General features: G+C 72.1%; 57 protein-coding genes and 1 pseudogene (1 of these 58 cut by a window edge). 32 read left to right on the top strand and 26 right to left on the bottom strand.

Features of this window, described 5'->3' with window-relative positions:
* From ADK54_RS26285 to ADK54_RS26310, 6 genes and pseudogenes are all read left to right on the top strand, one after another.
* A partial coding sequence (locus tag ADK54_RS26285) for an acyl-CoA carboxylase subunit beta (RefSeq protein WP_063802056.1) occupies positions 1-1,608 on the top strand: 1,608 nt, incomplete at its 5' end.
* A gap of 5 nt (positions 1,609-1,613) precedes the next feature.
* A pseudogene (locus ADK54_RS47700) lies at positions 1,614-3,557 on the top strand (biotin carboxylase N-terminal domain-containing protein).
* Between the two features lie 45 nt (positions 3,558-3,602).
* Positions 3,603-4,736: an acyl-CoA dehydrogenase family protein gene (locus ADK54_RS26295; protein WP_053728195.1), complete on the top strand. Its 1,134-nt coding sequence runs from the start codon at positions 3,603-3,605 to the stop codon at positions 4,734-4,736.
* Between the two features lie 138 nt (positions 4,737-4,874).
* Positions 4,875-6,524, top strand: coding sequence for a 4-coumarate--CoA ligase family protein (locus ADK54_RS26300; protein ID WP_053728196.1), 1,650 nt, complete (start codon positions 4,875-4,877; stop codon positions 6,522-6,524).
* Positions 6,521-7,255, top strand: a complete 735-nt coding sequence (locus tag ADK54_RS26305) for an enoyl-CoA hydratase family protein (RefSeq protein ID WP_053728197.1) — start codon at positions 6,521-6,523, stop codon at positions 7,253-7,255. The genes ADK54_RS26300 and ADK54_RS26305 overlap by 4 nt, the downstream gene beginning before the upstream one ends.
* On the top strand, positions 7,243-7,845 hold the full coding sequence (locus ADK54_RS26310) for a TetR/AcrR family transcriptional regulator (RefSeq protein ID WP_053728198.1): 603 nt from the start codon (positions 7,243-7,245) through the stop codon (positions 7,843-7,845). The genes ADK54_RS26305 and ADK54_RS26310 overlap by 13 nt, the downstream gene beginning before the upstream one ends.
* 68 nt (positions 7,846-7,913) lie before the next feature.
* On the opposite strand, the gene ADK54_RS26315 is transcribed toward ADK54_RS26310, so the two are convergent.
* The gene (locus tag ADK54_RS26315) at positions 7,914-8,318 is read right to left on the bottom strand and encodes a rodlin (protein WP_053728199.1); all 405 of its coding nucleotides are present in this window, start codon (positions 8,316-8,318) and stop codon (positions 7,914-7,916) included.
* A gap of 158 nt (positions 8,319-8,476) precedes the next feature.
* Here ADK54_RS26315 and ADK54_RS46235 point away from each other — a divergent pair, with 158 nt between their 5' ends.
* The gene (locus ADK54_RS46235) at positions 8,477-8,671 is read left to right on the top strand and encodes a hypothetical protein (protein ID WP_159047904.1); all 195 of its coding nucleotides are present in this window, start codon (positions 8,477-8,479) and stop codon (positions 8,669-8,671) included.
* A gap of 156 nt (positions 8,672-8,827) precedes the next feature.
* On the opposite strand, the gene ADK54_RS26320 is transcribed toward ADK54_RS46235, so the two are convergent.
* Positions 8,828-9,235, bottom strand: coding sequence for a rodlin (locus ADK54_RS26320; protein ID WP_053728200.1), 408 nt, complete (start codon positions 9,233-9,235; stop codon positions 8,828-8,830).
* A 332-nt stretch (positions 9,236-9,567) separates the two neighbouring features.
* On the opposite strand from ADK54_RS26320, the gene ADK54_RS26325 reads away from it, so the two are divergent.
* From ADK54_RS26325 to ADK54_RS26340, 4 genes are all read left to right on the top strand, one after another.
* Positions 9,568-9,981, top strand: a complete 414-nt coding sequence (locus ADK54_RS26325; protein WP_053728201.1) for a rodlin — start codon at positions 9,568-9,570, stop codon at positions 9,979-9,981.
* 288 nt (positions 9,982-10,269) lie between these two features.
* Positions 10,270-10,497: a chaplin gene (locus ADK54_RS26330; RefSeq protein ID WP_053728257.1), complete on the top strand. Its 228-nt coding sequence runs from the start codon at positions 10,270-10,272 to the stop codon at positions 10,495-10,497.
* A 160-nt stretch (positions 10,498-10,657) separates the two neighbouring features.
* Complete coding sequence (locus ADK54_RS48585) at positions 10,658-11,842, top strand: chaplin (protein WP_159047905.1); 1,185 nt, start codon at positions 10,658-10,660, stop codon at positions 11,840-11,842.
* Between the two features lie 330 nt (positions 11,843-12,172).
* On the top strand, positions 12,173-13,429 hold the full coding sequence (locus ADK54_RS26340) for a glycoside hydrolase family 26 protein (RefSeq protein WP_053728203.1): 1,257 nt from the start codon (positions 12,173-12,175) through the stop codon (positions 13,427-13,429).
* On the opposite strand, the gene ADK54_RS26345 is transcribed toward ADK54_RS26340, so the two are convergent.
* Genes ADK54_RS26345 through ADK54_RS26380 form a run of 8 tightly spaced genes read right to left on the bottom strand, consistent with a single transcriptional unit; the run spans position 13,415 to position 22,727 of the window.
* Complete coding sequence (locus ADK54_RS26345; protein ID WP_063802057.1) at positions 13,415-14,488, bottom strand: GNAT family N-acetyltransferase; 1,074 nt, start codon at positions 14,486-14,488, stop codon at positions 13,415-13,417. The two genes, ADK54_RS26340 and ADK54_RS26345, sit on opposite strands and share 15 nt — an antisense overlap.
* Entirely contained in the window at positions 14,488-15,138 is a 651-nt protein-coding gene (locus tag ADK54_RS26350; RefSeq protein ID WP_053728204.1) for a Wzz/FepE/Etk N-terminal domain-containing protein, read from the bottom strand. Before ADK54_RS26350 ends, ADK54_RS26345 begins: the two co-directional genes overlap by 1 nt.
* Positions 15,135-16,385 carry a glycosyltransferase gene (locus tag ADK54_RS26355; protein WP_063802058.1) on the bottom strand — a complete coding sequence of 417 codons (1,251 nt, stop codon included), beginning with the start codon at positions 16,383-16,385 and terminating at the stop codon, positions 15,135-15,137. Before ADK54_RS26355 ends, ADK54_RS26350 begins: the two co-directional genes overlap by 4 nt.
* Complete coding sequence (locus ADK54_RS26360; protein ID WP_078966637.1) at positions 16,382-17,167, bottom strand: polysaccharide deacetylase family protein; 786 nt, start codon at positions 17,165-17,167, stop codon at positions 16,382-16,384. Before ADK54_RS26360 ends, ADK54_RS26355 begins: the two co-directional genes overlap by 4 nt.
* Positions 17,157-18,767: a murein biosynthesis integral membrane protein MurJ gene (gene murJ / locus ADK54_RS26365; RefSeq protein ID WP_420717376.1), complete on the bottom strand. Its 1,611-nt coding sequence runs from the start codon at positions 18,765-18,767 to the stop codon at positions 17,157-17,159. Before murJ ends, ADK54_RS26360 begins: the two co-directional genes overlap by 11 nt.
* Positions 18,764-20,059: an O-antigen ligase family protein gene (locus ADK54_RS26370; protein WP_053728259.1), complete on the bottom strand. Its 1,296-nt coding sequence runs from the start codon at positions 20,057-20,059 to the stop codon at positions 18,764-18,766. Before ADK54_RS26370 ends, murJ begins: the two co-directional genes overlap by 4 nt.
* A 29-nt stretch (positions 20,060-20,088) precedes the next feature.
* Complete coding sequence (locus tag ADK54_RS26375) at positions 20,089-21,510, bottom strand: sugar transferase (protein WP_078966650.1); 1,422 nt, start codon at positions 21,508-21,510, stop codon at positions 20,089-20,091.
* A gap of 50 nt (positions 21,511-21,560) precedes the next feature.
* The gene (locus tag ADK54_RS26380) at positions 21,561-22,727 is read right to left on the bottom strand and encodes a glycosyltransferase (RefSeq protein WP_078966639.1); all 1,167 of its coding nucleotides are present in this window, start codon (positions 22,725-22,727) and stop codon (positions 21,561-21,563) included.
* A 289-nt stretch (positions 22,728-23,016) separates the two neighbouring features.
* Between ADK54_RS26380 and ADK54_RS26385 the strand changes: the two genes are divergently transcribed.
* The 9 genes from ADK54_RS26385 (at position 23,017) to ADK54_RS26425 (ending at position 28,635) form a co-directional block, all read left to right on the top strand.
* Positions 23,017-23,271, top strand: a complete 255-nt coding sequence (locus ADK54_RS26385; RefSeq protein ID WP_053728207.1) for a chaplin — start codon at positions 23,017-23,019, stop codon at positions 23,269-23,271.
* A 194-nt stretch (positions 23,272-23,465) separates the two neighbouring features.
* Entirely contained in the window at positions 23,466-23,705 is a 240-nt protein-coding gene (locus ADK54_RS26390) for a chaplin (RefSeq protein ID WP_053728208.1), read from the top strand.
* 261 nt (positions 23,706-23,966) lie between these two features.
* A complete protein-coding gene (locus ADK54_RS26395; RefSeq protein ID WP_078966640.1) occupies positions 23,967-24,512 on the top strand; it encodes a hypothetical protein in 546 nt (181 codons plus the stop codon).
* Positions 24,513-24,826: 314 nt separating this feature from the next.
* On the top strand, positions 24,827-25,156 hold the full coding sequence (locus ADK54_RS26400; protein WP_159047906.1) for a hypothetical protein: 330 nt from the start codon (positions 24,827-24,829) through the stop codon (positions 25,154-25,156).
* A gap of 161 nt (positions 25,157-25,317) precedes the next feature.
* Positions 25,318-25,560 carry a chaplin gene (locus tag ADK54_RS26405; RefSeq protein ID WP_053728210.1) on the top strand — a complete coding sequence of 81 codons (243 nt, stop codon included), beginning with the start codon at positions 25,318-25,320 and terminating at the stop codon, positions 25,558-25,560.
* A gap of 201 nt (positions 25,561-25,761) precedes the next feature.
* Positions 25,762-26,262, top strand: a complete 501-nt coding sequence (locus tag ADK54_RS26410) for a DUF5949 family protein (RefSeq protein ID WP_053728211.1) — start codon at positions 25,762-25,764, stop codon at positions 26,260-26,262.
* Positions 26,263-26,295: 33 nt separating this feature from the next.
* Entirely contained in the window at positions 26,296-26,946 is a 651-nt protein-coding gene (locus ADK54_RS26415) for a vitamin K epoxide reductase family protein (protein WP_078966641.1), read from the top strand.
* Between the two features lie 311 nt (positions 26,947-27,257).
* Complete coding sequence (locus ADK54_RS26420) at positions 27,258-27,782, top strand: tyrosinase family oxidase copper chaperone (RefSeq protein ID WP_078966642.1); 525 nt, start codon at positions 27,258-27,260, stop codon at positions 27,780-27,782.
* Positions 27,766-28,635 carry a tyrosinase family protein gene (locus ADK54_RS26425; protein WP_053728212.1) on the top strand — a complete coding sequence of 290 codons (870 nt, stop codon included), beginning with the start codon at positions 27,766-27,768 and terminating at the stop codon, positions 28,633-28,635. The genes ADK54_RS26420 and ADK54_RS26425 overlap by 17 nt, the downstream gene beginning before the upstream one ends.
* A 102-nt stretch (positions 28,636-28,737) precedes the next feature.
* Here ADK54_RS26425 and ADK54_RS26430 read toward each other — a convergent pair whose 3' ends face one another.
* The 6 genes from ADK54_RS26430 to ADK54_RS46860 form a co-directional block, all read right to left on the bottom strand.
* Positions 28,738-29,007, bottom strand: a complete 270-nt coding sequence (locus tag ADK54_RS26430; protein ID WP_053728213.1) for a chaplin — start codon at positions 29,005-29,007, stop codon at positions 28,738-28,740.
* 129 nt (positions 29,008-29,136) lie between these two features.
* On the bottom strand, positions 29,137-29,817 hold the full coding sequence (locus ADK54_RS26435) for a hypothetical protein (RefSeq protein ID WP_053728214.1): 681 nt from the start codon (positions 29,815-29,817) through the stop codon (positions 29,137-29,139).
* Between the two features lie 173 nt (positions 29,818-29,990).
* Positions 29,991-30,971 carry a glycoside hydrolase family 26 protein gene (locus ADK54_RS26440; protein WP_053728215.1) on the bottom strand — a complete coding sequence of 327 codons (981 nt, stop codon included), beginning with the start codon at positions 30,969-30,971 and terminating at the stop codon, positions 29,991-29,993.
* 28 nt (positions 30,972-30,999) lie between these two features.
* On the bottom strand, positions 31,000-31,254 hold the full coding sequence (locus ADK54_RS26445) for a hypothetical protein (protein WP_053728216.1): 255 nt from the start codon (positions 31,252-31,254) through the stop codon (positions 31,000-31,002).
* A gap of 58 nt (positions 31,255-31,312) precedes the next feature.
* Positions 31,313-32,584 (bottom strand): cytochrome P450, encoded by a 1,272-nt coding sequence (locus ADK54_RS26450; protein WP_053728217.1) that lies wholly within the window; start codon positions 32,582-32,584, stop codon positions 31,313-31,315.
* A 62-nt stretch (positions 32,585-32,646) separates the two neighbouring features.
* Positions 32,647-32,925, bottom strand: a complete 279-nt coding sequence (locus ADK54_RS46860; protein ID WP_199827038.1) for a hypothetical protein — start codon at positions 32,923-32,925, stop codon at positions 32,647-32,649.
* 169 nt (positions 32,926-33,094) lie between these two features.
* Here ADK54_RS46860 and ADK54_RS26460 point away from each other — a divergent pair, with 169 nt between their 5' ends.
* From ADK54_RS26460 to ADK54_RS26470, 3 genes are all read left to right on the top strand, one after another.
* Positions 33,095-33,598, top strand: coding sequence for a hypothetical protein (locus ADK54_RS26460; protein ID WP_053728219.1), 504 nt, complete (start codon positions 33,095-33,097; stop codon positions 33,596-33,598).
* Positions 33,599-33,637: 39 nt separating this feature from the next.
* Positions 33,638-34,267, top strand: coding sequence for a hypothetical protein (locus tag ADK54_RS26465; RefSeq protein WP_053728220.1), 630 nt, complete (start codon positions 33,638-33,640; stop codon positions 34,265-34,267).
* Positions 34,268-34,519: 252 nt separating this feature from the next.
* Entirely contained in the window at positions 34,520-34,813 is a 294-nt protein-coding gene (locus ADK54_RS26470; RefSeq protein ID WP_053728221.1) for a hypothetical protein, read from the top strand.
* Between the two features lie 89 nt (positions 34,814-34,902).
* On the opposite strand, the gene ADK54_RS26475 is transcribed toward ADK54_RS26470, so the two are convergent.
* Positions 34,903-35,088 (bottom strand): hypothetical protein, encoded by a 186-nt coding sequence (locus ADK54_RS26475; protein ID WP_159047907.1) that lies wholly within the window; start codon positions 35,086-35,088, stop codon positions 34,903-34,905.
* 123 nt (positions 35,089-35,211) lie between these two features.
* Positions 35,212-36,321 carry a citrate synthase 2 gene (locus tag ADK54_RS26480; RefSeq protein WP_053728223.1) on the bottom strand — a complete coding sequence of 370 codons (1,110 nt, stop codon included), beginning with the start codon at positions 36,319-36,321 and terminating at the stop codon, positions 35,212-35,214.
* A 272-nt stretch (positions 36,322-36,593) separates the two neighbouring features.
* Between ADK54_RS26480 and pdxH the strand changes: the two genes are divergently transcribed.
* The gene (gene pdxH, locus ADK54_RS26485; RefSeq protein ID WP_234392207.1) at positions 36,594-37,250 is read left to right on the top strand and encodes a pyridoxamine 5'-phosphate oxidase; all 657 of its coding nucleotides are present in this window, start codon (positions 36,594-36,596) and stop codon (positions 37,248-37,250) included.
* A gap of 270 nt (positions 37,251-37,520) precedes the next feature.
* Here the strand turns inward: pdxH and ADK54_RS26490 are convergent, their stop codons facing one another.
* Entirely contained in the window at positions 37,521-37,904 is a 384-nt protein-coding gene (locus ADK54_RS26490; protein ID WP_053728225.1) for a VOC family protein, read from the bottom strand.
* Between the two features lie 183 nt (positions 37,905-38,087).
* Between ADK54_RS26490 and ADK54_RS26495 the strand changes: the two genes are divergently transcribed.
* A complete protein-coding gene (locus ADK54_RS26495; RefSeq protein WP_053728226.1) occupies positions 38,088-39,452 on the top strand; it encodes a PAS domain-containing protein in 1,365 nt (454 codons plus the stop codon).
* A 15-nt stretch (positions 39,453-39,467) separates the two neighbouring features.
* Here the strand turns inward: ADK54_RS26495 and ADK54_RS26500 are convergent, their stop codons facing one another.
* Entirely contained in the window at positions 39,468-40,223 is a 756-nt protein-coding gene (locus ADK54_RS26500) for an SIS domain-containing protein (RefSeq protein WP_053728227.1), read from the bottom strand.
* Positions 40,224-40,426: 203 nt separating this feature from the next.
* On the opposite strand from ADK54_RS26500, the gene ADK54_RS26505 reads away from it, so the two are divergent.
* On the top strand, positions 40,427-41,119 hold the full coding sequence (locus ADK54_RS26505) for a metal-dependent transcriptional regulator (protein WP_053728228.1): 693 nt from the start codon (positions 40,427-40,429) through the stop codon (positions 41,117-41,119).
* A gap of 585 nt (positions 41,120-41,704) precedes the next feature.
* On the top strand, positions 41,705-42,568 hold the full coding sequence (locus tag ADK54_RS26510; RefSeq protein ID WP_053728229.1) for an alpha/beta fold hydrolase: 864 nt from the start codon (positions 41,705-41,707) through the stop codon (positions 42,566-42,568).
* Positions 42,569-42,637: 69 nt separating this feature from the next.
* On the opposite strand, the gene ADK54_RS26515 is transcribed toward ADK54_RS26510, so the two are convergent.
* The 3 genes from ADK54_RS26515 to ADK54_RS26525 form a co-directional block, all read right to left on the bottom strand.
* Positions 42,638-44,245 (bottom strand): hypothetical protein, encoded by a 1,608-nt coding sequence (locus tag ADK54_RS26515; protein ID WP_053728230.1) that lies wholly within the window; start codon positions 44,243-44,245, stop codon positions 42,638-42,640.
* Positions 44,242-45,066 carry an ABC transporter ATP-binding protein gene (locus ADK54_RS26520; protein WP_053728231.1) on the bottom strand — a complete coding sequence of 275 codons (825 nt, stop codon included), beginning with the start codon at positions 45,064-45,066 and terminating at the stop codon, positions 44,242-44,244. The genes ADK54_RS26515 and ADK54_RS26520 overlap by 4 nt, the downstream gene beginning before the upstream one ends.
* Positions 45,067-45,133: 67 nt before the next feature.
* Positions 45,134-45,823, bottom strand: a complete 690-nt coding sequence (locus ADK54_RS26525; RefSeq protein WP_053728232.1) for a bifunctional DNA primase/polymerase — start codon at positions 45,821-45,823, stop codon at positions 45,134-45,136.
* A gap of 259 nt (positions 45,824-46,082) precedes the next feature.
* Between ADK54_RS26525 and ADK54_RS26530 the strand changes: the two genes are divergently transcribed.
* Together ADK54_RS26530 and ADK54_RS45090 are read left to right on the top strand one after the other, a co-directional pair.
* Positions 46,083-47,465: a hypothetical protein gene (locus ADK54_RS26530; protein ID WP_053728233.1), complete on the top strand. Its 1,383-nt coding sequence runs from the start codon at positions 46,083-46,085 to the stop codon at positions 47,463-47,465.
* Positions 47,466-47,556: 91 nt separating this feature from the next.
* Complete coding sequence (locus ADK54_RS45090; protein WP_053728234.1) at positions 47,557-49,176, top strand: hypothetical protein; 1,620 nt, start codon at positions 47,557-47,559, stop codon at positions 49,174-49,176.
* 12 nt (positions 49,177-49,188) lie between these two features.
* On the opposite strand, the gene ADK54_RS26540 is transcribed toward ADK54_RS45090, so the two are convergent.
* On the bottom strand, positions 49,189-50,550 hold the full coding sequence (locus ADK54_RS26540) for an ABC transporter substrate-binding protein (protein ID WP_053728235.1): 1,362 nt from the start codon (positions 50,548-50,550) through the stop codon (positions 49,189-49,191).
* A gap of 173 nt (positions 50,551-50,723) precedes the next feature.
* Here ADK54_RS26540 and ADK54_RS26545 point away from each other — a divergent pair, with 173 nt between their 5' ends.
* Positions 50,724-51,170: an SCO4402 family protein gene (locus tag ADK54_RS26545; protein WP_053728236.1), complete on the top strand. Its 447-nt coding sequence runs from the start codon at positions 50,724-50,726 to the stop codon at positions 51,168-51,170.
* 56 nt (positions 51,171-51,226) lie between these two features.
* Positions 51,227-52,078 carry a formyltetrahydrofolate deformylase gene (purU, locus tag ADK54_RS26550; protein WP_053728237.1) on the top strand — a complete coding sequence of 284 codons (852 nt, stop codon included), beginning with the start codon at positions 51,227-51,229 and terminating at the stop codon, positions 52,076-52,078.
* A 27-nt stretch (positions 52,079-52,105) separates the two neighbouring features.
* Here the strand turns inward: purU and ADK54_RS26555 are convergent, their stop codons facing one another.
* Together ADK54_RS26555 and ADK54_RS26560 are read right to left on the bottom strand one after the other, a co-directional pair.
* Positions 52,106-53,473 (bottom strand): zf-HC2 domain-containing protein, encoded by a 1,368-nt coding sequence (locus ADK54_RS26555; RefSeq protein WP_078966652.1) that lies wholly within the window; start codon positions 53,471-53,473, stop codon positions 52,106-52,108.
* Between the two features lie 8 nt (positions 53,474-53,481).
* Positions 53,482-54,063: a sigma-70 family RNA polymerase sigma factor gene (locus ADK54_RS26560; RefSeq protein WP_053728239.1), complete on the bottom strand. Its 582-nt coding sequence runs from the start codon at positions 54,061-54,063 to the stop codon at positions 53,482-53,484.
* A 210-nt stretch (positions 54,064-54,273) separates the two neighbouring features.
* Between ADK54_RS26560 and ADK54_RS26565 the strand changes: the two genes are divergently transcribed.
* Positions 54,274-54,580: the 5' portion of an STAS domain-containing protein gene (locus tag ADK54_RS26565; RefSeq protein WP_053728240.1), read on the top strand. The gene runs 68 nt beyond the window's last position; the window shows 307 of its 375 coding nt (coding positions 1-307); the start codon lies at positions 54,274-54,276; the stop codon falls past the right edge of the window.

The following is a 54,580-nucleotide window of genomic DNA, read 5'->3' on the forward strand; positions in this document are numbered from 1 at the left end:
CTCCCCACCACCCTCAACCCCACCACCCTCAACCCCACCACCCCCGAACACCGCCAGGCAGCCGCAGCCATGCGGGTCAAGCTCGACGCGTTGAGCGCCGAGCACGAGAAGGCCCTCGCCGGTGGCGGGGCCAAATACACCGACCGGCACCGAAGGCGCGGAAAGCTACTGGCCCGCGAGCGCGTCGAGTTGCTGCTCGACCCCGACACCCCGTTCCTGGAACTGTCGCCGCTCGCGGCGTGGGGCAGCGACTACCCCGTCGGCGCCTCGATGGTCACCGGCATCGGCACCGTCGAGGGCGTCGAGTGCCTGATCACCGCCAACGACCCCACCGTGCGCGGCGGCGCGTCCAACCCCTGGACGCTCAAGAAGGCCCTGCGCGCCAACGAGATCGCGTACACCAACCGGCTGCCCTGCATCAGCCTCGTCGAGTCCGGCGGCGCCGATCTCCCCTCCCAGAAGGAGATCTTCATCCCGGGCGGGGCGATCTTCCGTGACATCACGCGGCTGTCCGCGGCCGGCATCCCCACCATCGCCGTCGTCTTCGGGAACTCGACCGCCGGCGGCGCGTACGTCCCCGGCATGTCGGACCACACGGTGATGATCAGGGAACGGAGCAAAGTATTTCTCGGGGGGCCGCCCCTGGTGAAAATGGCCACCGGCGAGGAGAGCGACGACGAGTCGCTCGGCGGGGCCGAGATGCACGCCCGTACCTCCGGGCTCGCCGATCACTTCGCCGTCGACGAGCAGGACGCGATACGCCAGGCCCGCCGCATCGTCGCCCGCCTCAACCACCGCAAGGCGCAGCCGGATCCGACCAAGATCGTAGAGCCGCCCGAGTACGACGAGGACGAGCTGCTCGGCATCGTGCCCGAGGACCTCAAGACCCCCTTCGACCCGCGCGAGGTCATCGCCCGGATCGTGGACGGCTCGGACTTCGACGAGTTCAAGGCGCTCTACGGGCCCAGCCTGGTCACCGGCTGGGCCGAGCTGCACGGCTACCCCATCGGCATCCTCGCCAACGCCCAGGGCGTCCTCTTCTCCGCCGAGTCGCAGAAGGCCGCCCAGTTCATCCAGCTCGCCAACCAGCGCGACATCCCCCTCCTCTTCCTCCACAACACCACCGGTTACATGGTCGGCAAGGAGTACGAGCAGGGCGGCATCATCAAGCACGGCGCGATGATGATCAATGCGGTGTCGAATTCCAGAGTTCCTCATCTGTCAGTGCTGCTGGGGGCTTCCTACGGAGCCGGGCACTACGGCATGTGCGGCCGCGCCTACGACCCCCGCTTCCTGTTCGCCTGGCCGAGCGCCAAGTCCGCCGTCATGGGGCCGCAGCAGCTGGCCGGCGTCCTGTCGATCGTGGCCCGGGCCTCCGCCGAGGCCAAGGGGCAGCCGTACGACGACGACGCGGACGCCGCGCTGCGCGCCATGGTGGAGCAGCAGATCGAAGCCGAGTCGCTGCCGATGTTCCTGTCCGGGCGGCTGTACGACGACGGGGTCATCGACCCCCGCGACACCCGCACCGTCCTCGGAATCTGCCTGTCGGCGATCCACACCGCTCCCGTCGAAGGCGCCCGCGGCGGCTTCGGCATCTTCCGGATGTGAGGGCCATGATCGAGTCCGTACTTGTCGCCAACCGGGGCGAGATCGCCTGCCGGGTCTTCCGCACCTGCCGTGACCTGGGCATTTCCACGGTCGCGGTGTTCTCGGACGCCGACGCGGGCGCCCTGCACGTACGAGAGGCGGACAGCTCCGTACGGCTGCCGGGGGTCACGCCCGCCGAGACGTACCTGCGCGGCGACCTCATCGTGAAGGCCGCCCTCGCCGCCGGCGCCGACGCCGTGCACCCCGGCTACGGCTTCCTCTCCGAGAACGCCGACTTCGCGCGGTCCGTCACCGGCGCCGGGCTCACCTGGATCGGCCCGCCCCCCGAGGCCATCGAGGCCATGGCCTCCAAGACCCGTGCCAAGGAACTCATGGGTCTGCCACCCCTTGACCTCGCCGACGTCACCGAGGACGACCTCCCTCTCCTCACGACCTCCCTCTCCTCATCAAGGCCTCGGCGGGTGGCGGCGGACGCGGAATGAGGATCGTTCGTCAACTGACAGACATCAATCATCAGTTGATGTCGGCCCGAACCGAGGCCCTCGCCGCCTTCGGTGACGGCACCGTCTTCGTCGAGCCCTACATCGAGGGCGGACGCCACGTCGAGGTCCAGGTCCTCGCCGACGCCCACGGCACCGTCTGGGTGCTCGGCACCCGCGACTGCTCCCTCCAGCGCCGCCACCAGAAGGTCATCGAGGAAGCCCCCGCGCCCGGCCTGAGCCCCGAGCTGACCGACGAGCTCCACACCCTCGCCGTACGCGCCGCGAAGGCCACCGACTACCGGGGCGCCGGCACCGTCGAGTTCCTGGTCGCCGACTCCAAGGCCCACTTCTTGGAGATGAACACCCGCCTCCAGGTCGAACACCCCGTCACCGAGGCCGTGTTCGGCGTCGACCTGGTCGCCCTCCAGGTCCGCATCGCCGAAGGCGAAGCCCTCCCGCCGACGCCGCCCGCCCCTCGGGGCCACGCCATCGAGGCCATGGCCTCCAAGACCCGTGCCAAGGAACTCATGGGTCTGCCACCCCTTGACCTCGCCGACGTCACCGAGGACGACCTCCCTCTCCTCGACCGGAACCATCCATCAACTGGCCATCGACGGCGTCCGGTTGGACACGGGCTACGCCGCCGGCGACGCCATCGGCGTCCACTACGACCCCATGCTCGCCAAGGCCGTCGCCCACGCCCCCACCCGCGCCGAAGCCGCCCGCAAGCTGGCCCGCGCCCTCGAACGCGCCCGCATCCACGGCCCGGCCACCAACCGTGACCTGCTCGTACGCTCCCTGCGCCACCCCGAGTTCGCCGACGGGCCGACCGGAGCCTGCTTCCGCATCGACACCGGCTTCTACGACCGCAACCTCCCCGAACTCACCACCCCCACCCCCGGCGCCCACCTCGCCGCGCTCGCCGCAGCCCTGGCGGACGCGGCCTCCCGCGCCGGCCGGTTCGGCGGCGGCTGGCGCAACGTACCGTCGCAGCAGCAGGTCAAGCGGTACGGCGAGCACGAGGTCCGCTACCGGCTCACCCGCCGCGGCCTCGAAGCCGACGGCTGCCCCGAGGTGCGCCTCGACGCCGCCGAGCCCGATCGTGTCAGGCTCGAAATCGACGGCGTGGTACGCGAGTTCGCCGTCGCGCGGTACGGCGGTGACGCCGTCTACGTCGACACGGCGTCCGGCTCGCACGCCCTCACCGCCCACCCCCGCTTCACCGACCCCAGCGACCTCGTCGCGCCCGGCTCGCTGCTCGCCCCCATGCCGGGTGTCGTCGTGCGGGTCGCCGACGGCGTCGAGGAGGGCTGTCGTGTCGCCGCCGGACAGCCGCTGCTCTGGCTGGAGGCCATGAAGATGGAGCACCGCATCAGCGCTCCCGCCGCCGGCACGCTCACCGCGCTCCACGCCGTCCCCGGCCGCCAGGTCGAGGTCGGCGCCCTGCTCGCCGTAGTCACCCCGTAACGCGTCCCCCAGTCGTTCCGTGATCGCTCAGGAGGCCGAACCAGCATGACCGGAGTCATCGAGAGCCAGGAGAACAAGGATCTGCGCGCCGCCGTCGCCGCACTGGGGGCCCGGCACGGACGCGGGTTCGACCGCGCGGCCCTGTGGTCGGAGGCCGCCAAGCTCGGCTACCTCGGCGTGAACCTGCCCGAGCAGTACGGCGGCGGAGGCGGCGGCATGGCCGAACTGTCCATCGTCCTTGAGGAGTTGGGGTCGGCCGGCTGCCCGCTCCTGATGATGGTGGTCTCGCCCGCCATCTGCGGCACCGTCATCGCCCGCTTCGGTACGGACGCCCAGCAGCGGCAGTGGCTGCCGGGCCTCGCCGACGGGTCGCTCACCATGGCCTTCGGCATCACCGAGCCCGACGCCGGATCCAACTCGCACCGCATCACCACCACCGCCCGGCACGACGGCGACGGCTGGGTCCTCACGGGCCGCAAGGTGTTCATCTCGGGTGTGGACATAGCCGATGCCACGCTCATCGTCGGCCGCACCGAAGACGCCCGCACAGGCAGCCTCAAGCCCTGCCTGTTCATCGTCCCGCGCGACACCCCCGGCTTCCAGCGCTCACAGATCGACATGGAACTCCAGGCCGCGGAGAAGCAGTTCGAGCTGGTCCTCGACGACGTACGGCTGCCCGCCGAATCCCTCGTCGGCGACGAGGACGCCGGCCTGCTCCAGCTGTTCGCCGGGCTCAACCCCGAGCGGATCATGACGGCCGCGTTCGCGATCGGCATGGGCCGCTACGCGCTCGCGAAAGCCGTCGACTACGCGGGGACCCGGCAGGTGTGGAAGCTCCCCATCGGCGGCCACCAAGCCATCGCCCACCCCCTCGCCCAGGCCCACATCGAGCTCGAACTGGCCCGCCTGATGATGCAGAAGGCCGCCGCGCTGTACGACGCGGGCGACGACATCGGGGCGGGTGAGGCCGCCAACATGGCCAAGTACGCGGCCGCCGAGGCCTGCGTCAAGGCCGTCGACCAGGCCGTCCACACCCTTGGCGGCAACGGCCTGACCCGCGAGTACGGGCTCGCTTCGCTGATCACGGCGGCGAGGGTGGCCCGGATCGCGCCGGTCAGCCGCGAGATGATCCTCAACTACGTGTCCCACCAGTCGCTGGGGCTGCCCAAGTCGTACTAGGTGCTCCGCTGAGGTGCGTGGGTGTCCAACGCAGGCCCGGTGGGGGCCGGTCGCGCCCACGCGGCGGAGCCGCACAATGTCACAGCCCCGCGCCCCCATCCGCACGTACTTCTGCTCTGACGTACCAGGAGGCCCCGCATGGACTCCCCCCGTATCTTCCGCAGCGAATACGCCGACGTGCCCCTCGTCGACGAGCCCATCCACGAGGCGGTTCTCGCCCGATCCACCACGACCCACCCGGACGCCGTCGCCCTCATCGACGGCGCCGACCCCAGCGGAACCACCACGATCACCTATGGTCAACTCGACGTCTGGCACCGCAAGTTGGCGGCATCACTGGCCGCGTCCGGCCTGCGTAAGGGGGACGTGGTCGCCCTGCACAGCCCCAATTCGATCCTCTACCCCGTGGTGTTCTACGGGGCGTGCCGGGCCGGGGCGGCCGTCACCACGGTGCATCCGCTGAGCACCGCCGAGGAGTTCGCCAAGCAGCTCGCGGACTCCTCCGCGCGCTGGATCGTCACCGTGTCCCCGCTCCTGGAGACCGCCCGCCGGGCCGCCGAACTCGCGGGCGGCATCGAGGAGATCCTCGTCTGCGACCGGGCCGAGGGCCACCGCTCGATCGTCCACGACCTCCTGATGGGCGACGACGCCCCCGAGCCCGCCGTCGCCATCGACCCCGCCGAGGACATCGCCGTACTGCCGTACTCGTCCGGCACCACAGGCGTCCCCAAAGGCGTCATGCTCACCCACCGCAACATCGCCACCAACCTGGCCCAACTGCACCCGCTGGTCCCGCTGGTGCCGGGCGAGCGCATCCTCGCCGTGCTGCCCTTCTTCCACATCTACGGCATGACCGCCCTCATGAACGCGCCCCTGCGGTCCGGCGCGACCGTCGTCGTGCTGCCGCGTTTCGACCTCGACCAGTTCCTCGGCGCGATCGAGAAACACCGCATCACCAGCCTGTACGTGGCCCCGCCCATCGTGCTCGCGCTGGCGAAACACCCCGCGGTCGCCCAGTACGACCTCTCCTCCCTGGAGTACATCGTCAGCGCGGCCGCCCCGCTCGACTCCCGCCTGGCGACGGCCTGTTCGGCCCGGCTCAAGCTGCCGCCGGTGCGTCAGGCGTACGGCATGACCGAGCTGTCGCCCGGCAGCCACATGGTCCCGCTGGCCACCGCGGCCCGTTCCCCGAACTCTCCATCGCTTTCGAGCGGGGGCGACCCCGGTCCGGGCGCGGTCGGCAAGCTGCTGCCGTCCACCGAGATGCGCATCCTGCGCCTGGACGACCCGGCGCATGACGCCGAACCCGGCGAGGAGGGCGAGGTCGCGATCCGCGGCCCGCAGGTCATGAAGGGCTACCTCGGCCGCCCCGAAGCCACCGCCGACATGATCGACGCGGACGGCTGGCTGCACACCGGCGACGTCGGCCGCGTCGACGACAACGGCTGGCTGTACGTCGTCGACCGGGTCAAGGAACTCATCAAGTACAAGGGCTTCCAAGTCGCCCCCGCCGACCTGGAAGCCCTCCTGCTCACCCACCCCGCGATCGCGGACGCCGCCGTCATCGGCGTGTACGACGCCGACGGCAACGAGGTGCCCAAGGCCTTCGTCGTACGCCAGCCGGGAGCGCCGGACCTCGGCGCGGACGAGCTGATGGCGTACGTCGCCGAACGCGTCGCCCCGTACAAGAAGATCCGCCGCGTGGAGTTCGTCGAGAGCGTGCCCCGCGCCGCGTCCGGCAAGATCCTGCGACGCGAGCTGCGCCAACGAGAAAAGGACCAGACGTGACGTACCTCCAGGCCGCCCACGACCGGGGCATCACCACCCTCGCCCTCGACTCGCCCGCCAACCGCAACGCGCTGTCGGCGGCCCTGGTGGCCGAGCTCGGCGAGGCGCTCGCACGGTGCGCCGAGGACGCGGACGTACGGGCCGTGCTGCTCACCCACACCGGCGGCACGTTCTGCGCGGGCGCCGACTTGAAGGCCCCGCCGGACCCGGCGGCCTTCGTGGGCCTGATGCGTACGGTCGTGGAACTTCCCAAACCGGTCGTGGCGCGGGTCACCGGCCACGTCCGCGCGGGCGGCCTCGGGCTGCTGGCGGCGTGCGACATCACGGTCGCGGGGCCCGGATCCTCGTACGCCTTCACCGAGGCGCGGCTCGGCCTAGCGCCGGCCGTGATCTCCATGCCGGTGCTGCCCCGCATGGACCCGCGCGCGGCGAGCCGCTACTACCTGACGGGCGAGCGGTTCGACGCGGCGGAGGCGGCCCGCACCGGGCTCGTCACGCTCGCCGCCGACGACGTCGACGAGGCCCTCGCACCGGTCCTCGACGGGCTGCGCCGGTCCTCGCCGCAGGGCCTGGCCGCGTCGAAGGCTCTGGTCACGGCTACCGTGTCGGAGACCTTCGACCGCTGGTCCAAGGAACTGACCGCCCGCTCGGCGTCCCTCTTCGCCTCCGCCGAGGCGCGGGAGGGAGTGACGGCCTTCCTCGAACGACGGGACCCCGCATGGGTGTTGTGACCCCACCGAAGACGATGCCACCGAAGACCCCGAAGCAGGACCGCAGCCGGGCCACCCGTCAGCGCCTCCTGGAGGCCGCCGTGGCGTGCCTGGCCGAGCACGGCTGGGCGGGCTCGACCGTGTCGGTGGTCGCCGAGCGCGCCGGGGTCTCGCGGGGCGCCGCCCAGCACCACTTCCCGACCCGCGAGGACCTGTTCACGGCGGCCGTCGAGTACGTGGCCGAGCAGCGGTCCTCCGCGTTGCGGGCCCTGGACCGCACGGACCGGCGGGAGGTCGTGGCCGCGCTGGTCGGCCTCTACACGGGCCCGCTGTTCCGGGCCGCGTTGCACCTGTGGGTCGCCGCGGCCAACGAGCCCCAGCTGCACGCCCGGGTCACCGAGCTGGAGGCCAAGGTGGGCCGCGAGTCGCACCGCATCGCGGTGGAACTGCTCGCCGCGGACGAGTCCGTACCGGGCGTACGGGAGACGGTGCAGGGCTTCCTCGACATGGCCCGGGGCCTGGGCCTGGCCAACCTGCTCACCGACGACGCGGCCCGCAGGGAGGGGGTCGTGGCCCAGTGGGCGGTGCTCCTCGACGAGGCGCTGCGCTGAGGCGGCGGGCCCTGGCACACGGAACGGCCGGGCCCGGATGACCCGGGCCCGGCCGTCGACCAGGCTGTTCAGCCCTTGCCGTTGCCGGAGAGGATCGGGATCTCGTCCAGGATGTGCGAGAGCGGCTCGTCGCCCTTGACCTGCGTCGAGTTCTCCGTGCACTGCTGGTTCTGCGGAGCGGAGAGGATCGGCACGTCCTGGAGTACGGAGACCGGCACGACGCCGACGACGGACGCGGCGTTGACCTTGACCGGAGCACCGGCACAGAGCTTGTTGAGGGAGCCCTGAACCAGGGTCATCTGGGGAGCCATGTCACCGTCGGTCTTCGAGTTGCCGAAGGCCTGCTGAGCACCGTTGCCGCTGAGCGTCTTCGTGCCGTTGTGGTCGCCGACGGCCATGGCCTGCGGCGCGGCCATCATCGCGACACCGGACACGGCTGCGGCGACGACTGCGGCCGACCACACCTTCTGCATGTCTGCTCCTGTGGGTCTGATTCCACTGACGGGGATCCGTGAAGAGAAACGGTAAGAATCTCTTTCGGTTGTGCTCTGTCCCCCAAACAGAGCATTGTGGAATTCGAATCCGGTCGGCCGTGGTAATACGCAGTCACCACGACCGAGGGTGAGGAATCATGACTGAGACGCAGGATGCCTGGCGCCGGCAGACTTTCATCCCGATCACCCGTCGTCAATTCGAGAGCGAGGCGGCGGCCGAACCCATGTACGCGGCTCTGGTGCGTTCCTGGGTCGCCGAAGGGCGTACGGTTCCGGGTCGCCCCGACTGGGAATGGAATCAGCTCGTCAACGGGTTCTGCTGGCCTTCTTGAGCACGGCCTTCCCGCATTGCTCGCCCGGTGCCGGACACGGAAAGACCGGACCTCCCGGAATTCACGGGTGCTCCGGCCGTGGAAAGCACGATGCCGGACCACCGAAGGGATTGGCAGTGGTCCGGCTGTCCTGGTGAAACCCGGGCTCAGTGCCGCTCAGCCCTTGCTGTTGCCGGAGAGGACCGGGATCTGGTCCAGGATGTGCGAGAGCGGCTCGTCGCCCTTGGCCTGCGTCGAGTTCTCCGTGCACTGCTGGTTCTGCGGAGCGGAGAGGACGGGGACGTCCTGGAGTACGGAGACCGGCACGACGCCGACGATCGAGGCGAGGTTGGCCTTGGCGGGCAGGGCGATGCAAGGCTTGTTGAACGAGCCCTGGATCAGGCCGATCTGCGGGCTCATGTTGCCGTACGTGGAGGAGTTCCCGTACGCCTGCACCGCTTCGTTGCCGCCGACCGTGGTGGTGCCGCCGTGGTCTCCGACGGCCATGGCCGGGGCGGCCAGCATGGCGGACGCGCCGACAAGCGAAACGGTGGCAGCGGACGCGGCCACAACCTTCTTGATCACGGTGGTCCCTTTCTGGTGGATGCCCCGTACAGAGCCACCTGCCCAACTGGACCCCTACGGTTTGGTTTCTGCCCTTCACCCTTTCAGCCGTACGAAAATGAGATCGACGGAGCCGTGCTACCTTTACGGGTTGGGATTATATGGAGATCCGATACGGCATAAGGAACCGCGCTCTCCCGGCGGTTTTGTTCGGTATCCTTCGGGCTTCTTGAGAATCGTTCGGGTGACGCGCCGGAACCAAACCAGTACGGCGAAGTTGACCCCGAAGTAGTACGGCGCAGTAGATATGAGCGCGGTACTGCACGTGCTCTCCATCAAGAAAAGGGAAGTCCATGCTCAAGAAGGTTATGGCCGCGTCCGCTGCCACCGTTTCGCTCATCGGTGCCTCCGCGATGCTGGCCGCCCCCGCCATGGCCGTCGGCGACCACGGCGGCACCACCACGGTCAGTGGGAACGACGCGAAGCAGGCCTTCGGCAACTCGAAGACCGACGGCGACATGAGCCCCCAGCTGTCGCTGGTCCAGGGCTCGCTGAACAAGCCCTGCCTCGGTGTTCCGGTCAAGGCCAACTTCGCCTCGATCGTCGGCTTCGTGCCGGTCTCCGTACTCCAGGACGTCCCCGTCCTCTCCGCGCCCCAGAACCAGCAGTGCACGGAGAACTCGACGCAGGCCAAGGGCGACGAGCCGCTCTCGCACATCCTGGACGAGATCCCGGTCCTCTCCGGCAACGGCAGGGGCAACAACTGACGCTCGCGCGTAGCCGTTCGGGCCGTCGCGGTCCTCTCCGGACCGCGACGGCCCGAGTTATTTTGTGCGCCAAATACCTTTCCGGTAAAGCACCGAAGACCGGAAGGCGCGCCGTCCTGCCATTTGGGTGAGGAACTCGGGAGCGCTCTTCCCCTTCGGTTTCCTTTAGCGCTATCGATCGTTACCCAGTCGTCAGCGGCTCCTTGGGCGAAAGCTCTGGCAACGCGCCGTGAGCAACGACTGGTTGCGCGACTTCTTGACTGAGGGAAGGAAAACCACGTGAACTACATGAAGGCCGCGACGGCTATCGCCGGTCTGGCCATCGCCGCAGGTGGTGCCGCCGCTCCGGCGTTCGCCGACGCCGCTGCGGACGGTGCCGCCGTCGGCAGCCCGGGTGTTCTGTCGGGCAACCTGGTTCAGGTCCCGGTCCACGTGCCGGTCAACCTGTGCGGCAACACCGTCAACGTCATTGCGCTGCTGAACCCGGCGTTCGGCAACGACTGCATCAACAAGTGATGTAGCGCCAGGACTCTCCACTCTGATTTTGGGGCGTGCCCACCGCACGCCCCAAAGTCGGTTTCCCCCACCTTTTCCCCGCGACACGGAAGACAGCCCATTGCGTCAGGTCATCAGCAAGACCCTGTTCACTGCCGTGGCAGCCACGAGCGTTCTTTCCATGAGCGGAAGCTACGCCCAGGCCGCCGGCACCGATGCCGAGACCATGGGCTCGCCGGGCCTGCTGTCGGGGAACTCGATCTCGGCGCCGGCCGATGTCCCGGTCCAGGCGTGCGGGAACACCGCGAACCCGGCCGGAGCGCTCAACCCGACCTTCGGCAACCACTGCACGACGGCCTCGCCGGGAGCCGAGGAGCGGGCCGACCACGCGGGCGAGGACGCGGGTGGTTACGGCTCCGAGGACGCGTACCGGGCGTCGTACGAGCACTCGTTCAAGAAGGTGTTCGATAAGGCGTTCGCGAAGGCGCACCTGCCCGAGCCCCACCGCGAGGAGCGCACGGAGGCGCCCGGGCCGGAGCACCACCGGGCCGCCGCAAGTCAGGCGCGGTCCGTGACGAGCGGCTCCCCGGGCGCCCTGGCGGGCAACTCGCTGGCGGCGCCGCTCCACCTGCCGGTGCAGTTGTGCGGAAACACGGTGGACGTCGTGGGCCTGCTCAACCCGGCGATGGGCAACAGCTGCCGGAACGGTTCGGGCGAGGCCCCGCACGAGCCCCAGCCGCATCAGGCCCCGCCGGCGCATCACGCACCGCCTCTGCACCACGCACCGCCGGTCCACCATGCACCGCCAATCCATCACGCACCGCCTCTGCACCATGTGCCGCCGGTCCACCACGCGCCCCCCGCGCACCACGCGCCGCCGGTCCACGAGGCCCCGCCCGTGCATCACGCGCCTCCGGCCCACCACGCACCGCCCGCGCACCACGCACCCCCCGTGCACGAAGCGCCGCCGGTCCACCAAGCGCCCCCCGTCCACGAGGCCCCGCCCGCCCACCACGCCCCGCCGGGGCGCCACTGCCCGCCCGTGCATCACGCGCCGCCGGTCCACGAGGCTCCGCCCGTGCGCCACGTGCCCCCGGTCCACCATGTGCCGCCCATGCGCCACGTGCCCCCGGTCCACGAGGCTCCGCCCGCGCGGCACACACCCCCCGCCCACCACACCCCGCCCGTGCGACACACCCACACCGTGGTGTCCACCGCACCCCGGGTCTTCGCTCCCCCGGCCGCAGCGCATCTCGCCGACACCGGGGCCGAGCCGGGGCTTCTCGCGGCAGCCGGCGGGGCCGCCGCGCTCATGCTCGGCGGAGGCCTGCTCTACCGGCGCGGCAGGGCGATGGCCGGCGTCTGACGGGTCCGCCGGGACCCCCACCCGCGGCAAGTGACGGCCGAGGGCTCGGGGTGGGGGTCGGGTTCGGCGCCCGCCGCAACTCCCTTATAAACCAGGCCGGTTGGCCATACGTGTTCGTACGTCGAAGGGCTCGGCTCCTCCTCGGGGGCCGGGCCCTTCGACGTGCCGCCCGCCGCCCGGCCGGGTTCTGAGGGTGCCTCAGAACGCCCAATTCCCCCGTACCCCCGTTCGGGGGGCTTACGGCGTGGGCTGCTTATCTTCCCTATCGGCGCAATAAGAATATTTTCCAACCGGGAATCCGGGGAGGTCCTCAGTACCAAGGGAGCGCACATGCGTCAGCGACGTCATCGAGCGACCACCTTCACCACAAGCGTTCTGGCGGCGGGCGCCCTCTTCAGTCTGGCACTGGCGCCCGCTGCCCATGGCAGCCAACCCGGGGTCCATCGACCCGGGGCGGGCAACGACCCTCCCCCCGCCCACCCCTCCGTCGCGAACTTCGGCGCCTTTCTGGATTCCGGCGCCCTCGGCGTGAAGCGCATCGCGGAGCTGGAGAAATGGCTCGGCGGCGCCGACATCCGGGTCGGGCACACCTATCTGCCCGGGGACAGCTGGTTCGACATCGAGGGCAGGGCGGGGTTCCTCGACGACTGGGCCGCCTGGCGCCGCGAGCGCGCGGACCGCACCCTCGTCCTCAACGTCCCGATGCAGGCCCTCAACGAGATGGAAATCCCCGACGGCCGCGTGCGCAAGCTGCTCGCCCACGGAGCCGACGGGGACTACGACGACCACTTCAAGAAGCTGGCCGAGCGGCTGGTCGAGCTCAAGATCCCGGACACGGTCATCGTGCTCGGCTGGGAGATGAACGGCACCACGTACACCCATCGTTGCGGGCCCGACCCGGCCTCCTGGAAGAAATACTGGAAGAACGCGGTCACCGCCATGCGTTCCGTACCGGGCCAGAAATTCCGGTTCGATTTCGCGCCGAGCCGGGGGCGCGACGCGGTGCCGTGGACCGACTGCTATCCGGGCGACGACGTCGTCGACATCATCGGAATGGATTCCTACGACCAGCCCCCGGGCCAGGATTTCGACAAGCAGGTCAAAGAGCCGTACGGGCTGCAGCAGCACGTGGATTTCGCCGCCGCGCACAAGAAGCCCATTTCCTATCCGGAATGGGGGCTCTTCCGCAACGGTGACAATCCCGAATACATGCGCCGGATGCTGGCCTGGATGGACGCGCACCAGCCGGTCTACAACACCATCACCGACTACTGCCCGCACGGCGTGTGGGAGTGCACCGACAACCCCCTCGCCTCGGAGGTCTACCGCTCGCTCCTGTTCGGCCGCAAGGAACCCACCCCGCAGCCGACGGCGCCGGTGACCCCGGTGACCCCGGCGACCCCTGCCATCCCGGCCGTCCCGGTGAGCCCCAAGCCGTCGACGGTGCCCAGTCCCCAGCCGGCCGCGCCGCCCGCCACGCCGACGCCGCCCGCCAACTGCTCGCCGCTCGACCTCAACCCCTGGGTCGAGTACTGGATCGGAGGCAAGCTCTGCCTCCGCCTCGACTGGTACTCACGCCGGTCCTGAGGGCTCCGTGGCGGGGCAGCGCCGGCCGTGCAGCGTGCTGGCCCACAGCAGTGGCAGGGTGCGCCGCCGGGCCAGCAGGAAGCGCTGGTTGACCCGGACCTCGGGCCGCCAGTGCTGTTTGTACGGCTCGTTGCCGCGCAGCATGCTCAGCGCGGCCCGGCCGCTGCCGTCGATGCGCTGCGCGCAGGCCCGCAGCAGCATCGTGGCCACGTCCACCTTGCGGCCGCGCAGGCCGGGGTGCGCCCCGTACAGGTAGCCGCCCGCGAGGGCCGGGGAGAGCAGGGTCAGATCGGCCGCGACCACCTCGCCGTCCAGGCGGAACTCGGTGACCACCGCGTCGCCCTGCCGGGTCATCTCGCCCACCGCGCGCGCCAGATGCTCCTCGAACCGGGGCCGCAGGTGCTCGCGCGTCACCCCGCGGCCCTGCCACTGGAGCCCGTGCAGTTCGAGCAGCGTACGCAGCGCTCCGGGCACTTCCTCGGGCGGTACGTCGCGCTGCTCGATGCCCAGCGCGTCGATCTTGCGGAGCTTGGCGCGGGCCCGCTGGGCCCGGTTCGACGGGAGCCGCGAGAGGAGTGCGTCCATGCCCTCCGCGGGCAGCTCCAGACAGCGCGAGTCGCTCAACCGGCGCCGCGCGCGGGGCCAGTTGGCGTGCAGCAGCTCGGCGCCGCCGCCCGGGCGCACCTCGCCGAGGTCGATCAGGGCGCCGCGCGCCGAAGTCATCAGCGCCCCGGTGAGGGCGCCCGCCGCCTCCTCGGCGCAGGCGTCGTCCAGGAGTACGTCCGTGAAGTCGGAGATGGTGCCGCCCAGCGGGACGAGGGCCGGCAGCGGGCGCAGCACCCGCATCAGCGGAGCCGCTCCGACCAACTCGCCGTCCCGGTAGGCGAGATGGACCCGCAGTCGCCCCGGCACCCCGTACGAGAGCCACCACGAATGCAGCCACGCGTGGCTCTGGAAGGGAGTCGCGGTGCTGCAACTGCGGTGCAGGCGATGCCAGTTGGGGGCGAGGTCCGCGAAGTGGAGGTTGTCCGTGCACACCTCCACGCGGAGCCCGGCCACTAGCCGACCTCCTGCGGTACGGACGCCGCCCCGGCCGGGGCCGGCACCGCGGCGGCGAGCTCGGGCCCGGATTCGGGGCGGCGGCGCGGCCGGGCCAGCAGGGTGAGGCCGCCGAGGAGGCCGCCCGCGCAGCCGCCCACCAGCGTCGTCAGCGAGGCCGACGGGGACGAGGGGGCCAGGGGCTCGGCCGCGCGGGAGAACTGCACCACCTTCACCCCGGTGGCGGCCTGGGTGTGGGTGCCGTTCACGGTGAGGGCCCGGGCCACCGCGTTGGCCATGCCCGCGGCGTCCCCGGCCCGGGCCGAGGTGGCGGTGATCGCGATCATCGGCGCGTCGGGCGAGGTCGCCGTCTGCACGCTGGCGCGCAGGGTGTTCGCGCTCACCCCCGCCCACACCTGGGCGTCGCCGATGACGGCGACCTGGGTCGCGACCCGGCCGTACGCCTGCGCGAAGCCGAGCGCGACCGACGGGTCGGCCTTCTCGGCGGGGGTGACCACGACATAGCTGGTCGCGGTGTACTCCGGGGTCTTCACCACGCCGTAGGCGCCGCCCGCCGTCGCGCCGAGCAGCGCGCACACGGGCAGCGGCCACCAGCGCGGCGGCAGGCGGCGGGTGCTGTGACGCTGCCGCAGGCCGGAGAATTTGCTCATCTGGACTCTTCTTTCTCCGAGTTGTTCGTCGAGAGGTGCGTCGAGAGGTGCGTCGAGGCGTTCGTCGAGACGTTCGTCGGGATGTGCACGCGGATGCCGGCCCTTTCGGACGCCGGATGCGGCAGGGGCGCGCGGGCCGCGGCCGCCTCGTACACCTGGACCAGCTGGACCGAGGTCGCGGTCACGCAGTAGCGGCGTACCGCGTCGGGGACGGGCAGCCGGGTGCGGCCCGAGCGCTGGAATTCGTCCAGTACGTCGGTGAACGCGGCGGCCGTGCGGCCGGTGCGCAGCGCGCCGGGTGCGGATCCGGCGGGCAGGTCGTCGATCGCCGGGCAGGTCACGTACGCCACCGGGAGCCCGGCCGCCAGGCCCTCCACGACGGCCAGGCCGAAGGCCTCCTCGGCGGAGGGGGAGGCCAGGCAGTCCACCGCGGAGAGGAGGCCCGCGAGGCTGGGGCGGTGGCCCGCCGGGGACGTGCCGTCCTGGACGCACTCGCCCGCGAAGACGACCCGGGCGGCCACGCCGAGCCGTTCGGCGCGGGCCCGCAGCGGCTGTTCCTGTGCGCCGCCGCCCGCGAGCACCAGCCAGGCGTCCGGGAGGGCGGCGAGCGCGTCGACGAGGACGTGGAACCGCTTGCCCGCGGCCAGCCTGCCGACCGCCCCGATCACGAACGCCCTTGCGGGCAGCCCGAGTTGGCGGCGTACGGAGCTGCGGGCGCGGGTGCTGAAGGCGAACTGGGCGGCGTCGATGCCGTTCGGGACCACCTGGATGCGGCGCTCGGGCACACCCCAGCGGGTCAGACGGCGCGCGATGGTGGGGGAGACCGCGACGGTCGTGGTGCCGAGCCGTTCGCTCGCCAGGTAGAGGCCGCGTACGGCGGGGCCGAGCCGGCGGCCCTCGATGCGGGCCTCGCCCAGGGAGTGCTCGGTGGCCACGATGGTGCGCACCCCGGCGAGCCTCGCCGCGAGGCGGCCGTACAGGCAGGCCCGGTACAGGTGGGTGTGGACGACGTCGTAGTGGCCGCGCCGGATGAGCTTGGTGAGCCGGGGGACCGCCGAGAGGTCGCGGTTGCCCGTCATGTCCAGGTTCCGCACCCGGCCGCCCTCGCGGACGATCGCGCGGGCCACGGCGCCGGGGTTGGTGAGGGTGACCACGTCGGACTGGTAGGGCAACTGCCGCAGCAGCAGCCTCAGTTGCTGCTCGGCGCCGCCGATGCCGAGGCCGGTGATGACGTGCAGGACCTTCACGAGCCCTCCGGGAGGTCGGCGGGCTCGTGCCGGCGCCAGCGGTGCAGGCTGCGTTTGAGGTGCAGCCGCCAGCTGGTGTCGCGCTCGCCGACGTGGACGCGCGGCAGGGCGTAGCGGCCGGTCAGCGGGCCCGGGTCGATGGCGCAGGCGTACTGGTAGCCGGCCGAGCGGACCGCGTCGACGGCGCGCAGGTCGACGGCGCCGTACGGGTAGCAGAAGCCCGCCACGTCGTGCCCGGTCAGGTCGAGGAGGAGCTGCCTGCTCTCGTGCACCTCGCGGCGCAGGGTGTCCTCGTCGGCGTGGGTCAGGTCGACGTGGCGCAGGCCGTGCGATGCGACCTCCATGCCCCAGGTGGCGGCCTGCTGGATGCCGCGCTCGTCGAGGAGCGGCTTGCGCGGGCCCAGCGGGTCCCACTCGTTGGTGCAGCCGAGCAGGCCCGGCAGCACGAACACCGTCGCCGTGCAGTCGTAGCGGCGCAGGAGCGCGATGGCCTCGGCCGTGAAGTCGGCGTACCCGTCGTCGAAGGTGAGGCCGACCAGGCCCTGGACGGTGCCGGCCGCACGGGCCCGGATGAGTTCGGCCACGCTCACCCCCTTGAGGCCGCGTCTTCGCAGCCAGCGAAGTTGGCGTTCGAAGCGGCGCGGGGAGACGGTGATGCGGTACGGGTCGTCCGTGGTGTGGGTCACCGAGTGGTACATGGCCACCCACAGCGGTGCGGCGGGGCGGGGTCGCGAACCAGTCAGTGGACCCCACGGGTCGCCGACTGCCGTGTCAACGGGCATGCCAGAGCTTTCGTGTGACGGGACGGAACAGCAGACAGAACTCCCGGACCCGCAGCAGCCGGGCCACGACGGCGAACACGACGACGGCCGAGGTGGCCCCGACGGTCAGCGCCAGTACGGGATTTGGTGTTTCGTACGCCCCCCACCAGCAGACGGCGGTCGCGCCGCCCGCGGCCACGACGAGCCGGGCGAGCTGCCCGCCCACCCAGCGCACGGACAGCGCCGTGCGGCGCCGCCCGCTGCCCCACAGGAGCATGAGCGCGGTCAGCGTGATGCCGAGCGCGTTGGCGCCGGCGATGCCGGGCGCGCCCCACACCGGTACGGCGAGGGCCCCCGCCACGGCGGTCGCGGCGAGCCCGGAGAGCATGGCGCAGGCCGGGAACCACAGGGGCCGGGCCTCGGAGAAGTAGGAGCGGGCGAGCACCCCGACGAGGGTCTGGCCGAGCAGTCCGAGCGCGTACATGCGCATCACGTCGGCGGTCGCCGCGGTGTCGTGGGCGGTGAACGCGCCGCGCTGGAACAGGACTTGGATGATCTGCGGGGCGCACGCCACCACCACCGAGGCGCCGAGCAGCACGATGGTGCCTGCCACGATCAGGTCGCTCTCCACCCGGCGCCGGGCCCGCTCGGTGTCGCCCGCGGCGAGGGCCCGGGCGATGACGGGGAAGGTGACCGTGCACAGCATCAGGGAGAGCACCATCGGCATCTGCGCCACCTTCTGGGCGTAGTTCAGGTGCGAGATGGCCCCGGCGGGCAGCGGCGCGGCCAGGAACCGCTCGATGAGGACCTGTGTCTGGCGGCTGAGCGCGAACACCACGATCGGGGCGACCAGGGCGAGCCGCAGTGCCTGCGCCGTGCCCCGGGTGGGCCGGCGCGCGGCGGGCAGGGCGACGACGGGTTCCCGGTCGCGCCAGCTGTGCCACAGCGCGGGCAGCTGGACGAGGATCATGAGGACGCCGCCGAGCGCGACCCCGGCCGCCGCGGCCCGCACGCCCCACGCCCTGCCGAGCAGCAGGAGCAGGGCGATGATGCCCACGTTGTAGGCCACGTAGATCGACGCGGGCGCCAGGAAGCGGCCGTGCCCGCGCAGGGCGGCGCTGCAGTATCCGGTGAGCCCGAAGGTGAGCACGCAGGTCGCGGTCAGCCGGGTGCAGTCGACGGCCAGGTCCGCGCGGGGCAGCCCGGGCGCGAGCACCGCGACCACGGCGGGGGCCGCGGCGATGAGGACGGCGCCGCCCGCGGCCAGTACGAGCATCAGCCGGGGCAGGGTGGCCGCCACCAGGGTGCGGACCGGGTCGGGGCCGGTGTGCCCGGCTCGTTTGACCAGCGCGAGGCTGAACGCGGGTACGAGGACGAAGGCCAGGCCGTCCTCGATCAGCAGCGTCGCGGCGACCTCCGGGACCGTCCAGGCGACCAGGAAGGCGTCGGTGTCGGTGTCGGCGCCGAAGAAGTGCGCGAAGGCCTGGTCGCGCAGCAGGCCGAGGAGGGCTCCGGCGACCGTGAGGCCGGCGGTGAGGAACGCGGCCCGCGCCAACAGCCGCCCGGACGAGCCGAGTTCGGGCGCGGCCGTGGGTGCGAGCGGAGGAACGATCTTCGTCACGGGCGGGCCGCCCGCCGTGCGGCGAGTGCCCACCAGGCGGCGAGGCCGAGGGCGAGCGCGGTCACCGCGGTGGAGGGCCCGCCGATGTCACCGTAGAAGAAGTCGACGAGCAGCCAGATCAGGAGGCCGTTGGCGATCAGGGCGCAGTCCATCGGGGCGCCTTGCCCGCGCGCGAGGCGCAGTCTCCGGACGCCGGCGACCAGGAGCGCGGCCCAGCCGCCGACGACGGTGACCACGCCGAGCAGGCCCTGCTCGCTCAGGACGAGGAGGTACATGTTGTGCGGGGAGAGCAGGGGCTGGCGCTTGAAGGCCGCGCCCGCGCCCGCGGTGTCGCTGCCGGAGGACAGGGCGAGCGAGGAGTTCGCATCGCGGTGAGCCGGGAAACCCTTCAACCCGACGCCCGTGAGCGGAGTTTGACGCCACATCAGTTCCGCTGCCGCCCACATGGTGTACCGGTCGGTCACGGACTGGTCGGGGGCGCTCTCGACCTGGGTGATGCTGGCGAGCCGCTCCTGGAGCAGCTGGGTGCCTGACCCGCTGGCGCCGACCAGGACGACGGTGGCCGCCGCGATCACCGCGAGGACGGCCAGCGCCCGGCGCACCCCGGAGAGCAGCAGCAGTGCGCAGGCCGCGACGGCCGTCGCGATCCAGGCGCCCCGGCTGAACGACACGGCGAGCGGAAGCAGCAGGAGCGCCGCGCAGGCGAGGGCGGCCAGGCGCCGGCCACGGCTCGCGCCGGGGGTGGGGTCGAGGGCGAGACCGACCGAGCAGAGCAGCCCGCAGGACACCACGGTGGCCATGCCCATGATGTCCGAGGCGCCGAAGGTGCCGACCGCGCGGATGTCCTCGCCCATGTAGGAGGCGCCGGTGGAGGTCGCGTACTGCACGACGCCGACGCCGCCCTCGAACAGGGCGAGCGCCACCACGCCCGCCGCGGCGAGCCGGAAGTCGTCGCGGTCGCGCAGCAGGAGCAGCACGGCGAGCGGCACGAGTACGAAGATCTGGAGGTAGCGGCCGAGCCCGGCGACCGCGGTGCCGGGATCCGCGGCGCCCATCGCGGCCACGCAGATCCCGGCCACGGGGAGCCCCATGACGAGAGCGGCCGTACGGGTCAGCGGCCGGACGCCCTCGCGCAGGACCCGCACAAGCGCCCACACCACGAGCACCCCGCAGGCCGCGTCGGCGGCGGTCGCCGAGCCCTCGCCGCCCAGCGGGGGAGTGGCGAGCAGCGCGATCACGGCGAGCAGCGGCAGCAGGTGCAGGGCCCGGCGCAGCGGGGCCGGGACAGGCATCGGCGGCGCGGCCGCGAAGGCGTGCACGCTCAGCTCCCCGTGGGGCGGACGAGGCAGACCGCGGTGCGCAGCAGGATGCACAGGTCCTGCCACAGCGACCAGTGGTCGATGTAGTAGTTGTCGTAACGGGCCCGGTCCTCGATCGAGGTGTCGCCGCGCAGCCCCTGCACCTGGGCGAGCCCGGTCAGGCCGACGGGCATCCGGTGCCGGGCCGCGTAGCCGGGGTGCGCCTGGCTGAACTGGGCCACGAAATAGGGGCGTTCGGGCCGGGGGCCGACGAGGCTTATATCGCCCCGGATCACGTTCCACAGCTGGGGCAGCTCGTCCAGGGACGTGCGGCGCATGAAGTTCCCGGCCCGGCTCATCCGCTGGTCGTCGGCGATGGTCCAGCGGGTGGCGGCCTCGTGCGCGGTGTCGGGGCGCAGCGTACGGAACTTGAGGAGGGTGAACGCCCGCCCGCGCATCCCGATCCGCTCTTGCCGGAACAACACGCCGGGCCCGTCGCTGCGGCGAAGGACCAGCGCGCACACCGCGAGGACGGGGGCCGCGACGATCAGCGCGGGCACGGTGACGGCCAGGTCGACGAGCCGCTTGAAGAACAGGCCCGGCGCGGTGGCGGGGGCGGTGGTCAGCGGGCGGCAGGGGAAGGCGGCCAGCTCGTCCGACTGCTGGCGGGGTACGAGATGGCCGGGCGCGCGCGTGTCCAGCTGCCACAGCGTGCAGCCCATGGCCTCAAGTAGCGCCGGTGGAACGGAAGGTGAGGATTCGTGGGTGAACAGGCAGTCCTGCACCCCGTTCTGGATGACGGCGCGCTGGACGTCCTCCAGGCTGCGAAGGACCGGCACGGGCCCGGCCTCCACGGCACTCTCGGACGGCGGCACGACCACGCCGACCGGCCGGATGCCGCCGCTCGACTGGCGCACCAGCGCGGCCGTGACGCGCACAGCGGTGGCCGCCGGGCCCACCACCAGGGTGGGCCGGGGCCTGCGCATGGCCCGCCGGCGCCGCAGCCACAGCGCGGCGCCGCGCCCCGCGCAGCTCACCAGCGTCTGGACGGCGCAGCCCGCCGCGACCGCGGACACCGTGAGCGGCGCGGCGGACGGCTCGTGGACCAGCGCGCTCTGATGGGCGAGCACGGTCGAAAGGGCGCACCAGCCGATCAGGGCGCGGAAGAACAGCGCGGGCACGTCGGCGAGCACGCCCCGTGCCATCGTCGGCCGGTAGAGCCCGGCCCGGGCGTTGAGCACGAGCGCCGTGGCCACGAGCAGCCCGGCGGGCCCGGGCGGCAGCCCGGAGTACGGCAGCACGAGCATGCCGAGCAGCCCGGCCGCGCAGTCCACCGTGAGCAGGGCGGACACGAACGCCCGTCCCGCGCGCGGCCGCCCGGTGGGCAGGGCGAAGTGGTCCGGCGCCTCGCGGGGCGTGACCACCGAAACGGTTCCCGATGACATCCCGGCGCCGTGGGGCGGCTTTCCGGCGGACGGGACGATGCTTTCCGCGGTCACTGGCTGATGCGTTCCCTGTGCTCGGAGCGCTGCAGGGCGGCCACATCGCGGTACACCTCCGCGATGCACCGGGCCGTCTGCCGCACGTCATGGGTGGTGGATACGTGCTCGTGCCCCTGGCGGGCGAGAACGGTGCGCAGCGCCGGGTCGGTCAGCAGATGCGTGATCGCGCGCGCCAACTCGGCCGGTTCGTCCGGGGTTACGAGACAGAGCGGGGCATGGCCGGGCGCGAGGCTCTCGGCCGAGCCCCCGACGTCGGTGACCACCACCGCCCGGCCGCACGCCATCGCCTCCAGCGGGGCGAGCGCCATCCCTTCCCAGCGCGAGGGCAGCACGACCAGATCGGCCGCCCGGTACCAGGCGGCGGTGTCGGACACCGACCCGACGAAGGACACCGAGCGGGGCGCGGCCGCGCGCAGCGCCGCGAGGCCCGGCCCGTCGCCGACCAGCACCAGATGCGCGCCCGGCACCGAGGCGCGGACGTCCTGCCAGGCACGGAGCAGCACGTCCTGGCCCTTCTGCCGGCACAGCCGCCCGACACAGACGACCAGGGGTGCGTCGTGGGTGGACGGCACGTCGTCGGGCGCGCGGTAGTGATCGAGGTCGACGCCGTTGGGGATCACCGAGCAGGGTGCGAGGACGCCGGCCCGCAGCCCCGTGGCCCGCTCGCCCTCGCTGACGCACACGACGCGCGAGGTCCAGCGCACGGCGGCGCGCTCCCAACCCCGGGAAAGGCGAGCGACGATCCCGCCGACCGCCTCGAACGACCAGGCGTGCGGCTGGAAGACGGTGGGCACCCTGCCGCGCACCGCGAGCCGCGCGGCCACCCCGGCCTTCGCGCTGTGCGCGTGGATGACGTCGGGGCGTACGCGCCGGATCAGGCGGGCCGCCCGCACCGTCTCGCCGAGCAGCGCGGGGCCCGGCGAGCGGGTGGCCCGCCAGGGGTGCACCCGGGCACCCAGGCGGGTCAGTTCGGCGCTCAGCGGGCCCTCCTCCGGGCATGCCACGGTGACCCGGAATCCGTCGCGCAGCTGGTCCCGCACCAAGTCCGTGACGACTCGGGCCACGCCCCCCTCGACGGGCTGGACCAGGTGCAGGACGCTCAGGCCCCCCGCGGACCCCGGCCCTCCGGGTCCGCCGGGGGTGTTCGCTCTCGTCGGCATGCGCGGTCACTCCGGTCTGGCGCTCGAAATGAAAGCTGAACAAAAAGATGCTGCGGGGCTCGCCTCGCAGCGGCCCGCCATGTGAATTCCGCATAACCGGTGCTCCGGCTGCCGAAGTTCCCCGCGCTTTGACAGGCCGGGGGCGGCGGGGAGCACTGTAACCGTATTTACAACCCGGTTCCGTCATGAATGCGTGCGCCGGAGTGTCTCCTTCGGGCGATCGTGCGTATCCAGTTGACGACCCCGTCGTTGTATCGGTGGCCTCATCTCCACCCGAAAGGAAAACGCGATGAATCGAATTGCCAAGTCCGCCGTGTCGGCGGGCGCCGGCACCGCGATCGTGCTGCTCGGAGCCGGTATGGCGGCGGCCACGGGACAGGGCGGCGGGGCGCACGCCGAAGGCGTGGCCGAGGGTTCGCCGGGCGTCCTGTCGGGCAACCTGGTCCAGGTCCCGGTCCATGTGCCGGTGAATCTCTGCGGCAACACGGTGAGCGTGATCGGTCTGCTGAACCCGGCGTTCGGCAACCCCTGCGTCAACAAGTAAGCCGCAGGGGTGACGCCCTCGGACCGTGGCGGCGGCCCGTGTTCACGGTCCGGACCCGCCCTTTGGCCGATTTCGCGGCCCCGGAAACCCGGGTTCACCCGTTAGGGGCAAAACTGGGCGCCCGGGGCCGCGTTGGGGTCTAGGTCGAGTGACAACACCCGGTCAATGTCTTTCTGAATGAGGAGTGCTTCTCCATGTCGCGTACCGCGAAGGCTCTGGTCCTGTCCACCGCCGCCGCTGCTGCCATCGCCGGTGGGGCCGGCGTCGCTTCCGCCGAGGCCGACGCGCACGGCGCGGCCACCCACTCCCCCGGCGTGGTGTCCGGCAACGCGGCGCAGGTCCCGGTCCACGTGCCGGTGAACGTCTGCGGCAACACGGTGAACGTGATCGGTCTGCTGAACCCGGCGTTCGGCAACACCTGCGTCAACAAGTAGTCCCCTGCCGAAGCCCCGGCCGCTCCCCCCTTCCAAGGAGCCGCCGGGGCTTCGTGCTGCCCCGGATGGCGGTAGCTCACCAAGGGGCTCCGAGAACGGAGTTGTACCAGCTAGGCGCGGTGCGGCGGAAAGCTGACGATCAGACAGGACGACTACGCGGTTGCGGTGGGTGCGGGCCCCACGGACGGTGAGAAAAGTTCACACGCCTCACCGAAGGAGAACCGTTTCATGCGCGTACGAACACCGCGGAGACTGGTCGCTGTGGCCCTTTCGACCGCGATTGTCATCGGATCCGCCGAAACGGCGATGGCCGCCGACTTCCAGCCGCCGCGATCGGTCCGCGCCGACGTACCGGTACCGGGTGCCGACGCCCTGCTCGCTCAGATCAAGCAGCTGGGCCCCATCGGGCCGCTGCTCTCGACCGTGACCGACCTGCTGAACGGTGTGCTCGGCGGCGCGTCCCCGGCCGACGCCACCGCGCTGGCGAACAAGGCGACGGCCGCCCTCGACGCGGTCAAGGCGGCGGCCCCGGCGGCGCCCACCGCCCCGGGGATTCCGTTGGGCGGACCGCAGAAGGCCGCGGCCCCGATGGACATCAAGGACGACGCCGTCGCGGCGGCCAAGAAGGCCATCGCCGACCTCATCGCCGCCGTCACCAAGGGCGACGTCGTGGCCATCCTGGCCGCGGCGACCGCGGTGCTCACCGGCCTCATCGGCGTCATCCTGGCCATCCTGCTCGGCGGCGGCCTGCCGCTGCCCGCCCTGCCGGGCCTGCCCCTGCCGCCAGTACCCCTGCCCGGCGCCTGAGCCGCACCCCCCGCCGAGAGCGCCGGCCCGACATCAGGACCGGCGCTCTCGGCCGTCCGGAAGCCGGCAGAGCAGCCCAACTGCCCCTGTCCACACGGCAATTCATGAAAACCTCATACGAATAACTGCCGTTCTCCGCAATTGGCCGCCCGCCCATGAATCGATGCCCGAAGGGTTTCTCAATCGTCCGGAGGTCGTTAGCCAAGGCGAAGCAGGGCAATGCATTCAGGAACACACGCGGTGCCAGTGAGTGGGCGGCGTGTGCGGCCAGTACGGCGATCCAACTCGCCGCGGAAGGATTGATGATGAAGTCGATGAAGGTTGTTGCGGCACTCGCCGGCTCCCTCGCGGTCGTGGGCGCGGCGGCGCCGGCCTTCGCGGCCGGTAACGTCACGCCACCGGCGGCGCCGGCCTTCAAGGCCGGTGACCTCACGCCCATGAGCCTGAACGGCGGCCTCGACGCGATCGCCCAGAACGTCGCCAACGCGAACCTGGCCGACGCGCAGCCCCTCCAGACCAACCTGATCGACCCCAAGTCGGCCGAGTCGCTGAGCCCCGCGGTGGTCGGCACCGCCAAGAGCATCAGGAAGACCAACGGGTCGACCAGCCCGGACCAGCTCATCGGCGGTCTTCCGGTCGGCTGATCCCCACATCCTGAACAGGGCTTTCCTGACAGCGAATTGATCGGATAAACGGCCCGTTCATGCGCTGTACGAGGGAAAGACAATAAACCCGGCGTGTTCGCTTCCGGTGACTTATGGACGTCTGCCTACGCTGAGGCAACCGTCGAACGGAAGGTTTCACCATGAACACTGCCAAGAAGACCGCTCTGGCTCTTGCTGCCGCGGGTCTCGCCACGGGTGCCGCTTCTGGTGCCGCCTTCGCCGACGCGGGCGCGCAGGGTGCGGCCGCGCACTCGCCCGGCGTCGTCTCCGGCAACGTGGTGCAGATTCCCGTGCACGTGCCGATCGGCGTGTGCGGCAACACGGTCAGCGTCATCGGCGCCCTGAACCCGGCGTTCGGCAACGCGTGCGCCAACACCGACTGAAACAGGGCCGGTTGGCGCGGCTCTCGTAGCGCATGGCGGGCGGCTCCGTGGAGTTGGGGATTCCGGAGCCGCTCCGCCGCGTCCGGGTGCGGAAGGGCGGTGCGGCCGCCCGGAGGGTCCTGCGACGCGACGGCGAGAACGTTTCATCCAGACGGGTGACGGCCGCGAGGGGTTGAGCCCGGAATGTCCTAGAGTCCCGGCATGACTTCCCCCGCCAGTGCCGTAGAGCCATCCAGGGCAGTCCTGTTGGGCTCCGTCGTCGTCATCGCGTGGAGCGGCGAACACCCCGACGAGACCGGTGATGTGCCGTTCCTCATGGCGTACTCGCTCGGTGACGGGACCGAGGGGCCCGAGGGTGCGGAGGCCGCGGCGCGGGCGCTGCTCGACGAGCTGGGCATGCCGGCCGGCAGCGTGCTCGACAAGGACCGCGGGGCCGCGCTCCCGGTGACGCTCATCGTCCAGGGCGGCCAGGCCGTCCTGACCATGCCGTCGCTGACCGTCCAGTGCCCGGTGCCGCCCGAATGGCTCGTCGCGGCCGGGAAGCGGGGCACGGTCCAGTTCATGTTCGCCACCCGCTCGTGGCCGCGGGCGCGGCCCGGAATCGCCGTCAGCGAGGAGCAGTTGAGGGCGTTCGCGGGCGACGAGGACACCATTTCCACCGCCGGCCACTGCGTGCTCCCCGTCCGCCGCCTGCGCGGCTGACCCCACCGCGGACGAGATACGGAGACGACAGCCATGCCCACCCCCGGGACGATCCCCCAACAGGCACCGGCCACCGACCCCTTGGGGCCCCTACCGCCGGGCGGCGCCCCCTTCGGCGCCGGCCGCGGCACGGCCTGGCTGATCGTGCTGACCGGCGCGGCCGGCCTGCTCGCCTCGTGGGTCATCACCCTCGACGAGTTCGAACTCCTCAGGAACCCGAACTTCGTTCCCGGGTGCAGCCTCAACCCGGTGATCTCCTGCGGCAACGTCATGAAGAGTGCGCAGGCCTCCGTCTTCGGCTTCCCGAACCCCATGCTGGGCCTGGTCGCGTACGGGATCGTCGGCTGTGCCGGCATGAGCCTGCTCGGGGGCGGCCGGTTCGGGCGCTGGTACTGGCTGACGCTGAACGCGGGGGCGCTGGCCGGGGTCGGCTTCGTCAGCTGGCTCCAGTTCGAGTCGCTGTACCGGATCGACGCGCTGTGCCTGTGGTGCTGCCTGGCATGGGTCGCCACCATCGCCCTCTTCTGGCGGGTCACCGCCCTCAACGTGGTCAACCGGGCGCTGCCCGCGCCGAGTTGGGCCAGGCCTCTTTTCGCCGAGTTCGGCTGGGTCGTGCCCGTCCTGCACATCGGGGTCATCGGGATGCTGATCCTGACCCGCTGGTGGGACTTCTGGACCGGATGAGAGCAGGAACGTTGGGCCGACCGCGTGAATCGCCCGCGCCCGCCGACACGCCACGCGCGCACGGGCGTTGACCCCACTGACCAGTCGCATGGTTGAAGCCTCCCCGGGCCGTGCAACCAGTACCGGCCCGGGGAGAGCCCGCCCGTCGCCGCGCCATGGGGCGGCGGCCGTTTCCTGTGGCTCCGGGCCTCGTTGAACCCGGCATCGGACAAGGAGAGCGGACGCTTGGACGGGCCCCGGAACCACGAAGGTTTCCGGGGCCCACGCATGTGCCGGACGAGTCCGCGCGAGCGAGCACGAGGGAGACGCCCATGAACGACGCGACATACTTCTGGCACGCACACCGGACGGGCCGCACCCGCCCCAGGGGCCGCGCCCCCGAGCCCACCAGGCCCGGCACGCCCCCACCCCGCACCACCTGGCGCGTCGCCCGGCGCGGCCTGCTGCGCGCCCTGTTCGCCTCGGCGACGGTCGCCTTCACCGCAGCCGCGCTCTCCCGCATCCCGGCCACCCCGGCGTACGGCGAGCCCGCCGGGGCGGCCGGGGTGCAGCCTGACGACGGGTTCACCTTCGACGAGATGTACGCGGGGCACCGCATCCAGGGCTGGCCCATCGAGGCCGACAGCACCGAGGTCACCGCGTTCGTGGACGGCAGGCAGCTAGACCTGATGCGCCGAGCCGACGGCAGCTACCTGAGCTCCGTGGACCACTACGAGTCGTACGCCACCGCGCGCGAAGCCGCCCGCGCCGCCGCGGCCGAGCTCGGCGCCGCCCGGCTCGCCTTCGTACCCGTGCACGGCCACGAGGAGGGAGCCGACGGTGGTGTACACGCGTAAGAACCAGCGGAACCTGACCAGCGCCGAACGCAGGGCCTTCGTCAACGCCGTACTCGAACTCAAACGAACCGGCGTGTACGACCAGTTCGTGCGCACCCACATCGCGTTCTACGTCTCGGACGGGAGCGCCGGGCTGCGGGTCGCCCACATGGCGCCGTCGTTCCTGCCGTGGCACCGCCGGTTCCTGCTCGTCTTCGAGCAGGCCCTGCAGAGGGTCAACTCCCGTGTAACGCTGCCCTATTGGGACTGGACGCGGGACAATTCACCCGCCTCGTCGCTCTGGTCCGACGACTTCATGGGCGGCAATGGGCGGCGCGGCGACTTCCAGGTCATGACCGGTCCCTTCGCGTACGTCCGCGGGCAGTGGGAGATCTCAGTCAACGTCACCGAAGGCCGTTTCCTGACCCGGGACATGGGCCGGCCCATGAATCCCATCCGGCTGCCGACCCCCGACGACGTGGCCCGTGCCCTCGCCGATCCCGTCTACGACGTCGCGCCGTGGAACTCCACCAGCAGGACCGGGTTCCGCAACAAGATCGAGGGCTGGACGACGGGTTCGGGCGAGGCCCGGTTCCGCAACCACAACCAGGTGCACCGCTGGGTCAGCGGCATCATGGTCGGCGCGGCCGCCGTGAACGACCCCGTGTTCTGGCTCCACCACGCGTACATCGACAGCCTCTGGTCGCGCTGGCAGGCCGCCCACCCCAGGTCCAAGCGCTATCTCCCGGAGGAGCCGCCCCCCGAGGGGGACCCGCAGCACGGCCGGGTGGCCGCGCTCAGGGAGCTGCTGCCGCCGTTCGACGTCGCGCCCTCGACGCTCCTGGACCACAGCAGGATCTACCGCTACGCCTGACACGGCGACGGCCTCCCGGGGGAGAAATCCGGGAGGCCGCAGGTACCGCTGGGATTCGGGACCGGCCGGCCGTCGCGAGGACACCCGGCCGGAGGTGGGGGACTAGTCCCCGTAGCCGCCCTCGTGGTGGCTGTCCTCGTTGACGCAGGTGTTGCCGAACGCCGGGTTCAGCGCCCCGATGACGCTGACCGAGTTGCCGCAGAGGTTGACCGGGACGTGCACCGGAACCTGGAGCAGGTTGCCGGAGACGACTCCGGGGGAGTGGGCTGCGACCGCCTCGGCGCCGGCGTCGGCAGCGGCAATACCCGCACCGGCCAGCGCCACGGCGCCCGCTCCGGCGACGACAGCGGCCGTCTTCGCGATACGAGACATCAAAGTTCTCCTTGAATGGACACGCGACCGCAGACTCGCAGTCGTCATTTCACTTCAACGTCTCGATCGGTCATAGGTAACGGACACCTGCGTCCAAAACGGTTCTGCACCGGTCACCGCCGGGCGGGGCTACTTCTCGCACTTGCCGCGCGACGCCCGCCGGGTGAGCGCGACCGCCGCGGCCCCCGTGACGATCGCGCCCGCGCTCAGCGCACCGAGCAGGGAGGCCTTGGAGTCGGCGCCGGTGTGCGCGAGGTGCGGCGGGGCCGACGCGGACGGGCTCGGCGCCGGCGCCGTGGGCGTCTCCTCGGGCGGGGTGCTGCTCGGGTACGTCGGCGTGGGAGTCGGAGTCGACGTCCACGTGTCCGGGGGAGAGCTCGGCGGTCCGGTCGGCGGTGTGCTGCCCGACGGGCTCTGCGTGGGCCAGGCCGTCGGGGTCTGCGTGCCCCAGGTCGGCTCGACCGTCGGGGTCGGGGTCGGCGTGTGCTTCGGCGGGGTGCCGGTGGGGGCCGGCGACCACGGCATTTCCTGGCCGGAGCCGGACTCCTCGGTGCCGTCGTGGCCAGGGGGCTCCTCGCCCCACCTCCCGGCGAGGGCGGAGTGCGCGTAGTGCTGTCGGGGAGCGGCCTCGGGCCCGTTGCCCGGGTCGTGTCCCTTTCCCTTTCCCGCGCCGGAGTGCGGGGCGCACGCGCCGTGCGGCGGGACCGGGGCGGGGTGGTCCGCGGCGTACGCCGCATACCCGGTGCCCAGCGCGGAGACCAGTCCCGCGACGAGAGCGGCCCGCACTGCGGGACCCGTGAACTTGTACATGCCTGCGACCCTTCAACAGTAAATCCGGAGGGAGATCGGATGCTGATACGAATAATTGGGATCAGCGCCGATGCGGCCCTTGGACCACGCGAGCCGCGCAGGACAGACAACCCGTCCGGCGCAGCCCGCGCCCCCACACGGCGCAACCCGCCTCGTACGGGGATGCCGCCCGGTCACCTCGCGCGGTAGGCGCGCGCGGCCTCCGGATTGCTGCCGCACTCCCACACGCCGTGCGGGCAGTAGTCGGTCAGGGTCTGGTAGACGGGCCGGTAGGTGCGGAACCAGAAGGCCATCTTGCGGATGTAGTCCGCGTCGTCCCCGTTGCGGAAGAGCCCCCACTCGGGGTACGAGACCGGCTTGTGGTGCCGGGCGGCGAACTCCACCTGCGCCCGCAGCCCGTACGGCTCCTCGACCTGGCCGCGGAACGACATGCCCTCGGGCTGGTCGTAGGAGTCCATGCCGATGATGTCCACGTAGGCGTCGCCCGGATAGCAGTCGGGCCACGGCACGGCGTCCCGCCCCCGGTTCGGCGCGAAGTCGAACCGGAACCGCTGGCCCGGCGCCGTACGCATCGCCGTGACGATCCGGCGCCAGTACGCCTGCCACGCGGCGGGGTCGGGGCCGCACCGATGGGTGTAGGTGACGCCGTTCATCTCCCAGCCCAACACCACGACGGTGTCGGGGAGTCGGAGGGAGACGAGCCGGTCGGCCAGCTGCTTGAAGTGGCGGTCGAAGGCGCCGTCGGCGCCCTGCCGGAGCAGCTCCCGCACCTGCTCGTCGGGCAGGCCGTACTCGCTGCGGTCCAGCATCGGCACGTTGAGGACGAAGACCCGGTCCGCGCGCAGGTGGCGCCAGCGGGCCCAGGGTGCGAGCAGCCCCGGTGGGCCCTCGATGTCGCGCCACGTACGGCCCGGCAGATAGGTGTGGCCCGCGAGCAGCAGCCCCCGGCCGCGCCACTTCTCGACGGCCGCGAGCCTGCCGATGCCGGTCGCGTCCGACCCCGTGAAGACGCCCGCCGCGGTGCTGGACCCGGGAGGCAGCGGACCCTGCCGGTGGCTCTCGGACGCCAGCGGAACCAGCGCCGAGAACAGCAGGACCAACGCGCACAGCGCGGCCTTCCACGAGGGCGGGGCGCTCCGGGGCGACAGGGCCATCGGGGCCGCCTTCCGGCGGGTCCGCGTCTCAGTTGGCTCCGGCCGTGCCGCCTCCGCGCTGGAGGGCCCCGCTCATCATGGACATGCCGTTGGTGAGGGCCTCGGCGACCCTGCCCTGCCCGCCGAGCACCTTGGGCTGGCCGAACTCGGAGGCGCTGCCGCGTCCCGCGCTCGCGTCGGCGCCGTGTCCCGTGCTCGCGTCGGCGGCGGCGATGCCGGGCGCGGCCAGGAGCAGGAGCGATGCCGCGGCGGTGGCGGCCTTCAGACGGTGGTGAGTGTTCATGCCCGGTACAACGCCGCTTGCGCGAAGAGGGCACGCGTGCCGGGGCGGGCCCGGGTATTCAGGGCTTGGTCACATCAAATGCGAAATGCTGCTTGCGTACGCGATGGTCGAAATTGGACGTGCCGAGCTCGGGTTCGCCGAGCGTGCGCAGGACCAGCGGCCGGGTCAGCAGTTCGCGCAGTACGGCCTTGATCTCAAGGCGGGCCAGATGCGCGCCGAGGCAGTAGTGCGGGCCGCCGCCCCCGTACCCGAGATGAGGATTGGGGTCGCGCGTGATGTCGAAGACGTCCGGATCGGTGAAGACGGAAGCGTCGCGATTGGCGGACGCGTACAGCAGCATCACCTTGTCGCCGGGCAGGAAGGTGTGGCCCGACATCGCGTAGCGGGTGGTGACGGTCCGGCGGAACTGGATGATGGGCGTCGAATGGCGGACGATCTCGTCGACGGCGCCGTCCGCGTACTTCTCGAAGTCACCCAGCAGCAGGGCGAGTTGATCGGGATTGTTGGTCAGCAGGGCCAGTGCGTGGGCGATGGCGTTTCGGGTCGTCTCGACCCCGGCGACCAGCAACAGCGAGAAGAACGAACCGAGTTGACGGTACGTCAGCCGCTGTCCGTCCATGTCCGCGGACACCAGCGCCGAGATGAGGTCGCCGGTCGGGCGCCGCCGTCGCTCGCGGCCGAGCCGGGCCACCGTGAGCTCCATCCGGGCCAGCGCCCGCAGCCCCTTGCCGGGGCTCAGCAGGCGGGCGCCGAGGCTGCGCCGTACGCCGGCGTGCTCGGAGGCCCGGTCGATCTGGCGGGCGATGCGCTGCCGGCAGACGTCGGGCACGCCGAGCATCGCGCAGATGACCTCGAACGACATCCGGGAGGCCACCGCCGAGACGAATTCGTCGGGCCGCTCGGCGACCATGTCGTCGACGATGCGTACGGCGAGGTCGCGGATGCTGACCTCGGTCTCGGCGAGCAGGCGCGGGGTGAACGCCTGCTGGACGATGCGCCGCAGCCGGGTGTGGTCGGCCCCGTCGAGGTTGACCATGGAATCGCCGAAGACCGCCCGCACCCAGCGTGCGGGCTCGGGCGAGGTGACCCCCGGCGCGCTCGCGAAGACCCGCGGCAGGCGGCTCGCCTTGAGCACGTCGGCGTGCCGGACCAGTGCGTAGAAGCCCTGTTCGGGGCGGTGCCGGGCGGCCCGGCGCTCGGTGAAGAACGCCGGGCGCGGCTCGGCGCGCAACTCCGCGAAGCGCGCCAGGCGTTGCGCGGGCGGCAGCTTCCAGAACGCCGGGTCGGCGAGATCGTCGGTGGGGGCCGGGAGGGTCCGGGGGTGGGTCACGCTCGCACCGTCCTGGCCGCCACACGGCCGTCGTGCAACGGGATTCGGGGGTCGATCGGAGTTCAGCTCACCAGTGCGTGACCGGCGCGCACCGCGTCGTTGGCGGCCGTCACCGCTTCGGTGCCGGCCCTCACGCCGGTCTTCAGGGCGGCCACCTTCCGACCCAGCCTGTCCCCGACGGCGCTTTCGGCGGCGGGCTTGACCTGCGCGCCCGCGGCGCTCGTGGTCCTGGCCGCGCCGCTCAGGGTGCCGCCCAGGTCGAGGGCGTGGGCGGCGGGGGACATGGCGGCGGCGAGCGCGGTTCCGGCTGCGGCGGCGGCAAGGCATCGACGTACGTTCATGTCGGCTACAACGCCCCGAGCCGGGCCAAGGGCACGCCCCGTCAATACGAGCACCCCGTATTGACTTCGCGTTGCTGCAAGCAGGGGAACTTTGCAGTGATCAAGGCGTCGGGATCGTTCTTGCAGGGCGAACACGGCAGCGTAGGCCAGGGAAGGAAAAAGAACATCCATGGGAACCTCCTCACGTGCGGGACTGGCGGGCGTCATGGCATGCATGGCGACCGCGGCGGCGGTGACGCCGGCCGCGGCGATCGCATCGGCCCCGACCGTTCCGATCGGCCCTCCCCTTTACGTTCTGAACAACGTCCTTCCGTTCGAAGCCCCCACCCTGAGCACGGGCATGCCGCTCCCCATCCCCGGGGCGCCGAACGGCCCGCGCTATGTGAAGGGCAAGCTCCTGCCGACGAACATGGTCCCGGCCGTCCCGGTCGACAGCGCGCTGCCCAGCACGCACGTCAGCACGCCGCTGCCCAACCCGCTGACCTCCGGCAACATCGGCACCCCCGAGCTGGTCAGTCCCGGCTCCGAGCTGCGCGCCGCCACCCCCGGCGCGAACCTCGGCGCCCCCATCAACCGGCCTGAGCCCGGGCATCTGCCCGTCCTCATCATGCCCTCGGCCGGCGTGAGCGCGCCCGACATCCAGGGCGACCCCGACGCCACCGCGCTCTTCTAGCGCACTGCCAAGTCTGCCTCTACGCCCAGGAGTTGGCCCATGTCCCGTCCGTCCAGGAACGTCCTCGCCGCGGCGCCGCTCGGCAGGGCGGTCGCGGCCCTGCTCGCCGTCGCCGCCGCGGCTCTCCTGTCCGGGGGTGCTTCGGCCGCGCCCGGTCGGCCCGACCCGCACGGTGTGAGCGCGGGCCAGGGCGCGCTGCCGCCGTGGCCCGCGCCCGCGGACGCCTCGGCCGCGGTCGCCGCGGCGGGCCTGGAGATGCTGTCCGCCGAGGGCACGGTGCAGCACACCCACACCCACCTGGACGTCCTCGTGGAGGGTGAGCACGTCACCGTCCCCGCCTCGATCGGCATCGACGAGCCGCGCGGCCGCATCAGCCCCGTGCACACCCACGACACCAGCGGCGTGATCCACGTCGAGTCGCCGCGCCGGGCGGTCTTCACGCTCGGCCAGTTCATGGCCGAATGGCGGGTGCCGCTCTCCGCGGACCGCATCGGAGGCCTCCACGCCGGCGGGGGACGCCACTTGACGGCGTACGTCAACGGCCGCAAGGCCGCCGGGAATCCCGCGGCGATCGTGCTGCGCGCCCACGACGAGATCGCCCTCGTCTTCGCCCGGGGCAACGACACCAGGCCCGTACCCAAGACCTACGACTGGCCGCAGGGCCTTTAGGGCATCATCCCGGGCATCACCGTGAGGTGGCCCGTCGGTCCGGCAGAACGTTTCTCCGCGTGGGTCGTTGGACCGCGCGGAACAGGATCCGTGTCGCGGCGCGGACAGTGCGCCAGCAGCTCCTGCCCGGGGTTCTACTCCCCCCGGACAGGAGCTGCTGTCTTGCGTGGCCCGGTTGTTCGGGCAGGTAGGCGTTTCGAGTGAGTGCCGGGGGCGGCCGTGTCCGGTGCCGGTGCTCCCCGTTGTGCAGGCGTGATCTCAACACGACGAATCGCCACAGTCCTTGCCGTCGCCGCCGGTGCCGCGGGCCTTGCCGCGTCCACGGCGAGCGCCGCGGGCCCCCTCGACCACCTCGTCAAGCCGGTCAGCCCGACCGGCGTGCTCGACGCCGTCGCCACCAGCGACATCCCCGCCGAGTACCGGGCCCAGTTCCCCACCACCAAGGAGCAGCTGGCCGGGCTCAGCCACCTCAACGACCTGAGCAAGGCGAAGCAACTGACCGACCAGGCGGCCCCGGTAACCAATCTCGTGCCCGCGGTGGAATGACGTACGCCCGCGGACGGGGCGAGACACGGGCGCGCGCCCGGAACGCAGGGTTCCGGGCGCGCGCCCGTGCCGTTCTGATCGGGACCCGGTCAGAGGATGTCGATCAGGTTGTGCTCGCCCCCGTGGTGGTGCCACCAGAAGCCGTCGTCATCGTCGTGGTCGTGGGCCGCTGTGCGAGGAGCGGCTTGTGGGGCCGCCTGCGCGGAGGCGGCGGCGGGGACGATGACGGCGGCGGAAAGCGCGACCACAACGGCGGCGCGTCGTATGAGGCTCACGATGAACTCCACATGTCGACGGACAAACCTGACATTTTCGACGCTAGCTCGAACGTGGCGCACTGTCGCGCTGTGTGGCCTAACGGCTACTCCACGCGTGGGGGCCGCCCCTGCCCCAACGGCTCAGTGCGAGATGTCCGTGATCTCTGCGTACCCCTCGATCGAGCGCGGATCCCGTGAACCCGGGCCCACATAGCGGGCCGACGGCCGCACCAGACGGCCCGTCCGCTTCTGCTCCAGGATGTGCGCCGACCAGCCCGCCGTCCGGGCGCAGGTGAACATCGAGGTGAACATGTGCGCCGGGACCTCCGCGAAGTCCAGGACGATCGCCGCCCAGAACTCCACGTTCGTCGCCAGGACGCGGTCGGGCCGCCGCGCGTGCAGCTCGTCCAGGGCCGCCTTCTCCAGGGCCTCCGCCACCTCGAAGCGCGGCGCGCCCAGCTCCTTCGCGGTGCGGCGCAGCACCCGGGCGCGCGGGTCCTCGGCGCGGTAGACGCGGTGGCCGAAGCCCATCAGGCGCTCCCCGTTGTCGAGCGCCTGCTTCACGTACGCCGTCGCGTCCCCGGTCCGCTCGATCTCCTCGATCATGCCGAGCACCCGCGAGGGGGCGCCGCCGTGCAGCGGTCCCGACATCGCGCCGACCGCGCCGGACAGCGCGGCCGCGACGTCCGCGCCGGTCGAGGCGATGACGCGGGCGGTGAACGTCGAGGCGTTCATGCCGTGCTCGGCGGCGCTCGTCCAGTACGCGTCCACCGCCTTGACGTGCTTGGGGTCCGGCTCGCCGCGCCAGCGGATCATGAACCGCTCGACGACGGACTCCGCCTTGTCGATCTCCCGCTGCGGCACCATCGGCCGGCCCTGCCCGCGCGCCGACTGGGCGACGTACGACAGCGCCATGACGGCGGCCCGGGCCAGGTTGTCGCGGGCGGTGCGCTCGTCGATGTCGAGCAGGGGTTTGAGGCCCCACACGGGCGCCAGCATGGCCAGCGCCGACTGGACGTCCACCCGGATGTCCCCGGAGTGGACGGGGATCGGGAACGGCTCGGCGGGCGGCAGGCCGGGGTTGAACGCCCCGTCGACCAGGAGTCCCCACACGTTCCCGAACGAGACGTGCCCGACCAGGTCCTCGATGTCGACGCCCCGGTAGCGAAGGGCGCCGCCCTCCTTGTCCGGCTCGGCGATCTCCGTTTCGAACGCGACGACTCCCTCAAGTCCGGGTACGAAGTCGGACATCAGGCGGCTCCTCATGATGTGTGCGTCGGGCTGCGGGCGGGCCGTGCCGCCCCGGGTCCCTCGGTCATGCCCCGTACGGCGGTCAGGAATCCCGCCGGAGGCTTCACGCGTGTATGGAGGCCACAGTGGCCCAGCCGAGAGTTTGGCGGGTCCCGCCGATGCGGGGAAGCGTGACATCCGGCACACTGCCCCAATTCGGCGGCCGGGGGTTAACGCCGCACCGCCGCGGGCACACTGGACCCCCGCCGGACCCAGGGCGGCGGTGCGGCAGGATGGGGCACGTGACCGACCTGGACCCCGCAGCGATGCGCCAGCAGTACCGCACCACCCTCCTCGCCGAGGACGATCTGGCCGCCACGCCCATGGGGCAGTTCGCGCGCTGGTTCAAGGAGGCCGTGGCCGGCGGGCTGCACGAGCCCAACGCGATGGTCGTCGCCACCGCCACCCCCGACGGCCGCCCCTCCACCCGCACGGTGCTCCTGAAGTCCTACGACGAGCACGGCTTCGTCTTCTTCACCAACTACGCCTCGCGCAAGGCCGCCGAACTCACCGCGAACCCGTACGCCTCGCTGCTCTTCCCCTGGCACCAGCTGGCCCGCCAGGTCATCGTCAACGGCACCGCGTCCCGCGTCCCGCGCGCCGAGACCGAGCGCTACTTCCGCAGCCGTCCGCACGGCTCGCAGCTCGGCGCCTGGGCCAGCGCCCAGTCCACGGTGATCGCCTCCCGGTCCGAACTCACCGCCCGCTACGGGGAGTTGGCGACCCGCTACCCCGAGGGCAGCGAGGTCCCGGTCCCCGAACACTGGGGCGGCTTCCGGGTCGCGCCGCAGACGGTGGAGTTCTGGCAGGGCCACGAGAACCGCCTGCACGACCGGCTCCGGTACGTCGCGGACGGCGCCGCCTGGCGCGTGGAGCGCCTCGCGCCCTGAGGTAGGGCGCGCCGTTCCTGCCCCGGGCATGCAGAAACCCGCGGGCTCGGGTTCCTCCGGAGAGGAGCCGGCCGGACGTACCGGCGAGCCCGCGGGTCGGTGACTGCTTGGGAATTCGGCCGACGGCATGTCGGCACCGCACTAAGAGTGCGACTGGCAGGCCGTCAGCCCGCAGTCACCTCACGCGTCCGGTTTGCATACATCTGTCAAACCACCTCCCTTCTCGTGTGCACCACACATTAGGCAGCCCCTCGGCGCCCCTCAAGCGAATTAATTCCGGGTCCGGGTTCGCTCCTCGGCGCTGCGTTCCACGCAGAACTCGTTTCCCTCGATGTCGGTCATCGTGGCCCACCCCGTGCCGTCGGGGCGGCGGTGGTCGCCGACGAGGGTGGCGCCCAGGGACAGGAGGCGCTCGACCTCCTCGTCGCGGGAGCGGTCCTGCGGCTGGAGGTCCAGGTGGACGCGGTTCTTCACCGACTTGGCGTCCGGCACCTCGATGAACAGGAGGGTGATGCCCTCGGCGGCGACGAGGACCTCCGGGTCGTCGGGCTCGTCCTCCTTGCCCACGGTGCCGTCGAGCACCTCGGCCCAGAACGTGGCCAGGCGGTAGGCGTCGGCGCAGTCGAATGTCACATGGCGTACGAGAGAGGTCATGGGCGTCACTATGTGCGCGCCCCGGCGGGGGCGTCCAGGGGCGGCCGGTAACTGCCGTTGGCCGGAAGGGATTTCGGCGAACCAGGTGTGGGCTGCGTCACGTTCGAGTTGAATGATCCGACGTGCGTACGTCTGCGCGTCAGCCGTGTGATGCGGCGACCACGTCCTGCAGGGGGTGCCAGGATGAGTGCTTCCCGGAGTGAGACCGCCAGTGCTCCGGTTCCGGACGGATCCGGTGCCGGGCCCGCGAGCACGGCCGTGCCGGAACCCGGCGGGGACCTCCTCGCCGCGCTGCTCGACGGGATGGACGCGGCGCTGTGCGCGTTCGACGCGGACGGCGTGGTCACCCACTGGAACCGCGAGGCCGAGCGGATCCTCGGCTGGCCGGCCGAGGAGGCCGTGGGGCGGCGGGGGTTCGCGGGCTGGGCGGTGCGGCCCGCCGACGCCGACGAGGTGCAGGGGCGGCTGATGGCGGTCATGGACGCGCCGGGCCGCCAGGTCCATGAGTTCGCCCTCCTCAAGAAGGACGGCGGCCGCGTCCTGGTCCGTACGCAGTCGGCGGGTGTGCGGGGCGCCGACGGGGCCCCGGCCGGGGTGTACTGCGCGTTCAGCGAGGTGCACGCGCAGATCGACCTGGAGCGGTCCATCGCGCTCAGCGAGGCCCTCTTCGAGGACGGGTCCTGGGGCGTCGTCCTGGTCGACGTCGACCTGCGCCCCACCGTCGTCAACACCTACGCGGCCCGCGCCCTCGGCACCGCACGCGCGACCCTGCTCGGCCGCCCCCTGGGCGAGCTGATCGTCCAGGGCGTCGAGGACCTGGAGGGCGCGCTCCAGCACGTCCTGTCCGAGGGCGCGCCGGCCAGCCCCGCCGAGGTGTGGGTGACGCTGCGCACCGCGGAGGGCGAACGGCGGCGCTGCTGGCGCAGCGGGTTCCTCAGGCTGTCCTCGCCGCTCGCGGAGGAACCGGTTCCGCTCGGGGTCGGCTGGCTCTTCCAGGACGTCACCGACGCCAGGCTCGCCGAACAGGACGCGGACCGGCTCCGCTTCCGCTCCAACCAGCTCCACCGCGCCTCGCGGACCGCCGCCGAGTGCGAGGACCCGATGGAGGCGGCGACCACCCACCTGGACTACGCGCTGGCCGGTTTCGCCGACCACGCCCTGGTGGACCTGGCCGTGGGCGAGCGGCTCGTGCGGGCCGCGGCGACCCCGGCCGGCGCGCCGGGCCCGGCCGCGCCGGTGGCGGGCGGCGGCATCCCGGTCCGCTATCCGGCGGGCCACCCCGCGTTGCAGGCGGTGGACCGGATCGGCTCCGTACGGGACAGCGCGGGCGCGGCGGGCGAGGCCTGGGCGGCGGAGCGCCAGTGGCCGCCGGACGCGGCACACGCCCTGTGCGCGGTGCTGCGCAGCCGCGGCCGCACCCTGGGCGTGCTGACCTTCCTGCGCGGCCCGTCCCGCCCGGCCTTCGAGCGCCCGGACGCGGCGTACGCGGAGAGCGTGGCGGTCCGGGTCGCGGCGGCGGTGGACCTGGCGCGGGTGCTGGGCGGCTGACCTGGCCCGGGGCTCTCAGTGCCGGAAGAAGATCCGGTCCCCGTACTCCGACATGACCCGCCCGTTCCACTCGTGGCCCCCGTCGACGTTCCCCGAACGCAGCAGCGGCGGCTCGATGCCGCGGGCGACCAGGGCCTCGGCGGCCGCAGCCATCATGGCCTGCATCAGGGCGCTGGTCACCACGGTGGACGCGGGCGCGAAGGGCGCCTCGATGCCCTCGTGGGTCAGCTCGGCGTCGCCCACCGCGATCTTGCTGTCGAGCACGATGTCGCAGTGGTCGCGCAGGAACGTACCCGAGACGTGCCGTGACCTGGTGCCCTCCGCGTACGCCACCGACGTGACTCCGATGACCTTGAGCCCGAGCGCCCGCGCGTTCATCGCCATCTCCACGGGCAGCGCGTTGCGCCCGGACAGCGAGATGATCACGAGGACGTCGCCGGATTTGGCGGGGCTGGAGTCGAGCACCGCGCCCGCGAGGCCGTCGACGCGCTCCAGCGCGGAGCCGAGGGTGGCGGGCATGACGTCGACGCCGACCACGCCGGGCACCGCGAGCAGGTTCATCAGGGCGAACCCGCCGGCCCGGTAGACCACGTCCTGGGCGGCGAGGGAGGAGTGCCCGGCGCCGAAGGCGAAGAGCCGGCCGCCCGCCGCGACGGTGTCGGCGATCAGAGAGCCGGCGGCCGCGATGTTCAGCGACTCCTCGTCCCGCACCCGCCCCAGGAGCCCGATCGCGGCGTCGAAGAACTGACCGGCCAGCTTGCTCTCGCTCATCGCCGAGGACCCTTTCCGGGGTGGGGTAACGACCGTGCGCCGATCACGGTGCGGTCTGGACCTTTCCCCTGTCAATACGGTGTCCACGGGCAGCGGGTCAAGATGGCGGGCGGTCGCTGCGGCACGGTTGTCAGTGCGATGCGTCAGAATTGGTTCAGGGCCAGCGGTACGACGTTTTTATGTCACAGCATCGAGGGGCACGTATGTCCGGACTGATCGACACCACGGAGATGTATCTCCGCACCATCCTCGAGCTCGAGGAGGAGGGTGTGGTCCCCATGCGCGCCCGCATCGCCGAGCGCCTGGACCAGAGCGGCCCGACGGTGAGCCAGACGGTGGCGCGCATGGAGCGCGACGGCCTGGTGCAGGTCGCGGGCGACCGCCACCTGGAGCTGACCGACGAGGGGCGCAAGCTGGCGACGCGCGTCATGCGCAAGCACCGGCTCGCCGAGTGCCTGCTCGTCGACGTGATCGGCCTGGAGTGGGAGCAGGTCCACGCGGAGGCGTGCCGCTGGGAGCACGTGATGAGCGAGGCGGTCGAGCGCCGCGTCCTGGAGCTCCTGCGCCACCCGACGGAGTCTCCGTACGGAAACCCGATCCCGGGCCTGGAGGAGCTGGGCGAGAAGGCCGAGGCCGACGCGTTCCTGGAGGACGGCATCATCAGCCTGGGCGAGCTCGACCCGGGCCCCGAGGGCAAGACGGTGATCGTGCGCCGGATCGGCGAGCCGATCCAGACCGACGCCCAGCTGATGTACACGCTGCGACGGGCGGGCGTGCAGCCCGGCGCCGTGGTGAGCGTGACGCAGTCGCCCGGCGGGGTCCTGGTGGGCAGCAGCGGCGAGGCCGCCGAGCTCGGCGCGGACGTCGCCTCGCACGTCTTCGTCGCCAAGCGCTGAGCCGAGCGCGCGCGAGCCGAACGCATGGCGCGCGCGAGCCGGCCGCATGCGGAAGCGGCGGTGACGGAACGTCATCGCCCTTTCCCCGGGCGCCCGTTGGGGCCACTGCGCGAAGGCTGCGGGAAGCTTGCGGGGAAGGCCGGTTTCCGGGTGGAATGGCAGCGGCCGGGCGGATCGCGTGCGAGGCTGTGCCTTGAGGCATATGACCGCAGAGGCGTGCGGCAGGGGAGGGGGCGGCATGGTGCCGTTCGAACCACTTGCACCACCTTCGGCACCCCGGCCTGCCTGGGCGTCCGTGCCGGTCCACCTGCTTCAGGAAGACCAGGGCCCCGGCGCCTCGCGGCGCCGGGGCCTGTCCTCCCCGGTGTCGACCCGGAGCCCCGAGCTCCCAGGGTCGACCCCCGCAGACCGTCTTCCCCGAGCGGCCCGCCTCCCGGAGAAGATCTCCCCTCGGCACGTTCCGTCAATCCTTGAGTGTGGTCACTCGAACGAGGGGTGTTGCGCGAGAGACGCGAGTTTTCGAATAGAGGTTCGATACTCTGCGGGGAACTGACCACTCGGGGGCTGAAGGGGGTGCCAGGGCACATGGTGCGGCGCATCGATGTGACGGGGGCCGGCGGGGTTCGCCTCGCCGCCTGGGAGTTCGCGGAGCAGCCCAAGGCCCGTGCGGAGACCGAGCGCGCTCCCGGGGTCTTACTGCTCCACGGGCTGATGGGCCGCGCCTCGCACTGGGCCTCCACGGCCCGCTGGCTCGCCGAGAAACACCGGGCGGTCGCCATCGACCAGCGAGGCCACGGCCGCAGCGACAAGCCCGCCGAAGGCCCCTTCACCCGCGAGGTCTACGTGGCCGACGCCGAGGCGGCCGTCGAACAGCTGGGCCTCGCCCCCGTCACCCTGATCGGCCACTCCATGGGCGCCCTCACCGCCTGGCAGCTGGCCGCCAAGCGCCCCGACCTGGTCCGCGCCCTGGTCATCTGCGACATGCGGGCCTCGGCGCTCGGCGCGGCCTCGCAGCGCGAGTGGGAGGACTGGTTCAAGTCCTGGCCGGTGCCCTTCGCCACGCTCGCCGACGTACGCAAGTGGTTCGGCGAGGACGATCCGTGGGTCGAGCGGCCCAGCCCCGCCCGGGGCGAGTTCTTCGCCGAGGTCATGGCCGAGCGGGCCGACGGCTGGCGCCCGGTGTTCTCCCGCCGCCAGATGCTGACCTCCCGCGAAACCTGGGTGTACGACGCCCACTGGGAGGAGCTCGCCCAGGTCGACTGCCCCGCGCTCGTAGTGCGGGGACTGGACGGGGAGCTGGGCCGGGCGGAGGCGCAGGAGATGGTCCGGGTCCTGCCGCGCGGCCAGTACGCCGAGGTGGCCGATGCCGGCCACCTCGTCCACTACGACCAGCCCGAGGGCTGGCGCACCGCGATCGAGCCGTTCCTCGACGGGGTGCTCACCCCGTAAAACCCCACCCCACTCCACCCCGCCCCGCCCCGCGCCCCAGCAGGACCGGTGCCGCGCCCGGCGGGAGGGCTAGCCCGTGCTGACCGCCGACAGGATCTCCGGCAGCCGGTCCGCCGCGCGTGGCGCCGCCACCTTCAGACCCGCCCAGGCGATCAGCGCCCCGTATGCCGCGCCCAACGGCAGCAGCAGCCACAGGGAGCCGTGGTTGCCGGAGACGTGCAGCCAGATCGCGAGGGCGATCATCGGCGCGCAGAGCAGCGCGCCCACCACCATCCCGCCGAGGATCGACAGGGCCGCGATGCCGCCCTGCCCCGGTGCCACGTTCTTGCGGCTGTCCTGCGGGATCGAGTACGCCAGCGTCGCCGACGCCACCGAGCCCGTCGCCAGCATCGCGCCGAGCAGCGAGAGCGCGAGCCCGATGACCTCGGGCAGCTTCGCCCAGTCGCCGAGCAGCCCGGCCGTCACGGCGGCCACGAGCAGCGTGTACGGAAGCGTCACGAGCAGCAGCGCGAACGCCCGTGCGCGCAGCTCCAGATAGGCGTCCCGGGTCGAGGAGATGGTCTGGACCACCATCCAGAACGCCGAGGTGTCCTGCCCGAACTGGTTGTACATCTGCACACCGAGCATGCCGGTGGCGAAGCAGGCGAAGTAGACGGTCCCGTGGCCCTGGAGGGCGTTGAAGACCGGCACGATCAGGCCGATCGCGAGCGAGGTGATCCACGCCGCCTTGGTCTTGGGGTCCCGCCAGGCGTAGCGCAGCGTACGCAGCATCACGGTGCCGGTGCGGCCCTCGGGGAGCAGCGAGGTGAGGCCCTTGCCGCCGGACTCCTTGCGGGAGGCGTCCGAGGCGGCGAGCGTCGAGCCGTCCGGCGTGGTCATCAACTTCACCAGCGAGCGCTGCCAGGCATACAGGAGAACCACCAACGCGCCCACGGAGATGAGGAGTTGGAGCACGGCGCGGCCGTACGCGCCCTCGCCCGCCGAGTCGACCGCGCCGATCGCGGAGGCCGGCGGCAGCCAGCGCACCACGTCGGCGACCGGGTCGAGCGCGGAGAGCCCGCCGGTCCTGCCGAGGCGCTGCGCGCCGAAGTTCACGAACTGGATGCCGACCGCGATCACCAGGCCGCTCAGCACCGCGAGGTCGCGGCCCTTGCGCGAGGTGAGCAGCCGCGTGTTGGCGGCGGCGACCGCGCGGGCCAGCGCCACGCACACGAGCAGCGCGAGCGGAACCGCGAGGACCGCGACCACGGCCGCGCCCGCCCCGTGCGCCACGGCGATCGCCGAACCGAGGATCAGACAGAGCGTGAACAGCGGCCCGATGCCGACCAGGGAAGCGGCGAGCAGCGCGCCGATTAGCGGCTGCGGCCGCAGCGGCAGCATGACCAGCCGGGTCGGGTCCAGGGTCTCGTCGCCGCTCGGGAAGAACAGCGGCATCACGGTCCAGCCGATGGCCAGCAGAGCCACGCCCAGCACGCCCACGGTGGCCGCGTGCGCGTTGCCGTGCAGCGCGATCAGGCCGAGCAGTTGCAGCGCCGCGAAGAGCAGGGCGAGGACCGCGGAGGTGATGTAGGCGGCCCGGCGGCCGCCGGACTGCCGCAGCCCGTTCTTGAGCAGCGACAGCTTGAGGCGTACGAAGACGGGAGTCAGGGCGGAGGCGTTCTGAGAGGACACGGTCATCGGGTACCGCCGCCGAGCCAGTCGAGGGAGTCCCCGGTGTCGCGGCCGTTCGCGCCGACGAGTTCGAGGAAGGCGTTCTGCAGGGAGGAGGCGTCGCCGCGCACCTCGGCCAGGGTGCCCTGGGCGCGGATGCGGCCCGCGGCCATCACGGCGACCCAGTCGCACAGCGACTCGACGAGCTCCATGACGTGGCTGGAGAAGACGACGGTGGCGCCGGAGGCGGTGTAGCGCTCCAGGACGCCGCGGATGGTCTGGGCGGACACCGGGTCGACGCCCTCGAACGGCTCGTCCAGGAACAGGACTTCGGGGTTGTGCAGCAGGGCGGCCGCGAGCCCGATCTTCTTGCGCATGCCGGTCGAGTAGTCGACGACGAGCTTGTGCTGGGCGCCCGCGAGGTCCAGCACGTCCAGGAGCTGGGCGGCCCGCTTGTCGACCTCGGCGCCGGGCAGTCCGCGCAGCCGGCCCGAGTAGCCGAGGAGCTCGCGTCCCGAGAGCCGCTCGAACAGGCGCAGGCCCTCCGGCAGCACGCCGATGCGGGACTTCACGGCGACCGGGTCGCGCCACACGTCGTGCCCGCCGACCTCGACCGTGCCCTGGTCGGGCCTGAGCAGCCCGGTCACCATGGACAGAGTGGTGGTCTTGCCCGCGCCGTTCGGGCCGACCAGACCGATGAACTTGCCCGCGGGCAGCTCCAGATCGATCCCCGCGACGGCGATCTGCTCACCGAAGCGCTTCCACAGCCCTTGCACGCGGACGGCGGGCGGCGCCGTACGCGCTCCGCCCGCCGTGTCCGCCGTTTCCTCGAATGCCTGGTCCGGCATGGTGGTGCCTTTCGTCCCCGTGATGGTGCCTACCTGGACACCATAGGAGCCGAGTGCGCCGGTTGCGCTAGGGGCGGCGGGCCCTTGCGTCGGCGGCTTCGCGGCCGCAGGCGTAGGCGAGGGGGCTGATCAGTTCCTCGGCGTCCGGCAGCCAGCGGTTGGCGGGGGTGGGGCGGCGTGCCCACTGGACCGCGCCCGAGCCGCCGATGCGGGTCGGCGGCGCCGCCACGTAGTCGCCCTCGCCGCGGGTGATGAGGTCGACCGAGGCCGGCGTCCACCCCAACTTCCGTACCAGATCGGGGACTTTGGCGCCCGCGCCCGGCAGGACGAAGAACAGCATCCGGCGGTCCGGGGTGCAGGTGACCGGGCCGAGCGTGAGCTCCATCCGCTCCATGCGGGCAAGGGCCAGGAACCCGGCCGACTCCGGTACGTCGATGGCGTCGAAGGTGCGCCCGGTGGGAAGCAGGATCGAGGACCGGGGGTTCTTGGACCACAGACGGCGGGCGGCGACCGCGCTGCCGGTGGCCTGCGTCGCCCAGTCCGGCCGGGCCGGGTGCGCGCCCGGTTTCGGGCACGCCGGGTCACCGCACGAGCAGCGCTCGACGCCCTCGTCGGCCTCCAGGGAGGTGCCGGGGAAGACGTCCCAGTGCCGCTCCTCCGCGTACCGTACGGCGCTGTCCAGGAGCTGTTCGCCGCGCTGCTTGGGGATCTGTGCGGATTCCGTATCCGTGCCCGTGCCTGTGATGGTTTCTTCCACGACGGGCTCAACTCCGGCCGCCACCGAGGGTTACGGGCTCGGCGAGCGTGGGATCAGCGGGATCGGTCCTGCATATGGGGCGCATGGGTGCATGGATGGGGGCGCGCGTGGGGCTGTGTGTCGGCGCCAGGGTAGCCATATGCGGGGGAAGCACACGGGAATTCTGCCAATGACGCCATATTCCCGATTCCCCTCGTTTCTCTGCATATTCGCAGGGCAGTGATCACTGTGCTGATCACTGCCGCTCCAGGGGGTTCACATGGCAGCCAGGCCGCTCGTCGCCCGCCAGCCCAATGAACGGCTGCAGGCACTCATCCAGGAAGCCGGATGTTCCAACGCCGGCCTCGCCCGCCGCGTGAACATGGTCGGCGCGGAGCGGGGTCTCGACCTGCGCTACGACAAGACGTCCGTGGCGCGCTGGCTGCGCGGACAGCAGCCGAGGGGGCGGGCGCCGGGGATCATCGCGGAGGCGCTCGGCCGCAAGCTGGGCCGTACGGTCACGATCGACGAGATCGGCATGGCCAACGGCAAGAACCTCGCGTCAGGGGTGGGGCTCCAGTTCTCGCCCACCGTCCTCGGCGCGATCGAGCAGGTCTGCGAGCTGTGGCGCAGCGACGTGGGGCGCCGCGACTTCCTGTCCGGCTCCACGGTGGCGGCCTCGGCGCTGGTCGAGCCGAGCCGGGACTGGCTGATCACCGGGGCCGACGCGCAGGTCGCGCGCAGCGCGGGGCAGCGGGTCGGCGCCGCCGACGTCGAGGCCGTCAAGGCGATGACGGACGCGCTGGTGCAGCTGGACCACCGGTTCGGGGCCGGCCATGTGCGGCCCGTCGTCGTGCACTACCTCAACAGCGTCGTGTCCGGGCTGCTCGCCGGGTCCTACCGGGAGTCCGTGGGGCGGCAGTTGTTCGCGGCGGTGGCCCGGCTCACCGAACTCGCCGGGTACATGGCCGTCGACACCGGCCAGCCGGGCCTCGCCCAGCGCTACTACATCCAGGCGCTGCGCCTCGCCCAGGCCGCCGACGACCGGGGTTACGGCGGATATGTCCTGGCCGCGTCCATGAGTCACCTCGCCGCCCAGCTCGGCAATCCGCGCGAGATCGCCCAACTGGCGCGGGCCGCGCAGGAGGGCGCGCGCGGCCGGGTCACGCCGCGCGCCGAGGCCATGTTCTACGCCGCCGAGGCGCGCGGGCACGCGCTGCTCGGTGACGCCCGGACCTGCCAGGCGGTGGCGGGCCGGGCGCTCACCGCGCTGGACGCGGCGGACCCCGAATCCGGCGACGACCCGAGCTGGATCGCGCACTTCGACCAGGCCTACCTCGCGGACGAACTCGCGCACTGCCATCGGGACTTGGGCCAGTCGGAGGCCGCCGCGCGGCGGGCCGAGGAGTCGCTGGCCGGGCACCCCGAGTCGCGGGCCAGGCGGCGCGCCATCGGGCTCGTCCTGCTCGCCAGCGCGCAGGTCCAGCAGCGCGAGGTCGAGGAGGCGTGCGCGACGGGGACGCGGGCGGTGGAGCTCCTGTCCACGCTGCGCTCCAACCGGGGCGCCGACTACCTGGAGGACCTCCAGCTGCGCCTGGAGCCGTTCGGGGACGAGCCCGCGGTGCGGGAGTTCGGGGAGCGCCTGGAGGTCCAGGCGGCCTGAGCGGGCGGGGTTGAGGGAGGGCTTGGCAAGGGCGTGGGGGGACCCGGTAGCGTGAACCGACGATTCCGTAGGTCCACGTACAGGAGTTCCGGTGACGCAGAGCCGACAGGGTGACGAGCCGCAGCTTCCGGCTGTGCGGCCCGCGCACGAGGGTGTCGTGCTGCCCGCCGACGGAAGCGGCCCCCGCGCCGGGGAGCCGCTGCCGGCGCCTCCTGGAGCCCAGCCCTGGGGTCAGCCCTGGGGCCCGCAGGGCCAGGCCTCCCAGCCGCCTCCCGTCGCGCCCCCGCAGGGACCGGCGACCTTCGGGCAGCCCCTGCCGCCCGAGAACGGCGGCGGGGACGCGGAGGCGACCCAGTACATAGCGCACATGCCGGGTAACCCGGGCAACTCCGGAGGTGAGGCCACGCAGTTCCTCGCGCCGGTGCCGGCCGGGAACGGCGATGCGGAGGCCACGCAGTACATAGCCCCCGTACCGGGGAACTCCGGCGGTGAGGCGACGCAGTACCTCGCCCCCGTACCGGGGAACTCCGGCGGTGAGGCGACGCAGTACCTCGCCCCCGTGCCGGGCGGGCCGGCGAACTCCGGCGGTGAAGCCACGCAGTACATCGCGCCCGTGCCGGCCGGGCCGGGCGGCTCCGGCGGTGAGGCGACGCAGTACCTCGCCCCGGTGGCGGGCGGACCCGGCGCGCTGCCGCCCGAGCACGCCGGTGAGCCGAACCACTTCCTCGGGGCCCAGGCTCCGGGCGCCGACCCGACCCAGGTCCTGCCGCCGGTGCCGCCGGCCCCGCAGGACGCCCCGTACGGGATACGTCCAGGGGCGCCGGGCGACCGGCAGCCCCCCGCCGAGTTCGACAGCCTCTTCCGGGCCGACGGCCCGCCCCAACAGGGCGACGGGTCCGCGCAGTTGCCCCGCTTCCAGCCCTCCGTACCGCTGAACCGGCCGCAGCAGCAGGCGCCCTACCAGCCGCCGCAGGCCCCGGCCCCGCAGTTCCAGCCGCAGCCGCAGTTCGCCGCCCAGCCCCCGTACCAGGAGCCCGCGGGCCAGCAGTCCGGGTACGAGCCGGAGGCGCCCCGGCGCAAGTCGCCCGTCGGCGTCATCGCCGCCGTCGTCGTCGGCTGCGCGGTCATCGGGCTCGGCGCGGGCGCGCTCCTGAGCGGCGGCGGGGACGACAAGAAGGACGACAAGCAGCCCGCGGCCGTCAGTTCGCCCGCCACCGGCGACGGCGGCGGCGCCAAGCCCGGTGACGACCCCGCCAAGGCGCAGGCCGAGGCGCTCGACAAGCTGCTCGCCGACAGTGGCAGCAGCCGGGACGCGGTGATCGGCGCGGTCGCCGACATCCGCAAGTGCGACAAGCTCGACCAGGCGTCCGCCTCGCTGCGTTCCGCCGCGCAGCAGCGCGGCGACCTGGTGACGCGGCTCGGCCAGCTCTCCGTCGACAAGCTGCCCAACCACGACCAGCTCTCCGCCGCGCTCACCAAGGCGTGGCAGTCATCGGCGACCGCGGACAACTCCTACGCGGCGTGGTCGGACGCGGTCGCCGGGGACAAGGGGAAGAGCTGCAAGGGCGGGCACGCGAAGCGGACGAAGGACGCCGGGCAGGGGGACAAGGCCTCCGGGGAGGCGACCAAGTCCAAGCAGGAGGCCGCTGGGCTGTGGAACGCCATCGCCACCAAGTGGAACCTGACCAAGCGGGGAGCGACCCAGCTCTAGGCGCCGGGACGCTCAGCCGTTCGCCGCCGAGTTCTCCAGGGTTGAACTCACGTCCGTGAAGCCCCCCTTCAGGGAGACCAGGCGGCCGTCCTTCACCACCTGGAACGTCACCTGGCGGTTCACGATGCGCGGGAAGTCCGGGGCCGCCAGCATGTCTTCGAAGCGCCAGCGCAGGTCGGGGGTGAGGCCGCCGGTGTTCACGCTGACGCCCTTGTTGAGCGCGCGCACCACGTCCACCGCGCGCACCGAGTCCTGGCCGAGGGACTCGACGATCTTCTTCAGGACCGTGTACGCGATCCAGGTGGTCTGCACCCCCGCGTCCGCCGCGTCGATCGCGTCGTCCCCGAAGGCCTGTTCGCGGATGACCTTCTTCATCGGGTCCCAGCGCGGATCGTCGGCCTCCGGGTACCAGCCGGTGACGTACGCGCCCTCGAAGGGGCCGTCCTTACCGCCGGTGCGGTCGACGAGCGGCTGGCCGAGCGAGCCGATGACCGAGGCGACGCGCACCTTCTGGTCGTCGCTCTCCACCCGCCGGAAGGAGTCGAAGAAGGTTTCCGTGCGGTCGCCGAGCACGGCCGTCACGCAGCCCTTCTTCGCCTTCTGCTCGGCCGCCTTCTTGCCGATCCGGCCCACGAGCGCCGGATCTGCCCCGGCCTGCACGAGCGCGCGCTGGGCTTCGGCGGTGTAGTCGCTGGCGTCCTCGGTCGTACGGATGTCGGTGACGGGCTTGCGGTGCGCGGCGAGCAGTCCGGCGTTCAGCAGGGTCGGCAGGAGGTCGCCAGCGATGGTGTCGGGGCGTACCAGGGAGACCTGTTCGCAGTCCGGGGCGAGCTGTTGGCCGCTGCCCGCGATGAGGGCGGCCTGGCCGCCGTTGACGGGGTAGGACAGCGCGCTGGTGAACTCCTGGTCGGATATGCCGTATCCGCCGAGATAGGGGATGCCGGCCACCTCAAGCGAGGGCATGAAGGCGCTGCCGTACTGGCTGTAGGAGCCGACGACCGCGACCGCGTTCTCCTTCACCGCGCGGCGTGCGCAGTCCGAGGCGCCGGTCGCCGTGTTGTGCTCGTTGCAGGTGAGGACGTTCAGCTCGTGCCCGTCGATGCCGCCGTTGGCGTTGACCCAGCGGGCGAACGCCTTGGCCATGGCGGGCATGCCGGGGGTGTTGGTGGCGGAGGTGCCGTCGGGCGCCCAGGTCATGACGGTGATGGGCTCCCTGGAGCCCCCCGCGACTCCAGGGAGTACACCGCAGCCGGTCAACAGGCCGGCGCCCACCGCCGAACACGCGGCGAACACGGTGGCCGTCGTGCTGATCGAACTGATCGAGCGGCGGGGCCTGGTCGAGCCCCGAGGACGCTGCCATCCGTAACCGGTCATGTGCCCACACACTTCCGCCCCACGGGTAACGGGAAAGTGAGCATGCTTCAACGCAGGGTGACGCACAGGTGAATTGCGGGGGCCCGTCGGGCGAGGGTTGTGGGGAACGTACGATCGAAAACGTGCAGCAAGGTTCAGCAAGCCCTTCCCGTCGCGGCCGTCGCTCCTCCACCATGGGCGGCATGCCGTTGAATGACATGCCGTGGTGGCGCTGGCGTACGAACGTACGGTCCGCGCTGCACATGCTCTCCGACCCCGTCTTCCACGAGGAGACCTGGCTGGCCGGGCGCGAAGGGTTCGGGGACGTCACCGACGCCGTGTACCGCCTGGTCGAGGACACCTGGCTGGACAACTGGTCCGCCGAGAAGTACGTCGGAACGATCTTCCGGGACTCGGGCGAGGCGGCCCTCGTCGACGTCGCCGTCCTGCGGGTGCTGCGCATCATGCACCAGGTCGGCGCCGACGCACCCGTCTCCGCCTACCTCGCCCACCACGCCTGGCCCGAGGCGGTGCGGGCGGCGCGCGAGGCGCATGTGCGGCTCGCGCACAGCGACGGCGAGGACCCCGACGCGCCGCCGCGCTCCCTCGAAGTGCTGAGGATCCTGACCCGCTCGGCCTGAGGTCCGGATCCTGGTCCGGGGGCCGCCGGGGTGCCCGGTTGTGGCATCCTGCCTGGATGACTGACCAGTACGTCCTCACGCTCTCCTGCCCGGACAAACAGGGCATCGTGCATGCCGTGTCGAGCTATCTGTTCATCACCGGCTGCAACATCGAGGACAGTCAGCAGTTCGGAGACCGCGACACGGGTCTCTTCTTCATGCGCGTCCACTTCTCGGCCGAGGCCCCGGTGACCGTCGACAAGCTGCGCGCCAGCTTCGCGGCCGTCGGCGACTCCTTCCAGATGGACTGGCAGATCCACCGCCCCGAGGAGCGGATGCGGATCATCCTCATGGTGTCGAAGTTCGGGCACTGCCTGAACGACCTGCTGTTCCGCTCCCAGTCCGGCGCGCTGCCGGTGGAGATCGCGGCGGTCGTCTCCAACCACACCGACTTCGCCGAGCTCGTCGCCTCCTACGACGTGCCCTTCCACCACATCCCGGTCACCAAGGACACCAAGGCCGCGGCCGAGGCGCAGCTGGTGGAGCTGGTGCGTGAGGAGCGGGTCGAGCTGGTCGTGCTCGCCCGGTACATGCAGGTGCTCTCCGACGATCTGTGCAAGCAGCTCAGCGGGCGGATCATCAACATCCACCACTCGTTCCTGCCGAGCTTCAAGGGTGCCAAGCCCTACCACCAGGCGCACGCGCGCGGTGTGAAGCTGATCGGCGCGACCGCCCACTACGTGACGGCCGACCTCGACGAGGGGCCGATCATCGAGCAGGAGGTGGAGCGCGTCGGGCACGAGGTCACTCCGGCCCAGCTCGTCGCGATCGGCCGGGACGTCGAGTGCCAAGCGCTTGCGCGGGCGGTCAAGTGGCACGCCGAGCACCGCATCCTGCTCAACGGGCGCCGCACGGTCGTCTTCGCGTAAGCCCGCGCCCGAGCAGCCCCTGAGGGCTCAGAGCCGGCTCAGTGAGGCGGCCGCGAACAGGACGTCCCTGATGGCCTCGCGGTCGCCGAGCTGGCCCACCGCCGCGTCCTCGGGCTGCACGTGGCCCGCGGCCAGCTTGCAGAACTCCACGCCGTCCAGGGCCACATGGGCCACCTCGTGCTCGGGCGAGGCGACGGCCGCCGGCGAGTCGAGCGGGATGTGCCAGTCGCCGCCGCCCACCCCTTCGATCTCCAGGCGCAGCGAACGGCCCGGCGAGCCCGCCGTGACGAGCCCCCGCGCGGGCGCCGCGAGGCCCGCCCGGCGGCGGCCGGCCAGCGTGGTGGGCAGGACACGGGCCGCCAGGTCGATCATGCGGTGCAGGTGGGCCCCGGACGGCGGGTCGTACGGATAGTCCACGGCCTCCGCGATGTCACCGGCGTGGATCCAGCACTCGAAGGCCCGGTCGAGCATCGCGTCCTGCAACGGAAGCGCGAACTCCCCGTAGGGGACGGCCAGTTCGGCCACGCCCCGGCCCGCGAACGACACCGTGCGGATCAGCGTGTGGGACTGCTCGCGCCAGGGCTCGCGGACCGTGCGGGTCAGCGGGTACTGCCCGGCCCGCCACAGGGCCTCGGTGCGCGCGGTCGGCCCGGCCGCGGCGGCCTCTGGGTCCAGCGGCACCGGCTCGTCGAGCCCGAGCGCGGTCGCGACGAGCGCGTCGACGGCCATCAGGTGTCCGATGACCCCCGCGACCGTCGTCCGGCGGGTGGCCCGCCGCTCCTGCTCGAACCACTTCAGCCGCACCGGAGCGTGCCATTCGGCGTCCCCGAAGTCGTTGAGCAGTGCGTCGAGCCGGGCGGTCTCCGCGTCGTACGGGGCCGCCCACGCGGGCACCGGAATGCGGGCCGGGCGCCGGCCGAGGCAGTTCTCCAGGACGCGGGAGCGCAGCATCGGGTCCAGGTCGAGGCTGCGCTCGGCGTGCAGCAGGCCCACCGCGTCGCGCAGCCGCAGCGCCTCGTCGGCGCAGGGCGCGCACTCGGTGAGGTGCGCCTCGACGGCGTCGGTCTCCTCGGCGGAGCACGCGGCGAGGGCCCAGGCACCGAGCAGCGATTTCAGGACGGTGTGCGAGGGCGGGTCGGCGGCGGGGGCTTCGGACACCGTGGCTTCCGGCTCGGGGACGGCTTGCGGCTCCGGCTCCGGTACGGAGTGCGGTGCCGCGTCCATCGAAGCCTGCGGAGCCGGCTCCGGCGGGGTGAAACGGTTACCCTCGCGTGGCCCGGGCACGAACGTGCCGGATCCGCCGCGCTCGCCGCCCGTCAGGTCGTCGCCCGCCGCCCGCGGTGACGGTATGCGCGGCGTGTTCTCGTCGTCGGGCGTGGGCTCGCCCTGCTCCATGGGCCCCGTCACAACGCCCGTCCGTATCCGGGCGGTGCGGCTCCTTCCGGCGGCCGGGTGTTGGCCGAGGAGAGCAGTTGCAGGCCGAGCCGCAGGCGCCGGCGCGCCTCGTCCTCGGTGATGCTGAGGTCGGCGGCGGCCTGCCGGTAGTCGCGGCGCTGGAAGTAGGCCAGCTCCAGGGCGGCGCGCAGCGGGGCGGGCATCGAGGTGACGATGTAGTCGGCGCGGGCCGCGGCCGAGGCCCGCCGCACCTTCTGCTCCAGCTCCTCGGTCGAGCACCCGCCGTTCTCCGCGTACGTGGACGCCTCGGACTGGCGCAGGCGCTGCACGGCCTGGCGCTGGGTGAGCTTGGCGACCCAGGAGCGCATCGAGCCCAGCTTGGGGTCGTAGGCGTCCGGGTTCTCCCACACGTAGCCGAAGACCTCGCGGGTGATCTGGTCGGCCGCGTCCTCGTCGCTGAGCACGCGGTGGGCGAGGCTGTGCACCAGCGAAGCGAAGCGGTCGTACAGCTCGCCGAGCGCCGCCGCCTCGCCGCGCGCGAGGCGCTGCTGCATCCGGCGGTCCCACCGAGGTGGTGCGTCCTTCGGCATAGGCTCCCCAACCCTGTCGTTCCCCGCGTGTGCCCCTGTGCGCCCGTCCCTGTGTCCTTACGAATGTAATGCGACGGGCTGACAATGCACGGAGGTTTGCGTCAATTACGCCCCCGCGAAGGTGCCCGGTGGTAATGGCGTGTTTCGCGGGAGCCGGTCGGGGCAGCCGCGCAAGGAGGGGGCACGGCAGCACAGAGAGGGGCCTGCGGCATGGCGCTGAGAGTGGACGAGGCCGAGCAGGGCACGTGGACGGTGCTGCGGGTGAGCGGCGAGCTGGACCTGGTCACCGCGCCCAGACTGCGCCGGCAGGTGCACGAGGCGGTAGCCGAGGGCCGCCGCGATGTGGTCCTGGACCTGTCCGGTGTGCAGTTCTGCGATTCGAGCGGCGTGGGCGTGCTGATAGCGGCCCGCCGCCTGCTGCGCTCCTGCCAGGGCCGGCTGCGCCTGATCCTGCCCGCGCGCGGCGCCCTGGACGGCAGCCATGTGAACAAGGTGCTCGCCGCGCTCGGGGTGCGCC

The organism is Streptomyces sp. WM6378, assembly GCF_001279695.1.
Classification (GTDB): Bacteria; Actinomycetota; Actinomycetes; order Streptomycetales; family Streptomycetaceae; genus Streptomyces.

Excerpts from the sequence above, each read along its gene's own strand:
- ADK54_RS26295 (WP_053728195.1), top strand. The coding sequence starts at position 3,603 with ATGACCGGAGTCATCGAGAGCCAGGAGAACAAGGATCTGCGCGCCGCC.
- ADK54_RS26300 (WP_053728196.1), top strand. The coding sequence starts at position 4,875 with ATGGACTCCCCCCGTATCTTCCGCAGCGAATACGCCGACGTGCCCCTC.
- ADK54_RS26310 (WP_053728198.1), top strand. The coding sequence starts at position 7,243 with ATGGGTGTTGTGACCCCACCGAAGACGATGCCACCGAAGACCCCGAAG.
- ADK54_RS26315 (WP_053728199.1), bottom strand. The coding sequence starts at position 8,318 with ATGCAGAAGGTGTGGTCGGCCGCAGTCGTCGCCGCAGCCGTGTCCGGT.
- ADK54_RS46235 (WP_159047904.1), top strand. The coding sequence starts at position 8,477 with ATGACTGAGACGCAGGATGCCTGGCGCCGGCAGACTTTCATCCCGATC.
- ADK54_RS26325 (WP_053728201.1), top strand. The coding sequence starts at position 9,568 with ATGCTCAAGAAGGTTATGGCCGCGTCCGCTGCCACCGTTTCGCTCATC.
- ADK54_RS26330 (WP_053728257.1), top strand. The coding sequence starts at position 10,270 with ATGAAGGCCGCGACGGCTATCGCCGGTCTGGCCATCGCCGCAGGTGGT.
- ADK54_RS48585 (WP_159047905.1), top strand. The coding sequence starts at position 10,658 with ATGAGCGGAAGCTACGCCCAGGCCGCCGGCACCGATGCCGAGACCATG.
- ADK54_RS26340 (WP_053728203.1), top strand. The coding sequence starts at position 12,173 with ATGCGTCAGCGACGTCATCGAGCGACCACCTTCACCACAAGCGTTCTG.
- ADK54_RS26350 (WP_053728204.1), bottom strand. The coding sequence starts at position 15,138 with ATGAGCAAATTCTCCGGCCTGCGGCAGCGTCACAGCACCCGCCGCCTG.
- ADK54_RS26360 (WP_078966637.1), bottom strand. The coding sequence starts at position 17,167 with ATGCCCGTTGACACGGCAGTCGGCGACCCGTGGGGTCCACTGACTGGT.
- ADK54_RS26370 (WP_053728259.1), bottom strand. The coding sequence starts at position 20,059 with ATGCCTGTCCCGGCCCCGCTGCGCCGGGCCCTGCACCTGCTGCCGCTG.
- ADK54_RS26375 (WP_078966650.1), bottom strand. The coding sequence starts at position 21,510 with ATGTCATCGGGAACCGTTTCGGTGGTCACGCCCCGCGAGGCGCCGGAC.
- ADK54_RS26380 (WP_078966639.1), bottom strand. The coding sequence starts at position 22,727 with ATGCCGACGAGAGCGAACACCCCCGGCGGACCCGGAGGGCCGGGGTCC.
- ADK54_RS26385 (WP_053728207.1), top strand. The coding sequence starts at position 23,017 with ATGAATCGAATTGCCAAGTCCGCCGTGTCGGCGGGCGCCGGCACCGCG.
- ADK54_RS26390 (WP_053728208.1), top strand. The coding sequence starts at position 23,466 with ATGTCGCGTACCGCGAAGGCTCTGGTCCTGTCCACCGCCGCCGCTGCT.
- ADK54_RS26400 (WP_159047906.1), top strand. The coding sequence starts at position 24,827 with ATGAAGGTTGTTGCGGCACTCGCCGGCTCCCTCGCGGTCGTGGGCGCG.
- ADK54_RS26405 (WP_053728210.1), top strand. The coding sequence starts at position 25,318 with ATGAACACTGCCAAGAAGACCGCTCTGGCTCTTGCTGCCGCGGGTCTC.
- ADK54_RS26410 (WP_053728211.1), top strand. The coding sequence starts at position 25,762 with ATGACTTCCCCCGCCAGTGCCGTAGAGCCATCCAGGGCAGTCCTGTTG.
- ADK54_RS26415 (WP_078966641.1), top strand. The coding sequence starts at position 26,296 with ATGCCCACCCCCGGGACGATCCCCCAACAGGCACCGGCCACCGACCCC.
- ADK54_RS26420 (WP_078966642.1), top strand. The coding sequence starts at position 27,258 with ATGAACGACGCGACATACTTCTGGCACGCACACCGGACGGGCCGCACC.
- ADK54_RS26430 (WP_053728213.1), bottom strand. The coding sequence starts at position 29,007 with ATGTCTCGTATCGCGAAGACGGCCGCTGTCGTCGCCGGAGCGGGCGCC.
- ADK54_RS26435 (WP_053728214.1), bottom strand. The coding sequence starts at position 29,817 with ATGTACAAGTTCACGGGTCCCGCAGTGCGGGCCGCTCTCGTCGCGGGA.
- ADK54_RS26440 (WP_053728215.1), bottom strand. The coding sequence starts at position 30,971 with ATGGCCCTGTCGCCCCGGAGCGCCCCGCCCTCGTGGAAGGCCGCGCTG.
- ADK54_RS26445 (WP_053728216.1), bottom strand. The coding sequence starts at position 31,254 with ATGAACACTCACCACCGTCTGAAGGCCGCCACCGCCGCGGCATCGCTC.
- ADK54_RS46860 (WP_199827038.1), bottom strand. The coding sequence starts at position 32,925 with ATGAACGTACGTCGATGCCTTGCCGCCGCCGCAGCCGGAACCGCGCTC.
- ADK54_RS26460 (WP_053728219.1), top strand. The coding sequence starts at position 33,095 with ATGGGAACCTCCTCACGTGCGGGACTGGCGGGCGTCATGGCATGCATG.
- ADK54_RS26465 (WP_053728220.1), top strand. The coding sequence starts at position 33,638 with ATGTCCCGTCCGTCCAGGAACGTCCTCGCCGCGGCGCCGCTCGGCAGG.
- ADK54_RS26480 (WP_053728223.1), bottom strand. The coding sequence starts at position 36,321 with ATGTCCGACTTCGTACCCGGACTTGAGGGAGTCGTCGCGTTCGAAACG.
- pdxH (WP_234392207.1), top strand. The coding sequence starts at position 36,594 with ATGGGGCACGTGACCGACCTGGACCCCGCAGCGATGCGCCAGCAGTAC.
- ADK54_RS26490 (WP_053728225.1), bottom strand. The coding sequence starts at position 37,904 with ATGACCTCTCTCGTACGCCATGTGACATTCGACTGCGCCGACGCCTAC.
- ADK54_RS26495 (WP_053728226.1), top strand. The coding sequence starts at position 38,088 with ATGAGTGCTTCCCGGAGTGAGACCGCCAGTGCTCCGGTTCCGGACGGA.
- ADK54_RS26500 (WP_053728227.1), bottom strand. The coding sequence starts at position 40,223 with ATGAGCGAGAGCAAGCTGGCCGGTCAGTTCTTCGACGCCGCGATCGGG.
- ADK54_RS26505 (WP_053728228.1), top strand. The coding sequence starts at position 40,427 with ATGTCCGGACTGATCGACACCACGGAGATGTATCTCCGCACCATCCTC.
- ADK54_RS26510 (WP_053728229.1), top strand. The coding sequence starts at position 41,705 with ATGGTGCGGCGCATCGATGTGACGGGGGCCGGCGGGGTTCGCCTCGCC.
- ADK54_RS26515 (WP_053728230.1), bottom strand. The coding sequence starts at position 44,245 with ATGACCGTGTCCTCTCAGAACGCCTCCGCCCTGACTCCCGTCTTCGTA.
- ADK54_RS26520 (WP_053728231.1), bottom strand. The coding sequence starts at position 45,066 with ATGCCGGACCAGGCATTCGAGGAAACGGCGGACACGGCGGGCGGAGCG.
- ADK54_RS26530 (WP_053728233.1), top strand. The coding sequence starts at position 46,083 with ATGGCAGCCAGGCCGCTCGTCGCCCGCCAGCCCAATGAACGGCTGCAG.
- ADK54_RS26540 (WP_053728235.1), bottom strand. The coding sequence starts at position 50,550 with ATGACCGGTTACGGATGGCAGCGTCCTCGGGGCTCGACCAGGCCCCGC.
- ADK54_RS26545 (WP_053728236.1), top strand. The coding sequence starts at position 50,724 with ATGGGCGGCATGCCGTTGAATGACATGCCGTGGTGGCGCTGGCGTACG.
- purU (WP_053728237.1), top strand. The coding sequence starts at position 51,227 with ATGACTGACCAGTACGTCCTCACGCTCTCCTGCCCGGACAAACAGGGC.
- ADK54_RS26555 (WP_078966652.1), bottom strand. The coding sequence starts at position 53,473 with ATGGAGCAGGGCGAGCCCACGCCCGACGACGAGAACACGCCGCGCATA.
- ADK54_RS26560 (WP_053728239.1), bottom strand. The coding sequence starts at position 54,063 with ATGCCGAAGGACGCACCACCTCGGTGGGACCGCCGGATGCAGCAGCGC.